The sequence below is a fragment of the Kitasatospora sp. NPDC059803 genome (genome assembly GCF_042732255.1).
In the GTDB taxonomy this organism is placed as follows: Bacteria; Actinomycetota; Actinomycetes; order Streptomycetales; family Streptomycetaceae; genus Kitasatospora.
On the sequence record NZ_JBHWIJ010000012.1, the window covers coordinates 9,071 to 61,240 of the forward strand.

At 73.6% G+C, this 52,170-nt stretch carries 38 protein-coding genes; 16 read left to right on the forward strand and 22 right to left on the reverse strand.

The features are described 5' to 3' along the window. Nucleotides 1–170 precede the first annotated feature (170 nt). A complete protein-coding gene (locus tag ACFV6I_RS03515; protein WP_380423438.1) occupies nucleotides 171–1,172 on the forward strand; it encodes a LacI family DNA-binding transcriptional regulator in 1,002 nt (333 codons plus the stop codon). A 60-nt stretch (nucleotides 1,173–1,232) separates the two neighbouring features. Here the strand turns inward: ACFV6I_RS03515 and ACFV6I_RS03520 are convergent, their stop codons facing one another. Next, nucleotides 1,233–1,790, reverse strand: coding sequence for an adenylate kinase (locus ACFV6I_RS03520; RefSeq protein ID WP_380423439.1), 558 nt, complete (start codon nucleotides 1,788–1,790; stop codon nucleotides 1,233–1,235). Nucleotides 1,791–1,958: 168 nt separating this feature from the next. On the opposite strand from ACFV6I_RS03520, the gene ACFV6I_RS03525 reads away from it, so the two are divergent. Then, a complete protein-coding gene (locus ACFV6I_RS03525; protein WP_380423440.1) occupies nucleotides 1,959–3,251 on the forward strand; it encodes a cytochrome P450 in 1,293 nt (430 codons plus the stop codon). Between the two features lie 52 nt (nucleotides 3,252–3,303). Here the strand turns inward: ACFV6I_RS03525 and ACFV6I_RS03530 are convergent, their stop codons facing one another. Both ACFV6I_RS03530 and ACFV6I_RS03535 read right to left on the reverse strand, forming a co-directional pair. Further along, entirely contained in the window at nucleotides 3,304–3,975 is a 672-nt protein-coding gene (locus tag ACFV6I_RS03530; RefSeq protein WP_380423441.1) for a hypothetical protein, read from the reverse strand. 46 nt (nucleotides 3,976–4,021) lie between these two features. Then, complete coding sequence (locus ACFV6I_RS03535; RefSeq protein WP_380423442.1) at nucleotides 4,022–4,846, reverse strand: SAM-dependent methyltransferase; 825 nt, start codon at nucleotides 4,844–4,846, stop codon at nucleotides 4,022–4,024. 154 nt (nucleotides 4,847–5,000) lie between these two features. Here ACFV6I_RS03535 and ACFV6I_RS03540 point away from each other — a divergent pair, with 154 nt between their 5' ends. Then, nucleotides 5,001–5,249 (forward strand): DUF6093 family protein, encoded by a 249-nt coding sequence (locus tag ACFV6I_RS03540; RefSeq protein ID WP_380423466.1) that lies wholly within the window; start codon nucleotides 5,001–5,003, stop codon nucleotides 5,247–5,249. Nucleotides 5,250–5,325: 76 nt separating this feature from the next. Here the strand turns inward: ACFV6I_RS03540 and ACFV6I_RS03545 are convergent, their stop codons facing one another. Beyond that, nucleotides 5,326–6,045 carry a hypothetical protein gene (locus tag ACFV6I_RS03545; protein WP_380423443.1) on the reverse strand — a complete coding sequence of 240 codons (720 nt, stop codon included), beginning with the start codon at nucleotides 6,043–6,045 and terminating at the stop codon, nucleotides 5,326–5,328. A 386-nt stretch (nucleotides 6,046–6,431) separates the two neighbouring features. Here ACFV6I_RS03545 and ACFV6I_RS03550 point away from each other — a divergent pair, with 386 nt between their 5' ends. Then, nucleotides 6,432–7,220 carry a hypothetical protein gene (locus tag ACFV6I_RS03550; RefSeq protein ID WP_380423444.1) on the forward strand — a complete coding sequence of 263 codons (789 nt, stop codon included), beginning with the start codon at nucleotides 6,432–6,434 and terminating at the stop codon, nucleotides 7,218–7,220. Nucleotides 7,221–7,446: 226 nt separating this feature from the next. Here ACFV6I_RS03550 and ACFV6I_RS03555 read toward each other — a convergent pair whose 3' ends face one another. Beyond that, on the reverse strand, nucleotides 7,447–7,671 hold the full coding sequence (locus ACFV6I_RS03555) for a hypothetical protein (protein WP_380340301.1): 225 nt from the start codon (nucleotides 7,669–7,671) through the stop codon (nucleotides 7,447–7,449). Nucleotides 7,672–7,873: 202 nt separating this feature from the next. On the opposite strand from ACFV6I_RS03555, the gene ACFV6I_RS03560 reads away from it, so the two are divergent. Genes ACFV6I_RS03560 through ACFV6I_RS03570 form a run of 3 tightly spaced genes read left to right on the forward strand, consistent with a single transcriptional unit; the run spans nucleotide 7,874 to nucleotide 13,041 of the window. Further along, nucleotides 7,874–9,499, forward strand: coding sequence for a leucyl aminopeptidase family protein (locus ACFV6I_RS03560; RefSeq protein WP_380423445.1), 1,626 nt, complete (start codon nucleotides 7,874–7,876; stop codon nucleotides 9,497–9,499). Beyond that, nucleotides 9,496–11,196, forward strand: coding sequence for an AbgT family transporter (locus ACFV6I_RS03565; RefSeq protein WP_380423446.1), 1,701 nt, complete (start codon nucleotides 9,496–9,498; stop codon nucleotides 11,194–11,196). Before ACFV6I_RS03560 ends, ACFV6I_RS03565 begins: the two co-directional genes overlap by 4 nt. Nucleotides 11,197–11,232: 36 nt before the next feature. Next, on the forward strand, nucleotides 11,233–13,041 hold the full coding sequence (locus ACFV6I_RS03570) for an SLC13 family permease (protein ID WP_380423447.1): 1,809 nt from the start codon (nucleotides 11,233–11,235) through the stop codon (nucleotides 13,039–13,041). Nucleotides 13,042–13,076: 35 nt separating this feature from the next. Here ACFV6I_RS03570 and glsA read toward each other — a convergent pair whose 3' ends face one another. The 3 genes from glsA to ACFV6I_RS03585 form a co-directional block, all read right to left on the reverse strand. Then, nucleotides 13,077–14,303: a glutaminase A gene (gene glsA, locus ACFV6I_RS03575; RefSeq protein ID WP_380423448.1), complete on the reverse strand. Its 1,227-nt coding sequence runs from the start codon at nucleotides 14,301–14,303 to the stop codon at nucleotides 13,077–13,079. 76 nt (nucleotides 14,304–14,379) lie between these two features. Next, nucleotides 14,380–14,679 (reverse strand): SHOCT domain-containing protein, encoded by a 300-nt coding sequence (locus tag ACFV6I_RS03580; protein WP_380423449.1) that lies wholly within the window; start codon nucleotides 14,677–14,679, stop codon nucleotides 14,380–14,382. A gap of 47 nt (nucleotides 14,680–14,726) precedes the next feature. Further along, the gene (locus ACFV6I_RS03585; RefSeq protein WP_063352198.1) at nucleotides 14,727–15,149 is read right to left on the reverse strand and encodes a DUF6325 family protein; all 423 of its coding nucleotides are present in this window, start codon (nucleotides 15,147–15,149) and stop codon (nucleotides 14,727–14,729) included. A gap of 366 nt (nucleotides 15,150–15,515) precedes the next feature. Between ACFV6I_RS03585 and ACFV6I_RS03590 the strand changes: the two genes are divergently transcribed. Then, nucleotides 15,516–16,055: a hypothetical protein gene (locus tag ACFV6I_RS03590; protein ID WP_063352197.1), complete on the forward strand. Its 540-nt coding sequence runs from the start codon at nucleotides 15,516–15,518 to the stop codon at nucleotides 16,053–16,055. Nucleotides 16,056–16,142: 87 nt separating this feature from the next. On the opposite strand, the gene ACFV6I_RS03595 is transcribed toward ACFV6I_RS03590, so the two are convergent. The 12 genes from ACFV6I_RS03595 to ACFV6I_RS03650 all read right to left on the reverse strand — a co-directional run bounded on the left by ACFV6I_RS03595 (nucleotide 16,143) and on the right by ACFV6I_RS03650 (nucleotide 41,550). Further along, the gene (locus ACFV6I_RS03595; RefSeq protein ID WP_380423450.1) at nucleotides 16,143–18,980 is read right to left on the reverse strand and encodes a hypothetical protein; all 2,838 of its coding nucleotides are present in this window, start codon (nucleotides 18,978–18,980) and stop codon (nucleotides 16,143–16,145) included. Further along, the gene (locus ACFV6I_RS03600) at nucleotides 18,977–19,126 is read right to left on the reverse strand and encodes a hypothetical protein (RefSeq protein WP_380372373.1); all 150 of its coding nucleotides are present in this window, start codon (nucleotides 19,124–19,126) and stop codon (nucleotides 18,977–18,979) included. Before ACFV6I_RS03600 ends, ACFV6I_RS03595 begins: the two co-directional genes overlap by 4 nt. A 457-nt stretch (nucleotides 19,127–19,583) precedes the next feature. Further along, nucleotides 19,584–20,894, reverse strand: coding sequence for an MFS transporter (locus ACFV6I_RS03605; RefSeq protein WP_208869239.1), 1,311 nt, complete (start codon nucleotides 20,892–20,894; stop codon nucleotides 19,584–19,586). A gap of 133 nt (nucleotides 20,895–21,027) precedes the next feature. Continuing rightward, the gene (locus ACFV6I_RS03610) at nucleotides 21,028–22,305 is read right to left on the reverse strand and encodes an ATP-grasp domain-containing protein (protein ID WP_380423451.1); all 1,278 of its coding nucleotides are present in this window, start codon (nucleotides 22,303–22,305) and stop codon (nucleotides 21,028–21,030) included. Beyond that, complete coding sequence (locus ACFV6I_RS03615) at nucleotides 22,302–22,538, reverse strand: MbtH family protein (protein WP_380423452.1); 237 nt, start codon at nucleotides 22,536–22,538, stop codon at nucleotides 22,302–22,304. The genes ACFV6I_RS03610 and ACFV6I_RS03615 overlap by 4 nt, the downstream gene beginning before the upstream one ends. Beyond that, nucleotides 22,535–23,269, reverse strand: a complete 735-nt coding sequence (locus tag ACFV6I_RS03620; protein ID WP_380423453.1) for a DUF6875 domain-containing protein — start codon at nucleotides 23,267–23,269, stop codon at nucleotides 22,535–22,537. The genes ACFV6I_RS03615 and ACFV6I_RS03620 overlap by 4 nt, the downstream gene beginning before the upstream one ends. Next, nucleotides 23,266–25,059, reverse strand: coding sequence for a non-ribosomal peptide synthetase (locus ACFV6I_RS03625; protein WP_380423454.1), 1,794 nt, complete (start codon nucleotides 25,057–25,059; stop codon nucleotides 23,266–23,268). Before ACFV6I_RS03625 ends, ACFV6I_RS03620 begins: the two co-directional genes overlap by 4 nt. Continuing rightward, nucleotides 25,056–26,462, reverse strand: coding sequence for a cytochrome P450 (locus ACFV6I_RS03630; RefSeq protein ID WP_380423455.1), 1,407 nt, complete (start codon nucleotides 26,460–26,462; stop codon nucleotides 25,056–25,058). The genes ACFV6I_RS03625 and ACFV6I_RS03630 overlap by 4 nt, the downstream gene beginning before the upstream one ends. Before the next feature lie 2 nt (nucleotides 26,463–26,464). After that, the gene (locus tag ACFV6I_RS03635) at nucleotides 26,465–27,364 is read right to left on the reverse strand and encodes a phytanoyl-CoA dioxygenase family protein (RefSeq protein ID WP_380423456.1); all 900 of its coding nucleotides are present in this window, start codon (nucleotides 27,362–27,364) and stop codon (nucleotides 26,465–26,467) included. A gap of 94 nt (nucleotides 27,365–27,458) precedes the next feature. Next, nucleotides 27,459–32,069 (reverse strand): amino acid adenylation domain-containing protein, encoded by a 4,611-nt coding sequence (locus ACFV6I_RS03640; protein WP_380423457.1) that lies wholly within the window; start codon nucleotides 32,067–32,069, stop codon nucleotides 27,459–27,461. Then, on the reverse strand, nucleotides 32,066–35,071 hold the full coding sequence (locus ACFV6I_RS03645) for a type I polyketide synthase (protein WP_380423458.1): 3,006 nt from the start codon (nucleotides 35,069–35,071) through the stop codon (nucleotides 32,066–32,068). The genes ACFV6I_RS03640 and ACFV6I_RS03645 overlap by 4 nt, the downstream gene beginning before the upstream one ends. After that, nucleotides 35,068–41,550: an amino acid adenylation domain-containing protein gene (locus tag ACFV6I_RS03650; protein ID WP_380423459.1), complete on the reverse strand. Its 6,483-nt coding sequence runs from the start codon at nucleotides 41,548–41,550 to the stop codon at nucleotides 35,068–35,070. The genes ACFV6I_RS03645 and ACFV6I_RS03650 overlap by 4 nt, the downstream gene beginning before the upstream one ends. 781 nt (nucleotides 41,551–42,331) lie before the next feature. Between ACFV6I_RS03650 and ACFV6I_RS03655 the strand changes: the two genes are divergently transcribed. The 4 genes from ACFV6I_RS03655 (at nucleotide 42,332) to ACFV6I_RS03670 (ending at nucleotide 45,924) form a co-directional block, all read left to right on the forward strand. Continuing rightward, the gene (locus ACFV6I_RS03655) at nucleotides 42,332–43,198 is read left to right on the forward strand and encodes an LLM class flavin-dependent oxidoreductase (RefSeq protein WP_380423460.1); all 867 of its coding nucleotides are present in this window, start codon (nucleotides 42,332–42,334) and stop codon (nucleotides 43,196–43,198) included. Nucleotides 43,199–43,447: 249 nt separating this feature from the next. Further along, nucleotides 43,448–44,317 (forward strand): HEAT repeat domain-containing protein, encoded by an 870-nt coding sequence (locus ACFV6I_RS03660; protein ID WP_380423461.1) that lies wholly within the window; start codon nucleotides 43,448–43,450, stop codon nucleotides 44,315–44,317. A gap of 76 nt (nucleotides 44,318–44,393) precedes the next feature. Next, the gene (locus tag ACFV6I_RS03665) at nucleotides 44,394–44,819 is read left to right on the forward strand and encodes a VOC family protein (protein ID WP_380423462.1); all 426 of its coding nucleotides are present in this window, start codon (nucleotides 44,394–44,396) and stop codon (nucleotides 44,817–44,819) included. Between the two features lie 172 nt (nucleotides 44,820–44,991). Then, nucleotides 44,992–45,924 carry a chitinase gene (locus ACFV6I_RS03670; RefSeq protein ID WP_380372340.1) on the forward strand — a complete coding sequence of 311 codons (933 nt, stop codon included), beginning with the start codon at nucleotides 44,992–44,994 and terminating at the stop codon, nucleotides 45,922–45,924. Nucleotides 45,925–46,052: 128 nt separating this feature from the next. Here ACFV6I_RS03670 and ACFV6I_RS03675 read toward each other — a convergent pair whose 3' ends face one another. Then, entirely contained in the window at nucleotides 46,053–46,724 is a 672-nt protein-coding gene (locus ACFV6I_RS03675) for a TetR/AcrR family transcriptional regulator (RefSeq protein WP_380372338.1), read from the reverse strand. A 63-nt stretch (nucleotides 46,725–46,787) separates the two neighbouring features. Between ACFV6I_RS03675 and ACFV6I_RS03680 the strand changes: the two genes are divergently transcribed. Continuing rightward, entirely contained in the window at nucleotides 46,788–47,276 is a 489-nt protein-coding gene (locus ACFV6I_RS03680; RefSeq protein ID WP_380423463.1) for an SRPBCC family protein, read from the forward strand. 111 nt (nucleotides 47,277–47,387) lie between these two features. Here the strand turns inward: ACFV6I_RS03680 and ACFV6I_RS03685 are convergent, their stop codons facing one another. Next, a complete protein-coding gene (locus tag ACFV6I_RS03685) occupies nucleotides 47,388–48,887 on the reverse strand; it encodes an alpha/beta hydrolase family protein (RefSeq protein ID WP_380423467.1) in 1,500 nt (499 codons plus the stop codon). A gap of 271 nt (nucleotides 48,888–49,158) precedes the next feature. Between ACFV6I_RS03685 and ACFV6I_RS03690 the strand changes: the two genes are divergently transcribed. From ACFV6I_RS03690 to ACFV6I_RS03700, 3 genes are all read left to right on the forward strand, one after another. Continuing rightward, on the forward strand, nucleotides 49,159–50,454 hold the full coding sequence (locus tag ACFV6I_RS03690) for a sensor histidine kinase (RefSeq protein WP_380423464.1): 1,296 nt from the start codon (nucleotides 49,159–49,161) through the stop codon (nucleotides 50,452–50,454). Then, complete coding sequence (locus tag ACFV6I_RS03695) at nucleotides 50,451–51,113, forward strand: response regulator (RefSeq protein ID WP_380372325.1); 663 nt, start codon at nucleotides 50,451–50,453, stop codon at nucleotides 51,111–51,113. Before ACFV6I_RS03690 ends, ACFV6I_RS03695 begins: the two co-directional genes overlap by 4 nt. Nucleotides 51,114–51,255: 142 nt before the next feature. Next, on the forward strand, nucleotides 51,256–52,170 hold a 915-nt coding region (locus ACFV6I_RS03700), incomplete at its 3' end, for a phosphatase PAP2 family protein (RefSeq protein ID WP_380423465.1).

Here is a 52,170-nt window from a genome sequence, read left to right on the forward strand (position 1 = left end):
GGGGTGGGTGGGGGGGGGGTGGGGGGCGCCCCGGCCCCCCCCGCCCGCCGGACGTTCGCCCCCGGCGGCCCCCAACCGTGCGGCCCACTAGCCCGCCAAGGGGGTGTGAGCAGTACCGCAGGCGCCCGGACGACGGGTGGCCTCCGGTTCTGCGTCTAGACTTCCGGGCTGTGACCAGCCGATCCGTGACCCTGTTCGACGTGGCCCGGGCGGCCGGGGTGTCCAAGAGCACCGCCTCCGACGCCCTCCTCGGATCCGGCCGGGTGGCCGAGGCGACGCGCGAACGCGTCCAGGCCGCGGCCCGAGAGCTCGGCTACCGGCCGAACTCGGCGGCGCGCAGCCTGCGCCGCTCCAGCACCGGGGCGGTGGGCCTGTACCTGCCGCGCACGGCGACCCGCCTCGACTACTACATGAAGCTGGCGTTCGGCGCCGTCGAGCGGGCCCGCGAGGACGGCCTCGACGTGGTGCTGCTGGCCCCCGGGAAGGCGGCGGAGGGCGGGCTGGCCGCCCGGGTCGACGGACTGATGGTCATCGATCCCGAAGTCGACGACCCGGCCGTGCCCGGCCTGCTGGCCGCCGGCGTACCCGTGGTCACCGGGGAGCGCTACCTCGGCGGCGGGGCCGCGCCCAGCGGGTCGGTGGTGTGCGACAACGCCACCTCGCTCGCCGCCCTGCTGGACCACCTCGCGCAGCGCGGGGCACGCCGCCCGGCGCTGCTGGCCCCCGGCCCGGGATCCGACTGGGCGGCCGCCCTGCGGGCCGCCGCCGCCGACTGGACCAGGCGCCACGGCGTCGAGGTCGCCGTGCGGACGGTCCCGTTCGCGGCCACGCCGACCGAGGCCGAGGCCGCCACCACGGACCTGCTCGCCGGCACCCCGGGCCTGGACGCCGTGGTCTGCGCCCCCGACGGCGCGGTGCCCGGCGTGCTCGCCGCCGTGGCCCGGGCAGGCCTGCGGGCCGGATCCGAGGTACTGGTGGCCGCCTGCGTCGACGGCGCCGCGGCACGCGGGTCGAGCCCGCAGGTGACGGCGGTGGACCTGCGCGCGGCGGAGTACGGCCGCGAATGCGCCGCCCTGCTCAGCGACCTGCTGTCGGGCGCGGCGGACCCGGGCGTGGTGCGCACCCACGCGTGGGAACTCCACGTCCGTTCATCCACCGCCGGGCGCGGCTGACACCGACCCCGAACGGACACCGGCCGCAGCCCCGGACGACGACCGGCCACCCGCACGGTTTCACTCCCGGGCCCACTCCCGGACCCGGACAGGGGCCGGTGCCGGGCCGCCTACCGCCCGCAGCCAACTGCGCGCCGCGCGCGCCGAAGTCAGGTGGACCAGCGTCAGCTCGGGGTGGGCCGCGAGCCGGTCCAGCGTGCGCCGGCGGTGGGCGGAGTGCCTGGCCCAGGCCCAGCGGATCGGGTGTTCCGGGTCGAGCCAGTCGCGGAAGCGCTCGCGGTTGCCGTTCCAGAGTTCGCGGCGGCTGAGCGCGCGGGCGAACGAGCGGCGCAGGACGCGGTACATGACGGTGGCCCGGGGCAGGTCGAGCCAGACGTAGGTGTCGGCCCGAGCAGTCAGCAGGTCACCGAGCAGCCGGGTGTACTGGTCCTCGACGACCCAGCGCGAGGTGCTCGCGAACGCCTCGACGTCGGAGCGGAACTCCGGGCGCGGAGTCCAGTTCGGGCCGTGGTGCAGGGCGTCCAGCTCGTACCGCGGCAGACCGAGCCGCTCGGCCAGCCGTCCGGCCATCGTCGTCTTGCCGGCCCCTGAGATCCCCGCGATCAGCACCCGTTCCACGACCGCCACCTTAGCGAGACGGTGGCCCTGGAGGACGGCCGCCCTCGTCTCCGGGCCGAGGGCGAAATACGTTCGTTCGGGTGGATTGGTGCCGATGACGACAGGTGGGGCGCGGCCCGGCCGCCATGATGCCGTCACGGAACAACCACCCGTAGGGAGTGCCTCACCATGACGACGCAAGGCCAGGCCACCACCGAGACCGGCGACGAACCACTGGACCTGGCCGACCAGGAGCTGGTCCGCGATCCGTTCACCTCCTACGCGCACATCCGCGAACGCGAGCACCTGGTGCGGGGCCGCGTACCAGGCGTCGACCCCATGTGGGTGGCCACCCGCCACGACGACATCCGCACGATCATGAGCGATCCCGACTTCACCATCGACGCCGCGACCGTCCCCGGCGCGAAGGTGGCCCACCGCACCGAACAGACCTGGCAGGCCCGCGGCATGTACGCGGGCCACGAGAAGTACCTGCGCGCCGGGATCTTCGACTCGGACGGCTCCGACCACCGCCGTCTGCGCGGCCTGGTCGCCGCCGCGTTCTCCCCGCGCCGCGTGGCCGCGCTGCGCCCCCGGATCGAAGCCATCGCCGCCGACCTGCTCGACCGCCTGCCGGACCACGCCGAGGACGGCGTCGTCGACCTGATCGAACACTTCGCCCGACCGCTGCCCATCACCGTCATCTGCGAACTCATCGCCGTCCCCGAAGCCGACCGCGACCGCTGGCGGAGCCGCAGCGCCACCCTGGCCGCCGGCACCTGCGGCGAGGAACTGGGCGACGCGCTCGCCGGCATGGTCGCCGACGCCCACCTCCTCATCGGCCTCCACACCGCCGACCCCGGCGACGACCTCATCTCCGAACTGCTCGCGCCCCACCACGACGACCGCCTGAGCACCGACGAGCTCGTCTCACTCATCACCAACCTGGTCGTCGCCGGGCACATCACCACCGTCAACCTCATCGCCAACAGCACCGAAGCGCTCCTCGCCCACCCCGACCAGCTCGCCCTGCTGCGCGCGGACCCCGCCCTCATGCCGCACGCCGTCGACGAACTCATGCGCTACTGCGGGCCCGTCGTGCGCGCGCTGCCCCGTTACGCCACCCGCGACACCACCGTCGGCGCCACCCCGGTGTGCGCCGGAGAAGCCGTCCTCCCGATCGTGTCCGCGGCCAACCGCGACCCTGCAGCCTTCGCCGACCCCGACCGCCTCGACCTCGGCCGCACCCGCCACAGCAAGGAGCCCCACCTCGGCTTCGGGCACGGCGCACACCGCTGCCTGGGCGCGCACCTCGCCCAGGAGGAGACCGCCGTCGCCCTGGCCGCCCTGTTCAGCCGGGTACCCGACCTGCAACTCGCCGTCGACCCGGAGCACCTGCAACGAGGCACCAACCCGCTCAACTGGCACCTGAAGACCCTCCCCGTACGCCTCCAACCCCCGAGCCACACGCCGCTGGTCTAGGGGATCTCTTTCGGATCGCGCCGGTCGTGCGACCTCGCTGACCGGCGACTTCTCAGCTGTCCTCCCGAACGGTGCGGTAACCCAGCGCGCGGGCCAACGCGGCGACGGTGTCGAAGTTCGCGGTGGGCGAGAGCGCGGAAACCGTCCGGCGATCGAGCGGGGCGGCTGCCAGCACGGCCGCCACCGCCTCCCGGTCGACGGACCGCTCGTGGTAGTCCTCGGCGTAGCCCACGAACGCCTCCGTACCGTCGGCGGCGGTGAGCAGGTCGAACAGCCAGTCGGCGCCGTCCGTCTCGCCGTCGGCGAACTCGACCGGCCCGCACCGCCAGTCGGCGCCGCCCGTCTCGCGCCAGGCGCACACGGTCGCGTCGAAGAAGCCTTCGAGCTGGAACTCCGGCGCCTGCGTGTAGTGCGCGAGCGAGCCGGGCAGGCCGTCGAGCAGGCCGGGCCAGTGCGCGCGGTCCTCCTCCCGCCACGGGGTGGCGTCGCTCTCGTGGTCGAACCCGTAGAGGAACACCCCGGCCGGGTCGAAGACGATCGCGTACTGGTCACCGGAACCGTTGTCCATGCACGCCAGATCGACGCCCGGACGCCACCCGGCCACGTACGAGTGGTCGGGTGCGTAGGGGACGGAGACGATCGAGTCCAGCAGCGCCAGCGCCCGGCAGCGGGCGCGCAGCTCGTCGGGCCTGGGCAGGGCGGCCAGCAGGTGGTGAACAGTCATGGCGCACACTCAACAGCACGCCACTGACACTCCCGGTCCGAGTCGGCTACGGCTTGCGGGCCAGTGCGCAGGAGATCAGCTGTTCCCACACCGTCAGGGCGGGCCTGTCCACGCCGTTTCCGGCGGCGTCGTCGTCCGGCGCGGGGTCCGGCCGCCACAGGGAGCAGGGGACCAGGCCCGGTTCGAGGAGCTCAAGACCGTCGAACAGGCCGGTGATCTCCTCGTCGGTGCGCCACTGGCCCCGGCCGAAGCTGCTCTGCAGCTTCTGCTCCAGGAGCCGGGTCTCCTCGTTCCCGCCGGAGCGGAAGTGGGAGATGTAGACCTGACTGTCCGACGGCACCCGGTCCACCCACCAGCGCGCGAGCTCGGCGGGGCGTTCGGCATCGGTGAGGTGGTGCAGTACGGCGCTGAAGACGACGCCCACCGGCTCGTCGAAGTCGATCAACTCCTGTAGGCCGGGGTCGTGGTAGAGCTCCTCCGGCTCGCGCAGGTCCGCCCGGATCACGGCGGTGCGGTCGTCGGCGGTCAGCAGGGCCCGGCTGTGGGCGACCACGACCGGGTCGTGGTCGACGTAGACGACGCGCGCGTCCGCACGGTGCCGCTGGGCGACCTGGTGCACGTTGTCGGCGGTGGGCAGGCCGCTGCCCATGTCGACGAACTGGGAGATGCCGCCGCGGGCCATGGCCGCCACGGCGCGAACGAGGGCCCGGCGATTGGCGAAGGCCACCGCCTGCGAACCGGGCAGGTCCTTGATGAAGAAGTCGCCGATCTCGCGGTCGACGGCGTAGTTGTCCTTGCCGCCGAGCAGATAGTCGTAGACCCGGGCGATGCTCGGCTTCGACTGATCGTCCTCTGAGCTGCGATCGGTCACGGCAACAGACTCATAATCCCTTGGTCGTGGGTTCGAGTCCCAACCCGCCCCGCACTCGGTCAGCGCGGCTGTCCTTCACACAGGTCCCTGTGGCCTGTGAAACGTCCTCATTGTGCGATCGGAAATCTAGGGCACTGGGTGCGCCTGGACCGGGCTGCCCCGCCAAAGTTCACCCGGATGGGAACGCGGAAGCCGGTGGCTGGAGGACAACGCTTCTTGGTGCGGGCTCGCCACCCCGCTGTCCGCGTCGCTCCCGCAGCGCGGTGACCTGGTGACCCTCATCGCCGCGAAGAACCCGACGGCTGGCACGGTCGGCCGGACCTGGCAGGCCCTCGACCCGGGTGAGGCCGGCACCGTGGAAGTCGCGCGGATCGCCCGCCTCGACGAGGTCGCTCTGCCCTGACCGGAGCAGGTGCGGTCTCCGGTTCTGGTGGGGCCGGTTCACAGAACGGCCCCACCGGACTTTGTCGTGGTGTCGGCTACCCGAGGCTCTCTGCGACGCGGATGAGTTCCTCGTCCGAGAGTCGTGGGGGGCCGCCGGTGGTGACGGCGAAGGTGTAGGTCCCGTCAGACCATGTCAGCGACCGGGGTCCGCTATGAGAATCCGGTTGTGTGATGGTCGCGAGGTGGCCCTTGACGCTGGTGGACCGGCCGGCTGGTGGCGTGCTGTTCCGGAGAGTCTGGCTGATGATCAGGGACCCCGCTTCGGGCCCCGTTCCCAGCCGGTACCCGCTTGCCCAGGCGGGGGTGTCGGTCGGGAGCGGGGCCAGGCCGGGCAACTGGACCATCCTGCCTGCGGGGTAGGGGTAGTAGTTCTCCGGCAGGAACGCGGGCCGGAGAAGGTTGCGCTCGTCGAAGTGGATGACGGGCTTGCCTGCGGGGTCGTTCAGCGCCCTGGTCCCGAGCGGTTTGTTCAGGTGGGTTGTGATCTGTCCGATGCCACCTGGGTCGCAGGACCCCGGGGCGACAGTGTGCCGCAGGGAGACCTTTACTGTCTCGGCGGTCTCGCGGGCCACGAGCTCGGGTTGCTTCTCACAACTCCAGCCGATGCTGAGTGTCAGGGTCTGGCTGTCGGAACTGAGCAGCAGCAGCTGGCCGGTCACGGGGCCTTCGTGGACCTTGGTTTCCGGGCCCCGGTTCACCCATGCGTTGATCGCGAAGCCGCCACCGAGAATGGCTATGGCAGTCACGGCGGTCAAGCGATTCCGTCGTCCGCGCTTCGATATCTGACGGACGGTACCTTGCGTCACGAGCCCTCCCCGGCGGTCGCGGCCATGCTTGCGGCATGGCGTGCGCGAAGTCAAGCGAGATGGGAAGCGGAACTTACTGGGCAAATCGTTCAAAGATGCGCCGTTCGATTGCCAAGAAATGGCAAAGCCCTGACGGTTGTGCCCGGAAAGGTCTCGCAAGGATGCTTCTGGGGCTTTTATTTGCGGTGTGCGGGGCGTTGGCTTGGCGCTATCGTGCTGGGTGCAACATGGCCCACGAAGGCTCTGATTGAATCCAATTCGGGGGGAACCGAATGGCTCAAAAAAGGAGCTCCGGTCGGAAGTGGATAATTCTAGCCACTGCCCTACTGGCGTCGGTGTCCGCAATTGCTCCGGCTATCGCCATATCGGAGGATGGCGCCCTCACCGCACCGTCGGCTCAACCAGGCAACGCACCCAAGAAGAAGTTGCCGGCCGGTGCCACCGGTGCAGCTGCGCTGCTGGGGGCCGCCAAGCCGGAGGTCATCGAGCTCATGAAGAAACAGGAGGTCCTAGACAAGGTCGTCGACCGTATCACCGGAGGGCAAGAGGAACAGAACCGGGATCGGATCCCGGGATTTTCCGAAGTCGAGGTCGACCCAGGGGTCAACGAGGGTGACGGAAACGCCGCCGATGACACGATCGGTATCGTCCCGCGCGACAGCCAGCACTCGGGCGGATACGTCTATGGCGGCCCGTGGAACGAGAGCAGCGGTTATGCCCTTCAGGTCTCCGGTTCCGGCGGCAACAACGTAGGGGACTACGTCTGCCACTCCGCCGCCAACTCGGGGGCGCACTGCGGTCTTCGCGTTCTGCAGGTCGATCGGCAGATTCAAGGGCCTAACAAAGTCTGGCGCAAGTTCGCTGACCAGGTCGTTCAGACGGACCCGAACGACATTGCCGCCGCCAACGGAGACAGCGGCGGACCTGTCGTCACGGAACTTGGCGGAGGCAAGCTCCAGGCCCGCGGAACCATCACGTCGCTTGAGAAGGAGACCAACTGCGGCGGCCGAGCGACCTCTGACGGTGGAACTCGAACGCCGTGGTGCTTCAACGGAATGTGGTACGTCCCCATTTCCCAGACGCTCGCCGACATGGGGTGGGTCCTGAGGACAGACAACCCGTGAGAACAAACCGCTCCTGAAGCGGTACCCCGGTGCCGCGAGCTCTCCGGTGACGGGTTGCAACAGCAAGGTGCGGGGGCGAGACCAAGGTCTCGCCCCCGCACCTTGCTGCGGTGGCGGACCTGTGGCGCGGATCCCAGGTCATTCGCGGCTCCTACGCTCGTGACCATGACCTCCGCCAACCCCTTGAGCAGCGGCATGTCCGCATCCTGGCGGCTCGACCGCTCACCTAGAGATCGACGACCACGACATTGCTGGCCAGGTTCGTTCGTACGAGCTGCGGCACACCGTCGGAAGGCTCCCCGAATTCCAGCTGCTGCTGCGCCCGACCGCCAACCCGGAGTGGGAGGGCACCGCCCGCGTCTCGGTCGGCGAGGACCCGGGCCCGGTCGCCGCCGCGTTCCTGGCCGTCCTCGACCCCGCCGAGAGCGAGCGCGCGGTCCTGACCCGGCACGACCTCCTCTGACGCCGAGCCGGCTCATCGGGGTCTGGGTGCGCCGGCAGGCCGGCGCCCGGGCGGGGGCGCCGGGCGTTCGTGCGTTTGGGGGGCACAGTGCGTGGCGTGTGCTGGAAGCGCCTTGACCGTGCGTCTTACTGGGGAGCGGCTGCTGGGACCGGCGGCCTCTGGACCGCCGCCCCTTGCAGAGGAGAGCACAGTGGCGCAGAGCAAGGCAGCCCTCGATCTCATTCCTTCGTGGAGCCGCGTTCCGAGGGTTGACGTCGTCCCGGACCGGGATCCGGAGGCGGTGCGGGATCCGGAGGCGGTGGGGCTGCCGGTGGTCCAAGGGGCGGTGGCGGTGCCGGCGTGGATCGGGCTGGGCCCGGGGGCCGTGGAGGCCGCCGGCATGACGGGGGCGGCGGGCCGGGTGCTGCTGGTGCCCCGGGAGGACGGGCCGGACGTCGTGCTCTACGGGACGGGGCCGGAGGGTGCGGCAGGTCCGGATGTGCTGAGGGACGCCGGGGCGGCCGTGGCGCTCGCGGTGCCGGGTCGTTCGCGGCTGGGCGTCGTGGTGCCGTCCGGGGCGGGTGCGACGCCGGCGGAGGCGGCGCAGGCGTTGGTGGAGGGGGTGCTGCTGGCCCGTTACGGCTTCGATCCGCTCAAGCGCGAGCCGTCCGGCACGGCGCTGGAGGCCGTCACGGTCGTGGCGGGTTCGGGTTCGGGTTCGGGTTCGGGTTCGGGTTCGGACTCGGACTCGGACTCGGGCTCGGATTCGCGCGAGGCCGTCGAGCGGGGCGTCGAGCGCGGGGTGTGGCTGGCCCGCGCGACGATGCTGGCCCGGGACCTGGCCAGCGCGCCGCCCAGCCTGCTGACCGCGCCGGACCTGGCCGAGGTCGCGGTGCGGCTCGGCGCGCAGTGCGGCCTGAAGGTGGAGGTGTTCGGGCAGCGGGAGCTGGAGGAGTTGGGCTGCGGCGGCCTGCTGGGCGTGAACCGGGGCGGCGTGGACGAAGCCCGCATGATCAAGCTCACCTACCTGCCCTCCGACGCCGGTGACGGGACGCCCCGGCTGGCCCTGGTGGGCAAGGGCATCACGTACGACTCCGGCGGCATCAGCCTCAAGCCCGCCGACGCCGTGCACGCGACGATGAAGAACGACATGTCCGGTGCCGGCGCGATCCTGGCGGCCCTGTGCGTCCTGGCCGGGCTCGGCTGCCGGACGGCCGTGACGGGCTACCTGATGTGCACGGACAACATGCCCTCGGGTTCGGCGCTCAAGCTGGGCGACGTGCTGTGGATGCGCGGCGGCACGAGCGTGGAGGTGGTCAACGCCGACGCGGAGGGCCGCCTGGTCATGGCGGACGCCCTGGTCCTGGCCGGCGAGGAGCCGGGGGACGCGATCGTGGACATCGCCACCTTGACCGGCGCGTGTCTGCGGGCGCTCGGCGCCGAGACAGCGGGCGTGTTCGGCAACGCCCAGCCGCTGGTCGATCAGGTCCTGGACGCCGCCGCCCGCACCGGCGAGCCGGCCTGGCAGCTGCCGCTGTCGCGGCGCTACCGGCCGGAGCTGGACTCGGAGGTGGCGGACCTGAAGAACATGGGCGGCCCCAACGGCGGGGCGATCCATGCCGCGCTGTTCCTGGAGGAGTTCGTCGCCGGCCGCCCCTGGGCGCACATCGACATCGCCGGGCCGGCCCAGAACGACAAGCCGAGCGGCTGGCGCACCAAGGGCTGCACCGGCTTCGGCGCGCGTCTGCTCGCAGAGCTCGCGCTGGCCTTCACCCCTCCGTCGACGGCCGCGCGCACCGACTCCACCCGCTCGATCAGTGAGGAGGCCGGCCGGTGAGCGCCCTCGCCCACGCCCAGGCCGACGGCCCGCAGGACAAGAGCGCCACCGCCTCCGGGAACGGGAAGGCCGGCGGCGGATCGGGGCGCGTCCTGGACGCCATCGAGAAGATCGGGAACAAGGTCCCGCACCCGGCCATCATCTTCCTGCTGCTGTGCGTCGTGGTGATCGTGCTGTCGGCGGTCCTGTCCGCGTTCGACGTCCACGTCACCAGCGAGACGGTCAAGTCCGTTCCCTACCCGGCCACGCAGGTCCACGAGGGCGGCACCGAGTACCCGGGCACCCACCTGCCGCCGGAGTCGACGTACACCCACCGCTACGAGACCGTCGTCGAGACGACGAAGGTCGAGAGCCTGCTGTCCGGCGACGGGGTGCGGTTCCTGTTCACCTCCGCGGCGCACAACTTCAACGACTTCGGCGTCGTCGCGGTCATCCTCGTCATCATGGTCGGCGTCGGGCTTGCGGAGGAGGCCGGACTGATCGCGGCCCTGATCCGACGCCTGGTCAGGATCTCGCCACCGGAGACCCTCACCGCGATCATCGTCTTCGCCGGCATCCTGTCCAGCATCGCCTCCGACGCCGGCTACCTCGTCCTCATCCCGCTGGGGGCGGTCGCCTTCATCAGCGCCGGACGCCACCCGCTCGCCGGGATCGCCGCGGCCTTCGGCGGGGTCAGCGCGGCCTTCAGCGTCAACCTGCTCATCGCCCCGATCGACGGCATCATGACGGAGATCACCAACCAGGCGATCCGGCTCGTCAACCCCGGCCAGTCCCTCAACCTGACCGCGAACTACTACTTCGCGATCGGCTCCACCCTGTTCCTCACCATCGTCATCACCTTCGTCACCGAACGCATCATCGAACCCCGCCTGGGCCCCTGGCAGCCGCAGGACACCGCCGCCGTCGCGGACAGTGAGGAGCCCTCCGTCGACACGGCGGCGGAGGCCCGGGGGCTGCGCTACGCCGGCCTCTCGCTGATCGCGCTCGTGGTGGCCGTCACGCTGCTCGCGTTCATCCCCGGCGCGCCGCTGCGCAACCCGGAGACGGGGAGCCTGTTCGAGGACTCGCCGTTCATGGACGGCCTGATCGTCATCATCATGATCGCGTTCCTGGTGATGGGCCTGGCCTTCGGCGCGGGCGCGAAGACCCTGCGCGGCAGCGCCGCCGCGATGGACGCGATCACCAAGACCTTCGCCGGGCTCGGCGGCCTGATCTTCCTGCTGCTGATCATCGCCCAGTTCATCTCGTACTTCAATTACAGCAACATCGCCACGGTGGTCGCCGTGCAGCTCGCCGACCAGCTGGAGAGCGCGAACATCGGCGCGATCTGGCTCCTGATCGCCTTCATCCTGCTGACCTACGTCATCAACCTGATCATCCCCGGAATCATCCCCAAGTGGGCGATCTTCGCGCCGATCTTCGTGCCCCTGTTCATCCGCCTCGGCGTCGCGCCGCAGACCGTGCTGGCCGCCTACCGGGTCGGCGACTCCCCGACGAACGTCGTCACCCCGCTGATGGTCTACCTGCCGTTCATCGTCCTGCAGTGCCAGAAGTTCAGGAAGCAGGCCGGCGTCGGCACCGTCATCTCCCTGATGATCCCCTACACGGTCGTCGTGGCGGTGGCCTGGCTGCTGTTCTTCGTCGCCTGGTACGCCATCGGCATCCCGATGGGGCCGGGCGCACCCGTCAAGCTGTGAACCGGCGCCCGCCCTTCCCACCAGCAGGGTGAGACGGTGAGCGACGCCGTCCTGTGCCTGCTCGTGCTGGCCGTGGTCATCGCCCTGTTCGTGTGGAACCGGTTGCCCGTCGAGCTCGTCGCGCTCGGCTCCGCCCTTCTGCTGCCGGCCGTCGGGCTGCTGCCCGCCGACCGGGTCTTCGCCGGGTTCGGCGATCCGGTGGTCGCCCTCATCGCCGCCCTCTTCGTGGTCAGCACCGCCCTACAGGCCACGGGCGTCACGACCTGGGCAGGCCGGGCACTGGCGGCGCTCGCCGGCACCGGTGAGCGCCGCCTGCTCGTCCTCACCATGCTCGCGGCCGCCCTGCTCACGGCCCTGATCACGGTCAACGGAGCCGTCGCGGCCCTGCTGCCGATGACCGTGCTGCTCGCCGTCCGCCACCGTCTGCCCGTCTCCAGGCTCGCGATGCCGCTGGCCTTCGCCGCACACGCCGGCTCGCTGCTGCTCCTCATCGGGTCACCCATCAACGTGATCGTCTCCGAGAGCGCGGCAGCGGCCGGCGCCCGGCCCTTCGGGTTCTTCGAGTTCGCGGTGGTGGGACTCCCGGTGCTGGCCGGCACCGTCGCCATCTGCGCCTTCCTCGGGCGGGCCCTGCTGCCCGCCCGCACACCCGACGCCCTCCCGGCCGACCTGAGCCGGCACGCCCGCACCCTGATCGACCACTACGCGCTGACCCGCGACTCGGCCGCCCGGCAGGTCCCGCAGGGCTCGGACGCGATCGGCGCGTCGGTCGAGCAGCTCGCCGCCACGGCCCAGGACGGGGTGCTGGTGCTCGGAGCCATGACCGCCGACGGCCATGACCCACGGGGCACCGGGCCCCTCTCCGCCGGGGACATCGTCATCCTCCGGGGCACCCCGGCCGCCATCGACGGTTTCAGCGACCGCCACTGTCTGGAGCCCCTGCCCCCGCCGTTGGACGACCACCTCGCGAGCGTCCTCCTGGACCAGCACACGGGCCTGCTCGAACTCGTCGTCAGCCCGCGTTCCTCCTTCGCGGGCATGACCGCCTTCGCCGGTATGACCGACAGCACCGGCGACCTGGCCGTCCTCGCCGTGCACCGCCAGGACCGACCCGTAGCCCCCCAGCCCCTGACGCTCGCTCCGGGCGACCACCTGCTGCTCCGCGGCCGGTGGGACGAACTCGAGCGGGCCAGCGCCCGCCCCGGTGTGCTGGCCGTCGACCAGCCCTCCGGCATCCGCGGCCAGGCCGCCCCGCCAGGGGGCGCCGCCGTGCGGGCCCTCGCCGTGCTCGGCGGCATGATCGCTCTGCTCGCCTCCGGCGCCACACCGCCGGCCGTCGCCGCGACCCTCGCGGCGCTGCTCCTGGTCGCCCTGGGCGTGGTGCGCGTCGACCAGGCCTACGGCGGCATCTCCTGGACCACCCTGGTCATCGTCGGCGGCATGTTCCCGCTCTCCGAGGCCATGAAATCCTCCGGAGCGGCGGAGGAGGTCGCCCACCTCGTCGTCACCGCGGCCTCCGGCAACGGCCGGCTGCTGCTGCTCGCGGTGTTCGTCCTCACCGCCGTACTGGGCCAGTTCATCAGCAACATGGCGACCGCGCTGATCGTCGCCCCGATCGCCGTCAACGCCGCCCGCGACGCCGGGGTCTCCGTCCTGCCCGTCCTGATGTGCGTCGCGGTCCCCGCCGCGGCGGCCCTGCTCACGCCGGTGGCCACCGCCGCGAACCTCATGGTCATGAGCCCCGGCGGCTACCGGTTCGGTGACTACTGGCGGCTCGGCCTGCCGGTCCTGGTCTGGTACCTCGTCGTCGCCACGACCGTCGTTCCCCTGGTCTGGCCGCTGTGAACGGAGCCGGCCGCCGTGATCGGGCTTGTGGACGGTTACTCGGCCGGGGTGTCGCTCCGGTCTGCGGGCGGCCTGCGGACCAGGCCCGCGGGGTCGACGAAGCGCACCGTCGTCCGGGCCCGGAGGCCGGCGGCGCAGTCGGCCAGCAGCCTGCGGGCGATCGGGCGCACGGCGGTGACGTGGGAGAGGTCGACCGTGACCAGCGGCCGGGGCTGGTCGCGGGCCAGGCGGCGGACGCAGTGGACGATCTCCTCGGCGGCCGCGAAACCGAGGTCGCCCAGCAGCTCCAGGTGGTGCGCGCCGTGGTCGGTGCGCACCGCCTGGAGCGGTGAGCGGGCACGCTCGGTGTGCCGCAGGACGTGCAGGCCCAGTTCGGTGGACAGCTCGCGCAGGACGGCGCTCGCGCGGACGCTGTTGCCCTGAGGGTCCAGCGGGGGGCTGAACACGCCGACGCCGAACTGGCCGGGGCTCACGGCGCAGACCCCTCCGCCGACACCGCTCTTGGCCGGCAGGCCGACCCTCAGCATCCATTCGCCGCTGTGGTCGTACATGCCGCAGGTGGCCATGACCGACAGCGTGGCGCCCGCCGCGTCGGCGTCCACGACGCGGCGCCCGGTCACCGGGTTGCGCCCGCCGTTGGCCAGCGTGGCGCCCATGACGGCCAGGTCGACGGCGGTGACCTCGATCGCGCACTGGCGGAAGTACACGTCGCAGGCCTGCTGGGCCGGGCGCTCCAGCACGCCCTGGGAGAGCGTGAGGTAGGCCAGCGCCCGGTTGCGGTCCCCGGTGGCGGCCTCGGACCGGTAGACGTCCTCGTCGACCGTCAGCCGGCGGCCGGCGAAGCCCGACAGGGTGTCGCGGATCCGTTCGAACGCGGCCTCGCCGTCGCCGCCGATCAGCGCGGTCGTCACGATCGCCCCGGCGTTGATCAGCGGGTTCGCCGGGCGCCCGGTGCCCGCCTCCAGGCTGATCGCGTTGAACGGCTCCCCGCTCGGCTCGAACCCGACCCTCCTGGCCACCTCCGCCAGGCCCAGCTCCGACAGCGCCAGCGAGTACACGAACGGCTTCGAGACCGACTGGATCGTGAAGGCAGCCGACGCGTCACCGGCCTGGTAGGCGTGGCCCTGGACGCTGACCATGGCGAGGCCGAAGGCGTGCGGGTCGGCGCGGGCGAGTTCGGGGATGTAGCGGGCGACGTCACCGGCGGTGTCGGCGCGGTGCCGTTCGACGAGTTCGGCGAGCACCGCCGTCACGGGTTCCATCACCGCACCACGGCGGCGCGGCGCGCGGGCCCGGTCGGGCCCTGCCCCCGTGCGGGGGCCGCCCGGCGGAGGGGATTCACGAGGTGAGGAAGCGTTGCTTGGCCGCCGTGAACTCGTCGTCGGTCAGCATGCCGCTCTGCCGCAGTTCGACGAGGCGTTCGAGCTGGGCGAGCGTCTGGTCGTTCGGCGCGGCGGCCGGTGCGGCCGGTGCGGGCTGAGGCGCGGGCGCTGGCGGAGGCTCCGGCGCGGTGGCCTGCTGGTGCCGGGCGGCGACCCTGCTCGACACGGACGTGGCGGTCCCGGCGATGACGGCGGTGCGGGCGGCGGTGCCGATGAGCCCCGGGCGCCCGCCGCGCGACAGACGGCGGCCGATCATGACAGCCTCCTTCTCGGAGTCCGGCTCCCCTTCGAGAGTCCGATCCTTCAGAGTCCGATCGCGGCGAGATCGGCCGCCACCACGGTGTGCGGCACGTGCTCGCGCGTGACGAGGATCCCGTCCGCGTCGTCGAGTGCCCGTAGCAGCGGCGCGGCCCAGCGGTGCTCCCAGACGATGATCGCCGCCGAGCACCCCGCCGGGATCTCGTCACAGATGCTGGCCAGGTCCTCGTCGCTCAGCAGGCCCATGATCTCGCCGTCCAGCTCGGCGAACACGGCCGCTTCGTCGCTGTCCAGGGCATCGAGTTCGAGGACGCGGACCGCGCCCTGCTCGTCCCTCTTGATGAAGGTGAGGTCGAGGATGCGGATGATCCCCTCGGAGGTCAGGCGCTTGAGCTCCGGCAGGATCGCCCCCCGGAACCGGTTGCCCGGGAAGGCCATGACGGCGTACTCGACCGGCCCGACGTCCATGGCGTCACGCCCCTTCCGCATCGCGTCCCCGCCCCTGCCTTCATCCTCCGTCGAGCCCGGCGCCGCCGCGACCGCGCGGACGGCTCACCCGTACTGATGACGTACTGAGGGCGCGCTGTTGACGAGTGGAACCGGATCGCCGGGGGTTGCACCACCGCCCCCGGCGATCCGCCGCACCGCCGGGACCTGCGGAAAGCCGCCGCGGACGGGTGAGCGCGGGCGGCCCGCCGAGGCGTGTGCGAGGAGCGGAAACACGCGCCCGGCCGCGACGGGGAGCGGTACCGTCGGGCGGGTGACCCGACCGGCCGAAGAACCCTGCGACCGGACCTGCCGCGCACCCGCCGCGGCCGTGTGAGGAGGAGTCCTGTGTCATCGCCTTGTGACCCCCGATACGCCGCCGTCGGCGATGTGAGCACCGCGCTCATGATGATCGACTCCCGGCTCAAGGCCGTCTACGACGGTAAGACCGGGACGGACCCCGAACAGCAGCGGCTGGTCGACGAGTTCGCCGCATCCGTGGGCCCCGACGAGTTCAACGCGCTGCTGGACGGCGCGTGCACGCTCATCTACCTCTTCATGAACTGGCTGCGGTCGGCCTGCGAGGAGCACGACAAGGACGTCATCGAGCACGTGGTGCCCACCCTCGTGGCCACGATGCGCATGATGCCCAGGACCTTCCGCCCCGAGGTCATCCCCACCATGGCCGGCCTGGTGATCGCCGCGGGCAGCGGTCTGAGCCCCAACCTGTGGCGCGCGCAGTACGGACCATGGACCGGCGCCGAGATGAACCCCCTGGAAGCCACGGCCACCCTGCTCGCGGAGCACGTCAACCGGGTCTCCGGCGACGACCACGACTTCGCGACCCGCCTGATCACCGACGCCCTGTCCAAGCTGGACCAGGGCTGAGGCGCGGCGCACTGCGCCACGGTGGGCCCTCCCCCCGGGGGTCGCGGGCCGGTCAGCCGGTGATCGCGGAGAGCCGCCGTCGCGGTGTCACGACTGCTCGCCCGCCCGCAGTTCGGTGGCGATCTGGCGCCGGCCGGTGACCAGCGTCTCCAGCACCACCCCGAGGCCGACCAGCAGGGCCAGGCCCGCGGTGGGCAGCAGCACCGGCATCAGCGCGGGGGTGACGAGCTCCCCGACCCTGGCGCCGACCAGGGTCGAGATGTCGAACGCGCCGCCCAGCAGGGCGACCGCCGCCACCGCGACCAGCCCGCCGCCGACGGCGGCCGCCAGGGTCTGCGGCAGCGCCTCGGCGACGATCAGGGCCAGCCCCTGGCGGGGCCGCAGGCCCATGGTGCGCAGCCGGGCGAGCACGGCCGTGCGGTCGGGCGCGGCCCGGAACAGCGTCAGCAGCACGGCGAGCAGGGCGAACCCGGCGCCGGCGGCACCCGAGTACCAGAACAGCCGCCCGGCGGCGTGCTGCAGCGGGTCGCCGCCGAGCTCGGCGACGGTCTCCCGGCTGCTGTGCACCGTGTATCCCGCGGGCAGGCCGTGGACGGCCTTGCCGACGGCCGCGGCGTCGTCCGCGATCATCTTGGCCAGGCCGGTCGGCTGGACCCCGCCGTTGTCCCGTAGTGCCGTCCTGACCGCTTCGGGGTCGACCTCGCCGACGGCGAACCACTTGTTCACCCGCTTGGCGTCCGGCAGTCGCTCCCAGGCGGGGCCGGCGGGAACGACGACGAACGGCCTGCCCGGGTCGGGCAGGGCGGGGGTGGCGCCGACGGTCCCGGCGACGGAGAGGCGCAGGTCGTTGCCGTTGGGCGTGCGCACCTGGGACGACCCTGCGGCCAGGCGCTCGGCCAGGTCGCGGCTGACCAGCGCGGGCACCGGGGTGTCCCGGCCGCCGGCCGCCCCGGCCAGCTTCGCCGGGTCGAACCCGCCGGCTCCGAGGGTCCGGGCGATTTCGGCGTACGCCGCCGGATCGGTCACCATCACCAGGTAGGCCTCGGTGTAGTGCTGGTCGGCGCCGGCGATGCGGGCTTTGGGCTCGACCCAGGCCGCGGTCGAGGCCCGTACGCCGGGCAGGGCGTCGGCGGCCTTGGTGAACGACTCGGACAGGGTGGCGTAGCCGGGGAGGGAGACGCCGATGTCCCCGCCCGTGGAGATGCGCGCGGCGCGGGTCCGGGCGTGATCGACGGTGTCGAGCACGGTGGCGCCGAAGCCGGTCGTGGTGACGGCGATCACCAGGGCGAGCAGCGGCAGTGCGGAGGGCCGGCGGCGGCCCGAGCTGTCGCGGGCGGCGCGGGCCAGGCCGAGGAAGCCGATCAGGCCGCGGCCCCGGCCGACGAGGGCGGCCAGCCAGCCGACCACCATCGGCTCGATGCGGGCCAGCAGCAGGCCGCCGGTGACGGCGAGCAGGAGCGGGGCGGCCACCAGCAGCGGATCCAGCCCGGAGCCGGTACCGACGCCCCGGCGCCGGACCTCCGCCACGGCCGCGGCGGTGACCGCGAGGACGGCGAGTTCGCCGACCAGTCGGCGTCGGCCGCCGGCCGGCCGCCTGCGTGCCCACAGCAGGGCCGCGCGGGCCGGGAAGGCCAGCAGCGCGATCAGGGCCGCGGCCAGGGCCGCCAGCACCGAGCGGTCCCACCGGGGGGTGGGCAGCAGCACCAGGGCGAGGGCCGTTCCGAGCACGGCGGCCGGCAGAACGGTGACGGCACCCTCGCCGATCAGCCGTCGCAGCACCCCGGCACGGGAGCCGCCGCGGGCCTGGAGCAGCCTGATCTCGGCGGCGCGCCGGTCGGTGGTGAGGGCGGCGGCCAGGAACAGCACCACGGTGGCGACGCCCGCCACGGCGACCGGGCCGATCGTGCTGAGCGGTAGCGAGGCCTGGTAGCGGTCGTTCGCCCGGGTGAGGATCTCGGGAAGGCCCGAGGAGGTGTGCAGGTCGGTACGCCGGGTCGCGTCGGCCAGGGCGGTGGAGTCGCGCCCGGTCAGGAAGGAGCTGAGGATGCCGCGGGTGCGGTCGAGCTGGTCGGCGTGCAGCGAGGCGGCGTCGACGGGCAGCCGCCAGAAGTTCTCGGCGTTCGAACCCCAGCGGGCCAGCGCGGGCAGGCTGTCGCCGTCGACGAATCCGCTGGTCATCCAGTGTTCCTGCTGGGGGTCGGTCCTCAGGCAGGCGCGGGCCGGGCAGCCGAGCTCGTCCCAGAACGGGTCCTGGGGGTCGTTGATCTGGTACAGGCCGACCACCGCGGTGGTCCGCTTGGCGCCCGAACCCTCGGTGCCGTTGTCGATGACGTCACCGAGCTTGATGTGGATGCTCTCGGCGGCCTTCTTGCTGATCACGATCGGCAGCGGACCGCCGGCGGCGGCGGCGGGGGTCGGCCAGGTGCCGTCGGTGAGGGTGGCCCGGGCGGCCAGGTCGTGCAGGTAGAGCAGGCCGAGGACCGGGTCGGTCCTCCTTTCCGCGAACCGGTCGTACTCCGGATTGCCCATGCCGCGGTCGCCCAGGGCGCGGGCGCCGTAGGCCTGGCCCGACTGGGTCAGCGTCAGCTGCCGACCGACCATCTCGGTGAGCTGCTGCTGCACCCGGTCGAGTGCGGCGGCCTTGTCGTCGTCCCGCGTCTTGGACGTGGTCTGCAGGCTGGTCTGGTTGAGGCCCTTCTGACTGACGAAGTCCTGGAGCGCGGTGTCCGCGCCCCGGTCCGCGATGCGGGGGAAGGCCGCCGCCAGGAAGACGGCGACGAATGCCAGGGCCGCCATGAGCAGCGCGGCCAGCGGGTTCGCCCGCAGCCTGGTGCGGACCCAGCGCGCGGGGCGGTGGGGTGTCCCGGGAGCGGTTCCGGGCGCGGGCGAAGGGGTGGGCACGGTGGTGCCGGCCCGGGGGGTCACATCTCCTCCACGTGGCGCAGCCGGGTGGCCACGTCTCGACGGCGGCGTCCGGTGGGGAAGGCCGACAGCAGCGGGGCGGCAGCCGCCAGCGGCCGTCGCCCGCGCGGTCGGCGCCCGTACGGTCGGCGCACGACGAAGCCGAGCATCAGGTTCTCCCCCCGGTCGCGTCCCGGCCCCACCCATTGCTCCGATCCAGGCACATATCGGCCATGGACGGACACCTCGCGGGCATGCCGGTGCAGTGATCACCGACATTCGGTCGCCGGATAGCGGACGATGCTGTCAGATTCGCTCCGGGAACGGAAGGGATTTGCGCGAATCAAGTAAGCAAGGAACAAATGCCATGCACACTTCACAATTCCGGTATCGCCGCACCCCTTTGACCAGGGGAAATTCCTTTCCCGAATTTTCCGCTCGGAATTGTGAACCGGCAAGCCGCTGCATCCGTTGGCCCGGGCCGCCACCGGCCCGGTGGTGGCCGTGGCCGAACCCGTTCCGGAGGAGATTCGATAACGATGTTCTGCCGCATTGTCCGAGAAATCCGGAATTTCAGCCGGAAAGCGCGGTCATTCGAGATCACCGGCCACCACCGGCGGGCGGGGCCTATAAGACGAGGGGGTCCGGATCCTTGGCCGCCGGATGCTCCTCCGGGGCCGTGGTGCTCAGCGCGCGGGCCTCGCGGTCGAGGGCCAGGTGGAGGCCGACGGCCAGCATGGGGATCGCGGCCAGCACGAACGCCCACTGTATGTCCCAGCCGACCAGCAGGCCCATGGCCGCGATGGAGAGCGGTTCCAGCGTGGCCCGGGGCAGTTCCATCACGCTGCTGACCCGGCCCAGCACGTCCGTCGGGGTCCTGGTCTGGATGAACGTCGGCAGCGCGACGTCGCTGGAGTACGCGACGCCGATCCCCAGCAGGGTGAGCACCACCGCCGCGCTCCACACGCTGGGAAGGAAGCCCAGCAGCACGAAGGCGGTCCCCTCGCAGAGCGTCATCCCGATGATGAGCAGTCCCCAGCGGCGCGGCAGCCCGGTGAAGACCGCGCCGATGGTGCCGATCAGCTGCCCCAGCCCCCAGGCGGACAGCAGGACGCCCAGCGCGAGTGAGCCCTGGGGGAAGGTCTTGGCCAGCGCGGGCAGCCCCACGCTGAAGAGGCCGCTGTAGCTGAGGGCCGCCGCGCCGATGAGCAGGAGGACGGTGCGGATCTCCCGGCTGCGTCCGGCGTAGCGGAGCCCTTCGACGATCTCCCGGCGGATCGCCGTGAACGACTTGGCGCCCTCGTCGGCCTCGCCCGCCTGGTCGGAGGACTGGTCGGAAGTCTGGTCGCCCGCCTGGTCGGCCGGTTGTCTGCGGGGTGCGCCGAAGACCGTCAGGGCGGCGAAGAAGAAGGTGAAGGCGTTGAGCAGGATGGTGGTCGACGTCCCCACCGCGGCCACGAGGGCGCCGCCCAGGATCGGCCCCAGCAGTCGGGCCCCCTGCTCTCCGAAGCCGACGAGCGCGTTGCCCCGGGCGAGGTGCTCGGGCGGCAGGAGGGAGGGGATGATGCTGCCGGCGGCCGGCCAGAAGAACGCTTCGGCGACGCCGGTGAGCGCGCCGAGGGCGTAGAGGTGCCACGTGCTCACGTGGTCGGTCAGGGCGATCAGCCCCAGCGTGGCGACGGCGAGCCCCCTGAGCGTGTGGGAGCAGAACATGACGGCGCGCGGGGAGAGCCGGTCGGTCACCGCGCCGCCCACCAGCATCAGCACGCCCCGGGGGACGGCCTGGACGAGCAGGATCGTGGCCAGCGTGGTCGTCGATCCGGTCTCGTTCAGGATCAGCCAGATGAAGGCGACCTCGAAGCTGTAGTCCCCCACCAGGGAGACGGTCTCGCCCAGCCACACCCGCCGGAAGGGCCGGTGTTTCAGTGGCTGTCGCACCTTGTCGAGCATCGACTACCTCTCTGCTGTTCCACTTTTCCACGATGAAGGACTGCGGGACACTGCGGGGCACGCGCTCTTCGACGCTCTCGGCGGGGCGTGCGCGGCCGGCCTGTGGTGGGGAACGTTCTCTTCACTGGGGTGCGAACTCCAGGTGGAATCTGTCATGGACGGATGTGATGAGCCGGAGCAGCTCGTCATGGGTGGCGACGGTGCCCCGGACGAACGCCAGGCGCTGTGCGGGGTGGCGCCAGTCGACGGGCTGCCCCGGGGCCGTCGCCACGTCGACCTCGCCGACGCCGGGGAGGGCCCGTACGGCGTCGGCGCCGTCGATCGCCCGGACGGTGCCGACCGTGCGCGGTGGCACGATGAAGTACTCGAAGGTCACCGCCGCCGGCCGGGGGGCCGTGACGGGCTCGACGGTGCGTTCCAGGGCCAACTCGAAGGCGAGGGCGAGCAGATCGATGCCCAGCGCCCGGTCCAGCAGGCCCACGGCGCGCCCGCCGACGCGGCCGTTGACCTCGATGACGCGGGGGCCGTCCGGGGTGAGCTTCACCTCCGTGTGGGTCACCCCGGTCGTCACGCCGAGGGCCCGGACCGCGGCCGCGGCGAGTTCGGCGGCGTCCTTCTCCACGGCGGGCGTGAGGGTGGCGGGCAGGAACAGCCCGGTCTCCCGCAGCGGGTCCGCCAGGGCGAACTTGCCGGTGACGCAGAGGGTCGTGACCTCCGCGTGCTGCACGACGGCCTCGACGGAGACGTAGTCCCCCCAGTCCGGTCCGGCCACCGTCGGGTCGCCGGGCAGGTACTTCTCCACGACGAAGTCACGCGGGGCGCCGTGCGGGCCCGCCGGCTCGTCACGCCCGGGGGCGAGGCCGACGTCGGCCAGGGCGCGCCGCTGCTGCTCGCGGTCCGCCAGCCGTACGGTGTCCTGGCTGCCCGCCCCGGTACGGGGTTTGAGCACCACGGGGTAGCCCAGGCGGGCCACGGCGGCGTCGACCTCGGCGGCGGACCGCACCACGACGCTCGGGGTGTGGTCGACCCCCGCCGCCGCGAACGCCGCGCGCTGGTCGGCCTTGTCGGTGAGCAGCCGGACGGTGCCGGGCCGGTGGTAGGGCAGGCCGAGGGCCTCGGCGAGCCGCGCGGTGCCGGCGAGGCAGTACTCGCTGAAGGTGACGATGCCCACCGGACCGTGCCCGCGCAGCAGTTCGGCGGCGGCGGGGGTGTCGTGCCCGCTGATCTCGCAGACCCGGGCCCGCCGGCGCATCCCCGCGAGCAGCGGCGCCACGCCCGGTACCGCCGGGTCGCAGACGAAGACCACGTCGCACAGGCCGCGGGCGGCGCCGAGGATCTCGGCCGGCCCCGCCGACCCCCTGCCGTAGACGACGGCGACCGTGGGAAGCGTGTCGGTCACGGGGACCCCGGGGAGCCGGCCGGGCCCGCGGGGACCGGTGCGGCGGGGGCCGCCTGGCGCCGGGCGGACTTCGGGGTCATGTCGTCCCACTCCTCCTCGATCCTGCGCAGGCAGTCCTCGCGGGACGCCGGCTCCCCCACCGTCCGCCACCCCTGGGGGACGTCGTGGTAGGTGGGCCAGATCGAGTACTGCTCCTCGTGGTTGACGACGACGTGGTACTGGTCCTCGGTCACGGCGCGTCGTTCTCCTTTGCCTTCGGGGCGAGCTCGGGCAGGCCGTGACGTTCCACAGCGGTCACGTACAACTCGCGCAGGAGCGGGTCGCGTACGCGGCCCCGTTCGTAGTGGGCGCGGAAGTTCTGATCGTAAATCTTGAACCAGGCGCGGTGCTTGTACAAGAAGAGCACATCGTGGGGCGCCATCCGGCGGATCGCGAACAGGCCGACGGGGGCCACGGAGACGGGGAAGAGCGGGTTGCGCACGGCCCGTTCGTCGCAGTGCGGATGGAACTGACCCACCATCAGCCCGTGGGCGACCGCGCTGTTCTTCAGGCCCTCGTACGCCTCGTCGAGGACCTGCCAGCCCTCCGGCCCGGTGGCCGGCAGCACCACGATGCGGCAGTCGAGGGAGGCTCCGGTGTGGGTGCGGCTGCGCTCGGTGCCGAGGGCGAACGTGGACATCTCCGCCTCCAGGGCCTCGCGCAGCTGCCGCTCGTCCTCCCCGGTGATGTCGTAGCGGAAGCTGAACTGGGCGTCCTTGCCGCTGAGGGCGGGCGGGATGAAGGGGCAGACCGGCCCGGTGCGGCCGATCTCGTCGTGGGGCCGACTGATGTACTGGCGCAGCCAGGTGTGGACCTGGGCGAAGTCCCGGGCGTGCCGGGCGGGTGACTGGGGTTCGATCACCCGGATCCACAGGCCGTCCATTCTGGCCAGATCATTGTCCTGATCCTGCATCACCTGCGTCATGCGACGGCCTCCTGGGCTCGGTCGCCGTGGGGTGCCGGGGTGGCGCTCGGGGCGGTCAGCCGGCACAGATCGGCGTACGTGGGAGCGGCGTAGAGCTGGGCGAAGTCGAGGGTCGGTCCGAGCTGGGTGCGCACCTGCTCGACCAGGCGCATCAGCCCCAGGGAGGTGCCGCCGTCGGCGAAGAAGTCGGAGTCGGGCAGCGGGCGGTGCCCCGTCTGGGACTCCCAGGCCGCGGCGAGTGCGGGGTGGCCCGGGGCGGCGGTGCCGGGCGCGTCGTGCGTCCGGGCGTCCGCGTCGTCCGCGAGACGGGCGAGGGCGGCGCGGTCCACCTTTCCGGTGGGCCCCAGCGGAAGGGCGTCGACCGCGATGATCCGCTCGGCCACCAGATGGCGCGGGGCCCGCTGCCACGCGCCCCGGCGCACCGCGTCGGTGTCGACGGACGCCGGGGTGAGGAAGGCGGTCAGGACGGCGCCGTCGGGCCCGGTGCCGGCGATGACCACGGCGTCGTCGACGGCGGGGTCGGCGGCGAGGACCGCCGCCGCCTCCGCCGGATCGGTGCGGAAGCCCCTGACCTTCACCTCGTCGTCGGCGCGCCCGAGGAAGTCCAGGGCGCCGTCGGGGAGGTGGCGTACGCGGTCACCGGTGCGGTACATGCGGGCACCGGGCCGGGCGGAGAAGGGGTCGGGCACGAACCGCGCGGCGGTCGCGGCGGGGTCGTGCAGGTAGCCGCGGGCGAGCCGGGGGCCGCCGAGGTAGAGCTCGCCCTCCGCGCCCGGGGCGACGGGCCGCAGCCGTTCGTCGAGGACGTGGCACGTCGTTCCCGCGATGGCGGCGCCGATGGGGAACGCGGCGGACTGCTCGCGGTCCCACGCGGCGGCGTCCCCCAGGGTGCTGAAGGTGGTGTTCTCGGTCGGGCCGTAGCCGTTGACCAGCCGGGTGGCGGGGTGGGCGGCGGTGAAGGAGCACGCGGTGCCGGCCGGGACGGTGTCACCGCCGGTGACGAGGGTGCGCAGGGTGCCCAGCGCCGGGCCGTGGTGGGTGGCCATGAGGCGAAAGAGCGGGGCCGTCAGCCAGGCCGTGGTGATCTGCGGCCGGGCCAGCAGGGCGGCCAGTTCGTGGAGCGCGAGGGGGTGGCGGTCCGCGGCCGTGATCCGGGCCCCGGCCAGCAGCGGGGACCAGATCTCGAACGTGGACGCGTCGAAGGCGAGGGTGGAGTGCAGGAGCACGCCGTCGCCGGGGCCCAGCCGCAGGGACTCCGCCCCGAGCGCCAGCCCGGTGATCCCCCGGTGGGTGACGCCCACGGCCTTGGGGGCTCCCGTGGTGCCGGAGGTGAACATGATGCAGGCCAGGTCGTCGGGGCCGGCCGGTGCGGACGGCACCGCCGTGGTGGTCCGCTCCGTGAGGAGGGAGGGGATGTCGTGCACGGGGATGCCCAGGTCCGCCACCGGTGGGCGGTCGGCGTGCAGGGCCAGGGCCGCCCGGGCCGTGCCGGCCATGAGCCGGACGCGGTCCGCCGGGTACCGGGGGTCCACCGGGACGTAGCAGCCGCCCGCCATCAGGACGGCCAGCATGGCGAGGACGGTCCGGCGGTCGCCGTGCCCGACGATCAGCACGGCGGTACCGGAGTCGACGCCCTTCGCCCGGAGCGACGCCGCCGCGGCGCGCGCCCGCGTCAGGAGCTCCCCGTAGCGGACCTCGCCGTACCGGTCGGCCAACGCCACGCGCTCGGGGAACGCCTCGGCCACGGCGGTGAAGCACTGCTCGATCCGGGCGTGCGGCGCGGTCGTCATCGTGCCCCCGAGGGGTGCTTGCGGGCGCTGCCGAGGCCGGTGGTTGCGGTGCCGGCTCCGATGCCGGGGTACGGGCCGGTGCCGGTGCCGGGGTGCGGGGTGAACACGGCGCGCGGGCTGGGGTCCGGGGTCAGGGCGATGGCCGGTCGCAGCCCGGTCGCGGCCCGGTCGCCCAGCAGGGTGAACCGGCCGTGCGCGAGGATCGTCGCCGTGGCGAGCTGCGCCTCCAGCAGCGAGAACTGCCGCCCCAGGCACTGGTGGGGGCCCGCCCCGAAGGGGAAGTACTGCTGGACGGGCGGGCGCCGGCCCAGGAAGCGATCCGGACGGAACTCCTCGGGGGCCTCCCACAGGGCCGGGGCGCGGTGGATGGCGTAGGTGCTGGCCAGGACGAGGTCGCCGGGCTCCAGCCGAACGCCGGCCGCCTCGACGGGGGTGTCGATGCGGCGGAACAGCGCCCACGCGGGCGGGTGCAGCCGCAGCGATTCCTCGACCACCGCCAGCGTGTACGGCAAGGTTCCCTGGGGGATCGACGGCGCGGCGCGCAGGGAGCGGAGGTCGGTGGAGCGGACCTCGTCGAGGGTGCGGGCCAGGGCCGGGGGAGAGCCGGCCAGGTTGTGGAAGGTCCAGGTGAGCAGGGTGCCCATGGTCTCCACGCCGGCCACGAAGATCGACATCAGTTCCTCGCGCAGCACGTCCTCGGGGCGGTCGCCGAGCGCGTCCCCCCGCTGGTGCAGGGCGGCGACGAGCGACGGCAGGACCCCGTCGGCCGTGGCCGGCGCGGGCGCCTGGGCCGCCCGGTGCGCGATGAACTCCTCCAGCACCGCCCTGTCCCGGGCGAACGCCTCGCCGTCCGCGTCGGTGACGGTCTCCGGGGCGAACAGCCGCCGGTCCAGGTAGTGGACGGCCGTGTCCACCGTCGAGGCCAGGGAGGCCAGTTCGGCGCCGGTCAGCTCCGGGTCCACGAGCCGGAGGATGATCTCGATGCTCAGCTGCTGGAGGGTGTGTCCGAGGTCGAACTCGCGGCCCGCCCCGGGCAGCAGCCGACGGCGGACGAAGTCCTCCGTGCTCTCCAGCACCAGGGTGTGCAACTCGGCCACGGCCCGGGCCGAGAACATCGGGCGCAGCAGGGCGCGGCGGTGGCGCCACTGCTCCCCGGAGGCGACCACGAACAGTCCGCTGCCCACCAGTTCGCGCAGCAGCCCGCGGTGGTTGCGGGTGCCGTGGGCGAGGGCCGCGGCGGCGACGGCGGGTTCCGCCGCGACGATCAGCCGCGTGCCGTCGTCCAGCGGGACGGCGCTGACCGTCCCCTCGTCGCGCAGCCGTGTCATCAGCCCCAGGGGGTCGCTGCCGAGCTCCTGGTCGAACTCCTCGTAGCCGACCGAACTCACGGTGATGCTCGCCATGGCTAACCCCGCCCCTCGGCGGACTCTTCCGCGTCTTCCGCGAGCGTGATGATCTGCTGGGAGTGGTCGTTCATCGTCCAGCCCTCGGCGGTGCGCACGGAGGTGCGCTGCTGCTCCGTGTAGCCCCTGCCCCGGTCGTGGAAGTGCCAGGCGAACGGCGGGCGGAGCAGCCGGCGTTCGACCGGGGTCCACTCCTCGCCCGGGAGGTCCTCGGGCACGGGCGCGGGAGCGGTGTGCTGCACCATGCCCGCGGTGTAGCGGCAGAAGACGACCCGGCGTTCGAAGTCGGCGGCCCAGGGCCAGCTGCCGTGGGTGGCGGTGTCCGCGAAGAGGACCACCGAGCCGGCCCTGACCGGGACGCGGGAGACCCAGTCGCCGACCTTCTGCCAGGTCTGGAAGTCCTCCGGGATCTCGAAGGCCGACTTGTGGCTGCCGGGGACCACCGCGAAGCCGCCCTGGTCGGCGAGGGCGTCGGTGAGGCAGAACGCGACGATCAGGTGTCCGCCGTAGATCCGGCCGTCGCGGACCTGGTAGGTCAGCGGCGGGTACTCCCACGGGGTGTTGCCGTTGTGCAGGATCAGCGCTCCGGCGCCCTTGCGGGCGTAGAGTACCTGGCCCTCGTCGTAGCGCAGGTCGGCGCCGAGCACCTCCTCCAGGTGCGGCAGGACCTTCTCGTGGCTGATCAGGTCGCGCACCGGGCGCGGGGTGGTGTGGAGCGGGCCGGCGTTGGCGATGAACGGGTTGTACCGCTTGAGCAGCGGGTATCCGAGCTTGTTCTCGCCGTCCCACAGGCCGTGGCCGTCGAGGGCGGCGTTGACGGCGGCGAGTTCCCGCGCGGAGAGGACGTCCTCCAGGACCAGGTAGCCGCGCAGGTCGAACAGGTACTTCTGCTCTTCGTCCATGACTTTTCCCCTTGTGTCGGATGTGTCGGAGAGCGGGCGGTCGGGGCACGGGCGCGACGGGCGCACCGCGTGGGAGGTACGGGTGGGGCGTAGCTCAGCTCTGGTCGGGTTCGAGTTCCGCCAGGGCCCGGGCGAGGTGTCCGCGCAGTTCGGCCTGCGGGAAGAGGCCGACGGCTCCGGTCAGGAGCACCGAACACCCTCCCGAGCGGGCCGGTTGCACGTGGAGGACGAGGTCGAGGTCCGCCCAGTGCTCGGGCACGGTGTCGTGGGGCAGGTCGTCCGGCACCACGGCCGGGTTCTCCTCCGGCCCGTGGACGACCAGCCCGGCCGCGCAGACCGGCGGCCGGACCGCGGGGTCGACCGGATCGGCGAGCTCGGCGATGTGCAGCAGCGGCAGGTCGGCGTGGTCCAGGGCCGACAGCAGCGCCCGGTGGGCGTGGCCGGCCCCGGTGGCGCCGAGCACCACCGGCAGCAGGTCGACGGCGCGGCCGACGAGCGATTCCTCGGTGGCCGCCGAGCGGTGGGAGACCGGCATGCCGATCACCGTGGACGTGCCGCCCGACAGCCGGGAGACGATCCGGCCGAGCAGGTCGAGGAAGGCGGCCGTGGTGGTCGTCCCCGCCGTCCGGCCCGCCTGCTGGAGGCGTGCGTACGCGTCGGCGGGGAGGACCTTCCGCACCCCGTGGTTGCGGAAGGTCCTCGGGCCGGTGCGGCGCTCGGCGAACGGGTCCGGGGGAACCGGGCCCAGGCTGGTGCGCCAGTACCGTTCCAGCTCGGCGCGCCGGGCCGTGCGTCGGACGGCCCTGGCGCGGGCGTAGTCGCTGTAGCGCGGGGCCGGTCGGGGCAGGTCGCGTCCGGCGAGCAGGGCGAGGAGCTCGTCGGCGAGGATGCCCACGGAGGCGCCGTCGCCCCGGTGGCGGGCCAGCCTCAGCAGCAGGTGCCGGACGGTGCCGTCCTCCCCGGCCAGCAGGACGACCTCCAGCCCCGGTGATCCTGCGGGCAGCGGCCGCTCGACCAGTGCGGTGTCCCAGTGGACCTGGGCGGGCCGGTCCGGCAGCGGGGCCACGGGGCAGGGCCGCCACGCGTCGTGCTGTCCCGTTCCGGCGGCCCCCGGTGTCGCCTCCGGGGCTGTCGGCCGCAGGGCCTCGTGCCGGGCGACCAGTGCGCGGACCGCCCGCTCCACGTCCTGCGGATCCACGGGGGCATCGAGCCTGAGCAGCAGTGGAATCGGGGGAGCGGGGTGTCCGAGGGCCCGTTCCTGCTGGGCCACCAGGAGCTGTTCGGGCGTCTGGGAACCGTCGGCTCCGGCGCCGTCGGCGGGAAGCGGCCGCGCGGTGGCGAGCAACGTCCTGACCTCGGTGGCGAGTTCGGCGGCCAGCGGATGCGTCAGGACGGCGCGCACGGGGACCTCCACCCCGAGGCGCCGGCTCAGCACGGAGGCGATCCGGGCCGCCCCCAGCGACGCCCCGCCGAGGTCGTAGAGATGGTCGTCCAGGGTGGCCGACGGCCGGTCGAGCGCCGCCGCGAACGCCTCCACCACGGCGGCGGCCACCTGGTCGTGGGCGGCGGGGCCGGCCGCCGTGCGCGCGGAGCGCACCATGGCCAGCAGCGCGCGGCGGTCCGCCTTGCCGTTGGCGGTCACCGGCAGCCGCGGGAGCACCCGGATCTCGCCGGGCACCATGTACGGCGGGAGGGTACGGGCCAGATGGGCGCGCACCGCCGCCGGGTCCGGGGCGGGCTCGCCGGTGACGAAGCCCACCAGGCGGCTGACGCGTTCCCCGACGACGACGGTCGCCGCCTCCCGCACCCCCGGCGCGTCCACGACGTGCCGGTCCACCTCCTCCAGCTCCACCCGGTGGCCGCGCACCTTGACCTGGTTGTCGCTGCGGCCGACGAACTGCACGCTCCCGTCGGCGTTCCACCGCACCCGGTCCCCGGTGCGGTACATCCGCGAGCCCGGGGGACCGGTCGGGTCGGGCAGGAATCGGGCCGCCGTTTCGGCCGGACGGTCCCGGTAGCCTCGTGCCACCCCGGTGCCGCCGATGTACAGCTCGCCGGTGACCCCGATCGGCACCGGACGCAGCGCGCCGTCGAGGATGTGCAGGCGCACGCCGGAGACGGGGTGGCCCACGGGGGCGGTGCCGCCCTCGGCCCCCGCCGTGCACCGGTACGAGGTGGCGTCGATGCAGGTCTCGGACGGCCCGTACTGGTTGCGCAGTTCACCGCGGCCGACGCGCAGGTAGCGGTCGGCCTGCGCCGAGGGCAGCGCCTCCCCGCCGCAGAAGACGACCCGGGCCGGCAGCCGGCGCAGATCCTCGTCGTCCAGGGCCGCGAGCAGGGACGGGACGACGTCGACCACGGTCGCGCAGTGCTCAAGGGCTGCCTCCACGAGGGCGGCCGGATGCGCCCCGAGGTCGACGCCGGGGAAGACCACGCCGGCCCCGGCGACCAGCGGTCCGAAGCACTGCCACAGCGACGGGTCGAAGACCAGGGGAATGGTCTGGAGCACCCGGTCGGGGGCGGCGAGGCCGATCGCCTCGCGGCGCCAGGCGAGTTCGTTGGCCAGCGCCCCCAGCGGCACCGGGACGCACTTGGGCGTACCGGTCGTGCCGGAGGTGAACACCGCGTAGGCCAGGTCCTGCGGGCCCGTGCGGGCCACGGGCGGCACCGCCGTGCCGGTGGCCGGGAGCTCCCGCGCGCCCCCTCGGGGGAGCCGGATCGTCCGCAGGGCCCTCCCCGGCGGGCCGCCGTCGGCGTCGTGCCCGGTGGCACGGTCCTCGGTGGCGTGGTCCCCGTCGGTACGGCCCTCGTTGGCATCGGGGCCGTCGGCGTCGTGCCCGGGGGCGTCGGCCGTGCGGACGAGGAAGTCCGCCCGGGCGCTGCGCAGCAGGGCGCGGCGGCGTTCCGCGGGGTCGTCGGGGCGCAGCGCGATGATCCAGCCGCCGAGCCGCCAGACCGCCAGGGCCAGCGTCGGATAGTCGGCGCCCGCCGGCACGTCCAGGGCCACCGCGGAGCCGGGGCCGACCCCGGCCAGGGCGAGGTGGGCCGCCGCGCGCTCGGTGCGCTCGTGCAGTGCCCGGTAGGTGAGGTGGCCGTCGGCGGCGTCCCGGACGGCGAACGCCTCGGGGGTGCGCCGCGCCCAGTCCGCGAAGGCGTCGTAGGGCAGGCGGGCCCCGGCCGCGGGCGGCGCCGTCGAGGCGGCCGCGATGGTCGCGCGCTCGGCCGGGTCGCGTGCGTCCAGGGCGGCCAGCGGTGCGTCGGGGGCGGCGAGCACGGAGGCGAGGCAGCGTCGGTAGGCCCGCCCGAGCCGGGCGAGGGCCGCGTCGGTGTAGTGCTGCGGGGAGCCGGTCAGCCGGACGACGGCGGTGTCGGCGTGTTCCGTGAGCTGCACGGTCAGCGCGCCCTGGTCGCCCTGGACGCGCACCGGCAGGGGGGTGACCGTGAGGGGGCCGGCCGGGCGCGGCCGGTTGTCCTCGTGGGTCAGGACGAAGGCGGCGGCGGGTACGGGCACGGCGGTGTCGTCGGAGGTCAGGGGGAGGGTCGGGTGCTGCGAGCCGGTCAGGAGCTGCTCGCCGGTCCGCCGGGCCAGCGCGGCGAAGCCCAGCGCGGGGGGCAGGGACAGGGCGAGGGGCATCGCGGAGACGAAGGCGCCCACGGTGAGGTCGTAGCGCTCCGCCGCCCGGTTGGCGGTGGGAACGCTCACGGAGGCCGTCCGGGTGCCGGTGACCGCGCTCCAGGTGGCCGCGAACGCGGCGAGCCACACCGCGTGCGCCGTGCAGGAGTGCCGCCGGGCGAACGCGTGGACCTGCCGGGTGAGGTCCGGGGGCAGCGCCAGCTCGGCGTGCGGCATCCGGGCGGCCTGCTGCGCGGTGGCCTGCTGCGTGGCGGCCTGCTCCGTGCTGGCCGGGTCGATGGCGAAGGGGAGTTCGGCCCCGTCGTCGGCTCCGTCGTCGGCGCGGCCGCTGGAGCGGGCCCAGTGGGCGGCGTGGGCGGCCAGCGCGGCCCGCCCGTCCGGCGACTGCTCCCAGCGGACGTAGTCGAGGTGCTGGGCGCCCGGCGCGGGGCGGGTGGAACCGGGGCCGTCCCCGGCGGTGTACGCGTCCAGCAGGTCGTCGATCAGCACCCCCAACGACCATCCGTCGCAGACGGCGTGGTGGAAGGTCAGGAGGAGGGTGTGCTGCTGCGGCCCCTGGGCCAGCAGGACGGCGCGGACGTACGGGGGCCGGTCCAGGCGGAACGGGCGTGCCGCCTCGGCGTCGAGGGCCCGGTCCCGCTCCGGCGCTCCCGCGGGCAGTTCCCGCACCTCCAGCGGGATGCGGGCGGGCAGGTCGAAGCGCTGCCGGGGCACCCCGTTCTCCTGGCCGAAACGGGTTCGCAGGGCCAGATGGCGGGCGGCGAGGGCGTCCAGGCATACGCGGAGCCGGTCGATGTCCAGCGGGCCCGCGAGCTGGAGGGCCAGGGGCACGGTGTAGGCCGCCGACGCGGCGGGGGACGCCTGCTCGGCGAGCCACATCCGGTACTGGGTGACGGAGAGGGGATGGCTGCCGGCCGCGGCCTCCGGGCGGGACGGGAGCGCCGGTTCCGAAGGGGCCGGTGCCGGTACGGAAGCCGCCGGTGGCGCGGCCGCGGGGCTGCGCCCCTGGAGCCGGGCGGCCAGTTCGGCGCGCTGCCCGGGGGCGAGCCGGTCGAGGGGCGAGGCGGTCATCCGAGCTCCTCCCCGGCCTCGTCGAGGATCTGCTGGGCGATCAACCGCTCGACCAGCGCGTACTGGAGCCCGATGGACCGGGCCCGCAACAGCTCGCCGACGGGGACGTCGACGCCGAACCGGCGGCTCATCCCGCGCGCCAGCCGGGCCACGGTGAGCGAGTCACCGCCCAGCTGGAAGAAGTCGGCCGTGTCGGGCACGTCGGTCACCCCCAGCTGTTCGGCCCACAGGGCGCGGAGGATCGCGACGGGGGTGTCCGCGACGGGGGTGTCCGCGACGGGCTCGGCCGCGTCGGCGACGGCCGCCCGGGCGGGTGGTCCTGGCGGTGCTCCGGGTGCCGGGGCGGCCGGCACCGGATGGCGCGGGCCGTGGAACGGATAGGTCGGCAGCGGGACGGAGCGCCCCGGCGCCTGGAGCGGGGAGAGGTCCAGGGGGAGGCCGGAGCACCACAGCCGGCCGATCGCCGCCAGCACCGGGCGGGCGGTGGAAGCGGCCGGGGCGTGTGCCGGTGCGGCGGGGGCCGGCGGCGAGGAGCCCAGCAGCGGGATCGCGGGCAGCCCGGCGGCTTCCGCGAAGCCGCTCAGCACCCGGCCGGGCCCCACCTCGACCGCGACGGCGTCGGGGAACTTCGCCCGGGCCGTCGCCAGCGCGTCCGCGAAGCGCACCGGCCGGCGGGCGGCCCGGGCGAAGTGGCCGGGGTCGGTGAGCGAGCCCTCGGGCAGCAGCTGCCCCTCCGTGTTCTCGATCCACGGCAGGACGGCGGGGCGCACCTCGGCGGCCGCCGGTGTGCCCCGCAGCGCCTCGGCCGCCGGTTCGATCAGCGGGGAGTGGAAGGCGCGGGACGACCGCAGCACCTTGGCCGCGTACCGGCCGCCGACCCGCTCCCGGAAGGCCGCCACCGCCTCGGGGGGCCCGGCGAGCACGGTGCTCGTGGCGGCGTTGACCGCCGCGACGCCCAGCTCGGCGCCGGTCTCGGCCAGCAGGGCCCGGGCCTCGGCCTCGCCGCAGGCCAGGGAGACCATCGCGCCCGGGGCGCAGTCCTGCATCAGCTGGGCCCGGCGTGCCACCAGACGGGCCGCGGTGTCGAGGGCGAGGGCGCCGGCCAGGGTCGCCGCCGTGATCTCCCCCAGGCTGTGCCCGAGCAGCGCGCAGGGCACCAGGCCCAGGGCGAGCAGCGCCGTCCCGGCGGCGTACTCGACGGCGAAGAGCGCGGGCTGGGCGAGCGCCGTCCGGGCGAGCCGTTCGGCGGGGAAGGAGGCGTCGTGCAGCGCCTCGTCGACCTCGCGGGCGAGCCCGGGGGAGAAGGCGGCCAGGCAGGAGTCCAGCGCGTCGGCGAACGGGGGCAGGGCGGCGGCGAAGGGCGCCGCCATGCCGGGGAACTGCGTTCCCTGCCCCGGGAAGAGCAGCAGCGCCGGGGCGGGGTGCGTGGCGGGTTCCGGTGCCGGCTCGGCCGGGGCCCGCAGCGCCGCCACGACCTCGGCCACGCTCGTGCCCACCGTCGAGGAGCGGTACGGGAGCACCGCCCGCCGGGTGAGGGTCCGGCCGACGTCCGCCAGCGAAGGGGCGGCTTCGGCGTCCTCCAGGTGCGCGGCGAGCCGCTCCCGCATGCGGGCGAGGGCCCGCGGGTCCTTCGCGGAGAGCACCACCAGCCGTTCCCGCCCGGACGGCGGGGCGGACGGCGGGGCGGGCGGCGCGGCGGGCGGCTCCGGCGGCTGCTCCACCAGCATGTGCACGTTGGTCCCGCCCACGCCGAACGAGCTCACCGCGGCCCGGCGCGGCTGAGGGCCCCGCCACGGCCCGGCCTCGGTGGGCAGGGACAGCGGCGAGTCCTCCCGTTCCAGCAGCGGATTGGCCCGGTTCAGCCCGGGAAGCGCGGGCACGTACCCGTGCCGGAGCACCAGCAGTGCCTTCACCAGCCCGGCGAGTCCGGCGGCGGCGTCGAGGTGGCCGATGGTCGCCTTGAGCGCGCCGACCGGGATGCTGCCGGGAGCGGCACCCAGTGACCGGTACACCGCCGAGGCGGCGGACCACTCGATGGGGTCGCCGACGCGGGTGCCGGTGCCGTGGCTCTCCAGGTAGCCGACGGACGCGGCGTCGACGTCGGCGGCGGCGAGCGCGGCGCGGATCGCCTGCTCCTGGCCCGCCGCCGACGGCGCGAGGAAGCCCGCCTTGGCGGTGCCGTCGTTGTTGACGGCGGAGCCCAGCAGCACTCCGTGCAGGGGGAGCGGGCCGCCCGCCACGTCCTCGTGGCGGCGCAGGACGACGCCCAGCGCCCCCGAGCCGCCGAGGGTGCCGTCCGCCGAGGCGTCGAAGGGGCGGCAGTGCCCGCTGAGCGACATCACTCCGCCGGCCATCGGCAGGTGCCCCGCCTGGGGGGCGTTGGCCGACGCGGCGAGCACCAGGGCCTGGTCGCACTCCCCGTTGTTCAGCGCCTGGACGGCCAGGTGGGCCGCGACGAGCGAGGAGGAGCAGGCCGTGAGGACGGTGAGCGCGGGCCCGGTCAGCCCCAGTTTGTAGGCGATGCGCGTCGCGAGGAAGTCGCGTTCGTTGACGAGGAGCGCCTCCTCGAACTCCGGGGGCGCCAGCGAGCCGGAGGCCAGGAGGGCCCGCAGATGGCCGCTGCCGCTGGCGGCCGCGTACACCGCCGTCCGCAGCCCGTCGCCGGCCGTGACGCTGTGGCCGGCGTCCTCCAGGGCGGCCCAGGCGCATTCCAGCAGCAGCCGGTGCTGCGGGTCCGTCAGCCCGGCCTCGCGGGGGCTGACGCCGAAGAACTCGTGGTCGAAGCGGTCGGCATCGTCGAGCGGCCCGTGGACGGGGACGTAGGCCGGATCGTCGGCGAGGGACGCGGGGACGCCACGGGCCGCCAGCTCCTCCCGGCTCAGGCGCCGGGTCAGCACCCGCCCGTCGCGCAGGGCCTGCCACAGCTGTGCCAGATCGGCCGCTCCGGGGAAGCGCCCCGTCATGCCGGTGACGGCGATGTCGAGGGAACGGTCGCGGTTCATCGGTCGGCCTCCTGGGCGCGGCGGTCGCGGAGCGTACGGGCCGCGTCGCCGCGTCGGCGACGGGACGACCCGGCTGAGGGCGGTGGGTCCGCCCCGGGGGCGGGCGGCGTGTCCGTCGTCGCGCCGGCCGGTCGGGCCAGCCGGGCCGCGAGGTCGGCGACGGTGCTGTGGCGGAAGAGGTCGAGGATCGGTAGCCGGACGCCGGTGTGCCGGTGCAAGGCCTCCTGGAGCGCCGGCACCAGCAGCGAATGCCCCCCGAGGTCGAAGAAGTTGACGTCGCCGGGAACGTCGACGACGCCCAGGACCTCCCGCCACGCCGCGGTGACCGCCGCGTGCCCGGGCGACACGTCCCCGGCGGGCTGGGCGAGCGCCGAGGCCCGGCGCCGGTCCGCCTCCTGCTCCAGGGCCCGTCGGTCGACCTTGCCGTTGGGGGTGAGGGGCAGCCGCTCCAGCCCGTGGACGGCGGCGGGGACCATGAACTCCGGCAGCAGCTCCGCGACTTCGCGCCGTACGGCTTCCGGCCGTCCGCCGCCGGTGACGAAGCCGACGAGGCGGGCGCCGCCGTCGGCGACCACGGCCGCCTCCCGGACGCCCTCGGCGCCGCGCAGCGCCGCCTCCACCTCGGCGGGCTGCACCCGGTGGCCCCGGACCTTGATCTGGTGGTCCAGCCGGCCGACGAAGGCGAGCGCCTCCGGCGCCCGCCACCGCACCCGGTCGCCGGTGCGGTACATCCGGGCCCCCGGCTCGCCGCTGAACGGGTCGGGCAGGAAGGCGCCGGCCGTCTCGGCGGGCCGGCCGACGTACCCCCGGCCCACGCCCGCGCCGCCGACGTACAGTTCGCCGTCGACCCCCGGGGGGACGGGGCGCAGGGCGTGGTCCAGGACGTAGAGGCGGTACCCCGGCACCGGGCCGCCGATGTCGACGGCCTCCGGCCCGTGGTAGCGGCGGTAGCTCGCCCAGACGGTGGCCTCGGTGGGCCCGTACTCGTTGACCAGCGCCACCCGGGGCAGGACGGCGAAGTGGCGCCGCAGCAGCTCGTCCGGGAGCGGCTCCCCGGCCGTGACGACCTCGCGCAGGCTGCGCACCGCGTCGGGGCCGGCCCGGTCGGCGGCGGTGAGCAGCAGGGCGTGGAGCGAGGGCACGCACAGCAGCCGGGTGACCTGGTGCCGGGCGATCAGCGCGACCAGGGCCTCGGGGTCGCGGACCTCGTCGTCACTCGCGACGACCAGGCGGCCACCGGCCGACAGCGTCCCCCAGATGCCGGCCGCGGCCGAGTCGAACGCCGCGGGCGATAGCAGCAGGAAGACCGGCCGCCCCGGATAGACGGTGCGGCGGGCGGCCGTGGAGGCCGCCAGCGTGCCGTGCTCGATCACCACGCCCTTCGGCCGCCCGGTCGTCCCGGAGGTGTAGATGACATACGCGGGATCGTGCGGTCCGGGCGGGAGGGGGACGGCGGGCTCGGCGCTCCGGTCGGCGCCCGGATCGGCCGTCGAGGGCAGTGGGGCCAGTGGGAGCAGCGGGACCAGCGGCAGCCCGAACGACGCCGCCCGCCCGGCCATGGCCGCGTCGGTGACGACGGCGGAGGCCCCGCAGTCGGCCAGGCACGCCGCCATGCGGGAGTCGGGGTGCCGGGGATCGAGCGGGACGTACGCGGCACCGGCGAAGTGCACGCCGAGCAGCGCGGTCATCAGGCCCGCGGACCGCTCGGTCAGCACCGCCACCCGGGCGCCCCGGCCCGCGCCCCGGGCCGTCAGCCGGGCGGCGAGGTCCAGGGCGTCGGCCCGCAGCCGCCCGTACGTGAGCTGCTCGCCCCCGGCGACCACCGCGGTCCGCTCCGGCGCCTCCCGGGCGATCCGGGCGACGAGCTCGCTCACCGGGACCACCGGCGCGAACGGCTCCGGGCCCCGCCCCCACTCCAGGGGGAGGCGCCCCGGGTCCAGCGCCACGGGGAGCGCGGCCGGCGCGGAGGGCTCGGCGGCCAGCGCGAGCAGCGCCCCGCGGATCCGCTCGGCCAGCTGCCAGGCCTGGTCCGTCGTCCACCGGTCGGTGCGGTGGAGCACGTCCAGCCGGGCGCCGTCAGGGGTCTCCCGGAGCAGGATCTCGACGTCGTACTTCGCGATGGCCGGCGGGATCTCCACCGGGCGGGCGCGGACGCCGGGCGGCGCGGCCGTCGCCGTGGCCGGCTGCTCATGGTCGACCAGCACCTGGAACAGGGGGGCCTGCCCCGGACCGGCCCGCAGACCGAGCTCCCGGACGAGTTCGTCGAAGGGGTGCGCGCGGTGCGCGTGCGCCCGCAGGAGGGCCGCGTGCGCCTGGGCGACCGCCTCGCCGGCGGTGCCGCCGGGGCGGGGGCGCAGCCGTACCGGGACGGGGTTGACGAAGAGGCCGACGGCCTCGCTGAAGCCGGGCGGTCGGACGTCCATGGTGGTACCGACCAGGACGTCGCCCGCCGCGCCGTACCGGTCGGCCGTGACCGCGAACGCCGACAGGACGAGGACGAGTGCCGTGGTGCGATGCGTCCGCGCCGCCTCCGTCACGCGCCGCCACTGCGCCGCGTCCAGCGGGACGCCGACCGTCGCCGCGGTGCGCCGGTGCGGGCCCGGCCGGGGCCCGCCGAGGGCGACCGGCGAGTGGGCGCAGACGCCGGCGAGCTCCTCGGCCCAGAACCGGCGCAGCCGTTCGGCCTCGGCGGGCGACGGCCCGGGAACGGCGCCCGCCGAGGCAGGCGGGAGCGCCGGGCCGCCGGCCAGCCGGCTCAGCAACTGCTCGGTGATCAGCTCCGTGGAGCGGCGGTCGAGCACGAGGTGGTGGCCGACGAAGACCAGTACGTGGTCCTCGGGGCCGGTCCTGAGCACCCGCAGCTCGACCAAGGGCTCCTCGAACAGGTCGAAGGGCCGGTGGGCCACGCGCCGCAGGTGCTCCGCCAGGGCGTGCCCGGGCACGTCCCGTACGCCCACGGTGAACGCCGTGAGGGGCCACTGCCCGCGCCCGGGGGCCACGTCGTCGTCGATGACCCGCAGCCGCGTCTCGGGGTGGGCGGTCAGCACGTCGCGCCAGGCCGACTGCAGGCGCGCGGGATCCAGCGGACCGCTCAGCCGCAGCGCCCAGTACACGGTGAACTCGTGGCTGTCCGGCTCCGCCCGGTGCAGCAGCCACAGCCGCCGCTGGGCGGCCGACAGACCGGCGGGCGCAGCCGTGGACGGGCCCTCGCCGCCGGCGGGCGCGGCCCGCGCGATCAGGTGCCGCAGCCCTTCCGGTGTGGGGTCGCCGAAGAACGAGGCGAGGTCGACGCGCACCCCGCACTCCTGGTTGACCTCGGCGACGAGCCGGGCCGCGTCCAGTGAACTCCCGCCGCAGGAGAAGAAGTTGTCCCCGTTCGAGGCGGGCGGGCGGCCGAGCGTCAGCGCCCAGAGCCGGACGACGGGGTCCGCGCCGCCGTCCGGCGGCCGCACGGGCGCGGGCACGGGCAGGGCGCGTTCGTCGACCTTGCCGCTGAGCGTGAGCGGGAACGCGTCGACGACCTCGATGTGCGCGGGCACCGCGGCGGGCGCCAGCCGCCGGGCCGCGAGGCCGCGCAGCTCCCCCGGCACCGGAACCGGCCCCGGGCGGCGGGGGGTGACCCAGGCGAGGAGCCCCGCCGTCCCGGTCGGGCCCCGGCGGGCCACGTAGGCGTCCTGGACGCCCGGCGCGGCGCGCAGCACCTCCTCCACCTCGTACGGGTCGACCCGCTGGCCGCGCACCTTCAGCTGGTGGTCGGTCCGGCCGTGGTAGATCAGGTGCCCGTCGGCACCGAGGGTGACGCGGTCCCCCGTGCGGTACATCCGGGCGCCGGGTGCCGGGGCGAAGGGGTCCGGGAGGTAGCGCTCGGCCGTGAGCGCGGGCGCGTCGAGGTAGCCGCGGGTGACCAGCGGCCCCGCGAGATACAGCTCGCCGCGGGAACCGACCGGCACGGGGCGGAGGTCGGCGCCCAGGACGTAGGCAGAGGTGCCGTCGAGGGGCCGGCCGATGCTGGGGATCCCGTACTCGTCGAAACCGCACCACGTGGTCTGGATCGTGACCTCGGTCGGACCGTAGCCGTTGGATCCCCTGACACCCAGCTCGCGCAGCCTGCGCCAGGTCGTGGCGTCGACCGCCTCGCCCCCGAAGTCCAGCTCCAGGCCGGTGCGTTGGAACATCTCCTCCACGCCGAAGGGGCGCATCGCGGCGAACATCGACGGCGAGGTGCTGAGCAGGCGCACGTCGTTGCGCTCGACCCACTCCACCAGCGCCTGCGGATCGCGGTACGTGGCCTGGTCGGCCACCACCAGGCAGCTGCCCCGGAAGAGGTAGAGGAGCTGCTGGAAGAAGACGTCGAAGGAGACGGCGGCGGTGACGCCGACCCGGGCGGCCCCGGCTCCGGCCGGCTGCGCGTCGACGAGGACGGCGAGGCCCCGGTGCTCGACCATGACGCCCTTGGGGCGGCCGGTGGTGCCCGAGGTGTGCAGGACGTACGCCAGATCGTGGGGGCGGGCGTCGCGGGCGTCTTCGGTGTGCGCGTTCTCGGCGTTCGGGGCCTCGGCGTGCGCGTCCTTGGTGTCCGGGGCCTCGTCGACGATCGTGAGCGAGGCGTCGAGCCGGTGGCGCGACGCGGGGTCGCACAGCACGACACGGGTGCCGGTGTCCGCCACGACGTAGGCGAGACGGGAGTCGGGCTGCGAGGGGTCGAGGGCGACGACATGGGCCCGCACCCGCCACGCCGCCAGCACGGACGCGACCAGGGAGACGCCCCGCTCGCGCAGGACGCCCACCGCGGTGCCCGGGCCCGCGCCGTGGCGGCGCAGGGCGGCGGCGAGCCGGGCGACCTCGCGGTCCAGGCCGGCGAAGGTGAGGAGGTCGTCGCCGCACCGCACCGCGGGTCGCTGAGGTTGTGTGCGCACCCAGGCGTCGAACCGCTCCATGAGGGGCTGTGCGTGCTCCGACGGATCGGTCGGCGCGACGATCAGGGACGGCGTCGCCGCGCTCGTCGAGCGGGGCAGCGGTGCCCCGGGGTCGCGGGCGAGGGCGAGCAGGACCCGGCGGTAGACGGCGAGCAGTTCGGCGGCGGCCGCGTTGGTCGTGCCGCCGCGCATCCGGCGCGTCACCGTCACCGAGGCGTCGTCCGCCCGTAAGCAGAGGTCGAATTCGAGGTCGAAGCGAGTGAGGCCGATCGTCGCGCCGGGGTGCTCGGCGGGGGGAGCGGCTCCGGGAGCTTCGAGGGCATCGGGGACTTCAGGGCTCCCTGGGGGTTCAGTCGCTTCAGTCGCTCCGGGCGCCTCCGGTGTGTCTGCGACGGGTGCCGCCGCCGGCTCACGCACCGCTTCCATCGCGCGGACGGCGAGCCCGCCGAGTGCCGGCCCCGGGAGGGGGTCGCGCAGCTGGAAACTGACGGTGAGTCCGGGCGCTGCGGCGTCGAAGAGGTCCGCGCTCTCGTGGATCGGCTCGTGCGCGTGGGACAGCGCCTCGGCGACGGTCCGCCGCACACCGTCGCAGAGCTCGGCGCCGGAGGCTCCCGAGGGCCACCGCTGGCGCAGCGGGACCATCCGCGCGAAGCAGCCGACCAGCGGCACGGTGGCCGGTGTCCGGGAGGCGAAGGGTGTGGCGACCATGACGTCGGGGGCGTTGCCCTGCGTGGCGAACGCCGCGTAGAGGGCGGCGAGTCCCATGAGGTACGGGGTGACGCGCAGGCGGCGGGCCGCCGCGCGCACCGCGTCGGCCTCGTCCGGGGGCAGCGGGAGCACCAGGACGTCGGCTTCGGCCGTCCGGGGGCCCGGGGTGCGTGGCAGGGCCTCCGGCCACTGGGCGTCCGCCAGTTCGAGGGGCCAGAAGCGGGAGGGCTCCGCCGGCGCGGGCGGGTCAGGTGTCGTGGGCGGGGCCGCTGCCGTGGGCGGTTCCGGGACCGGTTCCGGTTCCGGTGTGAAGGGGGGCCCGCCGGCGGTGCGGGCGTTGTACGCGGCACCGATGTCCGCCAGCAGGTTCTCCAGCGACGCCCCGTCGCACGCGATGTGGTGCACCAGGAGGGAGAGCACGTGGTGGTCCGGTCGGTGCCGGAACAGGTCGACGCGGACGGGGCAGTCGCGTCTCAGGTCGAACCGGTGGCGCCCGACGGGCGCCCAGGGCGCGGCGTCGGCCGTCGCGGCCGTGTCCACCGAGGCCGTGTCCACGGCGGCCGTGTCCACCGCGGTCCATCGCGGCTGCGGCGCGCCGGGAACCCAGGAGGGCACGCCGTCCTCGTCGACGAGCCGGCGGGCGAACACGGGGTGCCGGGCGACGGTCTCCTCGACGGCGCCCTTCAGGGCCTGCTCGTCGAGCTGCCCGCGCAGTTCCCAGACGCGGTGGATGTTGAAGGACTCCGGCTGGTCCCGACAGGTGAGCCAGATGCCGAACTCCGGGGCCGAGAGCGGGAATGCGAATTCGGCATCCGATGCCGGACCCGAATCCGAAACCAGGTCGCTCCTGTTCACTTCGGTTGCCCCTTCCGTACGTGCTGGCGACACTCGGCCGGTGGTCCGAGTGCGGGGTGTCGAGAGGAGGAATGTCGCTGTGCGGCCATCCGGGCATGGGGCTCTGAAAACTCGAAGAGTTCGCCCGTGAGCGGGCGGATGCCGGTGACGGCGAATTGAGCGGGGAACCGGGGGCGCGTACGTGAAGGTGCGGTCGGCGCCATCGGGGATCGGTGCCCCGGGTCGGACCTCCGGCCTGCCGGGGTCCGTTCACGAAACGAGTCTGTATGTGCCCTGGGAATTTTTCAAGAACGACCAAACGGAATGTCTTATTCTCGCAGGTGCGGGGAGGGCGACTTTCTGGACATAGGGCTGCGTCCGCCTCTCCCGACACCGGATCCGGCGCTTCCGCCGGCGCTCCTGCCGCCTCGGGGCCGGTGCCAGGGTGCACTTTGGGGCGAATCGCACCGTTGATTTGGGTGAAACCTGTGGACCTTGCGAAGGTTGGTTAAAGGATGTTATATGGCTCGGTAAACCAGCCCCGGGTCAGGATTGGCGTACTTCTCGAAGGCTTGACCCCTGTGGTACGTTCCAGGCGAAGGTGCACCGGATCCGCGTCATCGAGTGCGTGCGACGAGCGGACACCCCTTATTTCGACACGGTTCGAAAGGGTCCGGCAGGAGCGGGAAATCCTGTGGATCACGGACCTGAAGTCGGTATTCAGCTGGCTCTCGCCAATTCATCGACCGCCTGCCCGGCAGGCGGCCGTGCCCCGCAGGCAATATCTCGACAGGGAGGTCTCATGGGTCTGCAATTCGGCTTCTGTTTCGGTACCTCGTTGCGCCATGACGTGAAGCGGGACCACTTGTGGAAATTGCTCGAAGCGGTGGAGCAGTACGGATTCGATTCGTTCTGGTTCTACAACAACAACGGGGACGACATGCCCCCGCCGCTCGAGCTGGCACGGGAAGTGGCCCACCGGACGTCCGCCCTGGTGTTCGGTCCGCACGTCCTGGTCGCCGCCGGCCTGGAACCCTCCGCCGTGGTCCGCGAACTGACCGACCTGTACCGGCGGTCCAACGGCCGGTTCGTCGCCCAGCTCGGCATCGGCGGCCCCCGCGAGGCCCTCATCCGGGACCCCGCCGAGGCGGCCGCCGCCCTGGAGGACATCCTCCGCCGTCTCCGCCGCCTCGTCGGGGAGTCCGCCGGGGAAGCCAGCGGCAGCGGCCCGGCCGGGGTGCCGCCCGTCTGGCTGGGCGGAGGCCGGGAGAGGACCGTACGGCGCGTCGCCGCCCTCGCGGACGGCTGGGTCCCCGCGTTCATCACCCCCGCCGAGTACCGCCGGCGCCTGAAGGTCCTGGACGAGGAGCAGCAGCGCCTCGGCCGCACCGAGCACATCACCCGCGCGGTGCAGCTCGTCTACGTGCCGCCCGCCATCGACACCCCCGAGCTCCGGCGCGAGCTGGACGCCGAGGTCTCGGCCCACAAGCAGGGCTGCACCAGCCGCGACGTCTATGCCGTCGGCGGCGACCGGGCGTTGCGCGAGCGCCTGGCCGAGTTCGCGGATGTCGGCGTCGAACACGTCATCCTGGTCCCCGCCCGCGCGGTCCCCGACTGGGAAGCCGAGATCGCCCGCCTCCACCACACCGTCACCACGTCGTTCGGCTAGCACGTCCGCGGCTGCGCGGCTCCGTGGCTCCCGGTTCTCCCTCGCCGAAGCGGCGCTTCACCGGTGGCGGGCCCTGTCGCGGGTCCGCCATCACGTCCGCAGTCGGAGTCGTCGGCCGGTTCGACGTCCTTCTTGGTTTGTCGGGAAGTGCCCCCGCAATGAACGATAGTTGAGCAACCGGGCGGCGCCGTCCGGCGGAGAAGGTGCCCACCCTGACCCGCTGCTCCACTGAAAGCTGGCCGACTCCCCATGGACCTGGCACACGAGGCGATCGACGGCCTCCTCACGGACTACCTGTATGGGGACGACCGCGCCCTCGACGGCCTGCTGGCAGCGGGGCCGGCGAGTCTTCGTCGGCTCCTCGCCATTCGGGCGGGCCGGGCCGAGCCGGGCTGGGACATGGCGGAGATCGTGCGCCGCGACCGGGACGACTACCGGCGCCCCTTGGAAGCGCAGATACACCTTGCCCGTGCCTTCCCGGACACCTTCTTCGACGAGGTTGCGGAGGACCCTGCGCAGGAATCGGCACTCATGGAGACGCTGGAGTACATCAAGGATCCGCGAGCCCTGCCGTTCCTGGAACGCCAACTGCGCACCCGTAGCCCGGAGTACCGCCGTCGAGCGTTGCGGGGTCTGGCCGAGAACGGTTCGGCCGATCACACCGAGGCCGTCGCCGCGTGCCTGGCGGATCCCGAGACGCGGTCCGAAGCGGTGGACACGCTGGCGCGGCTGGGTGACGTCCGTGCGGTCGGGCCGTTGCTGCGCGAGCACCTGGCGGACGACTCCTCGTTCGCCAGGTGCGCCGGAGCAGCCCTCGACCAGGTCGAGCAGCGCATCGGCGGGCCGCTGGTACCGCCGGCCTGGCGCGAGCTGGGGCCGGCGGTGTTCACCGCGCAGGCCGTGATGGGCGTGCCGTGGTGCGTGGCCGAGGTTCTGGTGGAGCCCGGTCAGACGGTCCGGGGCGGCGAACTCATGGCGGTCCTGGAGAACGACGCGATCTGCCAGGAGCTGATCGCGGACTGGCCCGGCACGGTCACGGAGGTCCGGATCGCGGTGGACGACGAAGTTCCTGAGGGGGCCGTCCTGCTCGTTGTCCAGTCCCGTCGCCGGATCGGCTAGCCGAGGTTCCGGCTTCGCGTCAGCATGCTTATTCCTGACGGGAGATGAGCAAGAGACCCCCTGTTATGGTGCGCTTATGTCATTGATCAAGAAGTTCCAAGTCACCTTCGACTGCGCGGAACCCCGGCGGGTCGCCCGCTTCTGGTGCGAGGTGCTGGGGTACGAATCGCCGTCGCCGAAGGGGTTCGCCACCTGGGACGAGTACGACCGCTCCCAGCCTGCCGAGGACCGGGGTTCGTGGTCCGCCTGCATCGACCCCTCAGGTGTGGGCCCGCGGCTGTTCTTCCAGCGCGTTCCCGAGGGCAAGGTCGTCAAGAACCGGCTGCACCTCGACGTGCGGGTCGGCACCGGGCTCGTGGGCGAGGAGCGCCTCGCCACGCTCGAAGCCGAGTGCACCCGGCTGGTCGCGCTCGGCGCGGTACGCGTGCGACTGCTCTATGACGGCCACGATTCGTGCATCGTGATGCAGGACGTCGAGGGCAACGAGTTCTGCGTCGACTGAGCCTCCTCCGAGTCGGCGGGACGGGCCGATGGGCGGCGGCGGTGGTACGGGGCTGGCGGAGTGGAATTCCGGGACGCGTGGTGGGAATGCGTACGACCTTCCCGGGCGGGGCGGCACGCTTCCTGCTGACCCACAGCAGGGCTGTGGCCGAGCACTCAGGAGGAACCCGCCCATGAGCAGTCACGGACACCCGGACGGGGTGCGAGGCACCTCTCCCGCGGCGAAGGCGTCGGCGAGCCGTCACGTCGTCGCGTTCTACCAGACCGGCACGACCACGGGTGACCCCGGCAGCCAGTACGTCTCCCCGGTGCCCCTGATCGGCCACGCGGACGTGGTGGAGGTGGCCGCGTTCCACCTCAACGATCCCGCCCAGTACCCGATCCTCACCCTGAACGACGACCCGCCCTCCGCGGCCAAGTACGTCCCGATGTGGCGTGACATCGCCTCGGTGCAGGCGAAGGGCGTCAAGGTCACCGCTCTCCTCGGCGGCGCCGCGCAGGGGACGTACGGGCTGCTCGACAAGGACTTCGGCACGTACTACCCGCCCGTCCGCGACGCCCTCAGGACGTACCGGCTGGACGGCATCGACCTCGACGTCGAGGAAGCGTTCCACGAGGCGACCGCCGAGAGGCTCATCCGTCAGCTGCGCTCCGACTTCGGGCCGGACTTCCTGATCACCCTTGCCCCGGGGCCCGGCGAGCTCACCATGCCCGAGGGCAGCAACCTCCCCTTCCTCGACTACCGCACGCTCGAAAAGCAGGTCGGCCCCCTGATCCGCTGGTACAACACCCAGTTCTACTGCGGCAACGGCAGCCTCGCCGACACCGCCGACTACGACGCGGTCATCCGGAACCAGTTCCCCGCGTCCAAGGTCGTCGCCGCCGGCATCACCAACGACAACCTGGACTGCGAGGGCTACGTCGACATGCCGGTCCTCCAACGGACCCTGCGCGCTCTCGCCGACAAGTACCCGGACTTCGCCGGTGCCGCCGGTTGGGAATACGCGCTCTCCCGCAACGTCGACGGCCCCAACTGCCCTACTGGTCCTGCTAGTTGGTACTGTGCCGTCCGTCAGGCGCTCGTCGCCTCGGTGGCCAAGGCCTGACGGTGTAGCTCCGCGCAGTTCTCAGGCCTCGTGACATCCGGCCCCCTTCGCTTCCGCGCGAAGGGGGCCGGTGCCGTCCCGGCCGGTGCCCTGAAGCCGGGGATGCCGGACACCTCATCGGAGGCGGGTCATGCCTCGTTGTCGGTGTCCGATCGGGTGGTGGCCGTGTTGACGGGGCGTGACGAGGCCTTCCCGGCCCCCGCGGCGACGGGCTGGGCGACAGCCAGCAGAGCCGTCGTGCATTCCTCGGTGAGGTCTTCCGCGTGCGGTGGCAGCGGCTGTCCGGCGCGCAGATGGCGGCGGACCACGGACAGCGGCAGGTCGATCAGGGCCAGGGTGATGCGCTCGTGGTCCTGGGGGCCCGCCGCGCCGAGGGTTTCGGCGAGGGAGCCGATGGAGTCGAGCACGCGTCGGTTGCCGAGGTCCGCGCGCTCCTTGTGTTCCTCGGACCAGCCGGCGCGGCCGAACTCCTCGGCGCCGTAGAGGAGGAGCGAGGCTTCCTGCGGGTGGGCGCGGCTCCAGGAGATGACGTGCCGGGCGGCCGCGCGGGCGGCCGGGTGGGGGTCGGGGGCGCTGCCGAGTGCGGCGAAGTGCCCCTCCTGGAAGCGCTCCACGGTCCGCAGCCACACCTCGGCGAGCAGGGCCGTACGGCCGGGGAAGCGGTGGTACATGGACCCGCTCGGCGCGCCGATCGCCTGGGCGACGGCGGACATGGTCACGCCGGCCGGCCCGGCGGAGGCGGCCAGCCGGACGGCGGCGTCGAGGATCTGGTCGGTGTCGAATCGGGGTGGTCTCGCCATGAATCAGAGGGTACCCTCCAGATTATTAGAGGCTGGTCTCTAATAATCTGGAGGGGAGGACGCATGGGCGTCTACAACGTGCACGAGCGCCTGCTGGCCGCCAAGGCGAGCGAGGTGGGCGCGCTCGTCGACAGCCTGTCAGGCGGCCCGGCGGACCGGCTCTGGGCGCACCCGAACTGGCCCGCGATGGAGTTCGACCGCCCACTGGCGGTCGGCGCGACCGGCGGCCACGGCCCGGTCCGCTACACGGTCACCGCGTACGTGCCCGGGGTCTGGGTCCGCTTCACCTTCAGCGGGCCGCGCGGATTCCACGGCTTCCACGAGTTCACGGTGCTGCCCGTCGACGAAGAACGCACCGTGCTGCGACACACCCTCGCGATGAAGGCCGGCGGCCTGGAGCGCCTGACCTGGCCGGCGGCCTGGCGCCCGATGCACGACGCCTGCCTGGAGGACGGCCTGGACCGCGCCGAGCTCGCCTGCACGGGCACGGTGGCCCGCCCGGCCCGCTGGACCCCGTACGTACGCCTGCTCCGCGCGTTCGCACACAGGTGAACAACGACACGGGGCCGCCTGCCGGCGGTTTCGAGCGCGGCCCTCCGGCCGATGATCTCGTCTGATCTCATCGTCCTCGTCCGGCAGGCGTACGTGCCCCGGAACAGCTGGTCAGCGGCTGCTGTCCGGGCGGTGGACGCTGAGGTTGCCGTAGGCCGGCAGAACGCCGGCCAGGTCGCCGGGCTTGTCTCGCAGCGTGGCGTCCAGGAAGGCGAGGGTGGCCGCGGCGACGACGCGCGGGCTCTCGGCACGGCCCAGGGAACCGACGATCGAGGGCACGGGCGGCAGATACAGGGGGCCGTCCATGAACGTGAGATGTGCGGCGCCGGGGATGGTGAGCCGGTAGCTCGTCGCGGTGCTGGACTTGAGCGCCTCGGTGAGGCGGGGCAGGTAGCGCGGGTCGGTTGCCGGGGTGACGGCCTGGGTGAGCGCGAGCGTCGGCTGGTCGAGGGCGGGGGAGGTGGGGCCGTGGGGGTAGCCGTCCAGATCGATGACGGCGTGGAAGCGGCGGTCCTGCCGGGCTGCCTGGAGGGCGGCGGCGCCACCCATGGAGTGTCCGGCCACCGCGGCCCGACCGGTGTCCAGGTGTCCGCTCAGCGGGTCGGCGGTCTCCCCCCGGTCCAGACCGTCCAGCTGGGTGAGGACGAATCCGAGGTCGGCGGCCCGAATCGCTGTCCAGTCGGCCGCCAGTTTCTCGTCCTGGTCCGGGTCGCCGGTGGAGGTGGTCTCGGTGGTGATCGTCCGGCCGTCGGAGAGGACGACGGCGGCGGAGTCGTACGGGTGGTCGAGGGCGGCGACCACGTAGCCGTGGCTGGCCAGTTCCTCCGCCCAGGCGGTGTTCTGGGTGCGTACTCCGCCCGACCCGGGAGAGAACAGGACGACGGGGAACCGCCCCCGCCCGCCGTCCACCGGGGCGTCGAATACAGAATGGGTGTGGGCACGCGGAACACCGTCGACCAGGAAACCCGGCAGGCCGACCTGGCGGGCGAGGGCGTCGGAGACGGTGCGGGCCTCGTGCTCCGTGCGTCCGAGGTACTGGGCCCGCTGCGCGCCGGCGGGGCTCTTCTGCGCGGGGTACCAGAGCTGGACCACGACCGTGCGCCGGTCGTCCGGATCGGCCGTGAAGGTCTCGGGGCGGTGCGGGTCGGTCCACTGGACCACGCGGGTGCCGACCGCGAAGTCGCCTGACGGGGTGGGGAACTCGGGTACGGGAAGGGCCCAGGCGGCCGCCGGGCCCGTGGCGATCAGGCCGACGCAGGCCACCGACCCCGGCAGCGCCAGCCACCAGCGGGCCCGCCACGCGGGCCGGCCGGGACGGCGTCGCAGCGGCCGCAGCAGGGGGGAGAGGGCGAACGGCAACGCGAAGGCGGCGCCTGCCAGGACCGGCAGCATCTGCCAGCGGATCCCCGCCACGCTCAGCAGGATCGCGGACAGGACGAGAACCGCCCCCGCCGCGATCGTGACGTGTGGGCGGGCGGAGGGGGGAAGCCAGCGCGCCACCACCAGTGCGACGGCGCCCAGCAGGACAAGGATTTCCAGGGGGGACATGTACAGCCCCGTGATGATCTCGGTCACCAGGCCATATTCGGCGCCGGGTATGCGCTGCCACATCGATCCCGGGTCGCCGTCGTGTGCCACCGGGGTCGCAATCCGTGGCAGCTCCCGGTGCGACCGGAGTGGCAATCGGGCACGCCGGATCGGCGGCCGCCCTACGACCACGGGAGGTAGCGGGACTCCTCCTGCGGTCGTACCTCGGCACGGTGCCATCAGACGGTGGACGCATGTGCTCCCTGGGGCCCGCGCCCTACCGTGACAGGGCCGCCTGCACGCGGTGGCGGCCCCGGTCGGGGCCACCATGACGCCGAATCGACAGGGACGTGTGATGAGCGAGGCGGCCGCGGAACCCGGCGATGCCTACCGGGACCGGGTGCGGGCGTTGACGCCGGTGCGGTGGGCGAGGACGACCCTTCGGCTGACGAGGTACGCCGACCTGGCCTCCGCACGAGCGGCGCGACTGGTGACAGCCGCCGGGCGCCGGTGCTCCCGGCTGCCGCCCATGGTGTGGGACGCGCTGCTGCCGACGCTTCTCCTGCTCAACATCGTGACCACCCACGCGCCGCACGAGCTGCCGGTGGCCGTCGCCCTCACCGTCGCTCTCGCGCTGCCCCTGCTGTGGCGGCGCCGGGCCCCGCTCACGGTGTTCGGCACCGTGGCAGCCGCGGCCTTCGTCCAGTGGCTGACAGACGTCCAACTCCCGGCGGACGTCTGCCTGTTGGTGGCCCTCTACACGGCAGCCGCGAACTCGGGCCGGCGCGGCACACTCGTCGCCGGTGCCGTCGTGGAGGCAGGGGCCCTGCTGGCCTGCCTGCGCTGGGCGACGGAAGGCGCATTCCTGACCCCCTTCGTCGCGGTCACCGCGATGGTCGTCGCCGCCGCCGTCCTGGGTGTGAACGTGCGGACCACGCGCGCCTACCTCGCGGCCCTGGAGGAACGGGCCGCACGCCTGGAGCAGCAACAGGAACAGCAGGCGCGACTGGCCGTCGCCGAGGAGAGGACACGTATCACCCGGGAGATGCACGACATCGTCACCCACAACCTGTCCGTCATGGTCGCGCTCACCGACGCCGCCGTCTACGCGCAGCACCGGTCGCCCGACAAGGCCACCACCGCGATGCTCCAGATCTCCGAGACGGGCCGGCAGGCCCTGACCGACATGCGGCGCTCGCTGGGCATCCTGCGGACCGACGAACCGGACGCGGAACGCCACCCGCTACCCGGCATCGCCCAACTGGAGGCCCTCGCCGACCAGATGTGCGCCGCCGGGCTGCCGACCCGCATCGAGGTCCAGGGCGGCCACACCCACATACCCGCCACCGCACAACTGACCGTCTACCGCCTGGTACAGGAAGCCTTGACCAACACCCTCAAGCACACACCCGCCGGCACACGTGCGACGGTCCGGATACGGTGCTCGACCGGGACCGTCACCGTGGACGTCACCGACAGCGGCCCCCGCCCGCCCCATCCCGGCGCCACACCGTCCGGCCACGGCATCCCCGGCATGCGCGAGCGCTCGGCCGCCTACGGGGGGACGTTGCGGGCCGGACCGCTTCCGGGTGGCGGCTGGGGAGTCCACACCCGCCTCCTCCTCGACAGCAGCGGAGCGGCGTCCGCATGACGATCCGCATCCTGATCGCCGACGACGAAGCGCTGCTCCGGATGGCCTTCAGCACGGTCCTGGAGGCCCAGCCCGACATGGCACCGGTCGGCGAAGCCGCGGACGGCGCCCAGGCCATCCGCCTCGCCCGGGAGCTGCGCCCCGATGTCGTCCTCATGGACGTCCGGATGCCCGGGATCGACGGGATCGAGGCGACCCGGCAGGTCATCCGGATCTCCCCGCAGAGCAGAGTGCTGATCCTCACCACCTTCGACCTGGACGAATACGCCTTCGCCGGGCTCGGCGCCGGAGCCTCGGGCTTCCTGCTGAAGAACACCAGGCCCGAGGAACTGCTCACCGCGATACGCAGCGTCGCCGCGGGCGACGCGGTGGTGTCCCCGCGGATCACCCGCCGCCTGCTGGAGCACCTGCGCCCGCACATTCCCGACGGCAGCAGCGCCGACCCCGACGATCGGCTGGGCCGACTCAGCGCCCGTGAACGCGAGGTGCTCGTCCAGGTGGGCTGCGGCCTGTCCAACTCCGAGATCGCGGCCGCCCTGTACCTCGCGGAGGCGACCGTGAAGTCCCATCTGGGGCGAATCCTGCACAAGCTCGAACTCCGCGACCGGATACAGGCGGTGGTCTTCGCCTACGAGAGCCGCCTCATCCACCCCGCATGACGCCGCCGAGCGCCTCGCCGCCGCCCGCCCCGGGTCCGGTGTCGGGACGGGAACCGTGACGTCGTCATCGGCGTCCCCGTTCAAACCAAGTCGTCTACGACCAGGGCCCGCGGCTCCCTGAGTTCCGAGCAGAAAGACAGTGATGACTCAGCAAGATCACCAGGCCCTGCCCGCACCCGGGCCGGACGCCTCCGGTCGGGCCCCGGGAACCCCGGCCGGAGGGGGACCTTCGCGGTCGATACGGCCGTGGCTGCCGGCCTTGCTGTGCGCCCTGGGGTTCGCGGCGGTCTACCTGCTCGCCGTCTGGACCCCGTTCGGGCAGCGGGGGGAGAACTCCCTGATGAACGGGAACGGCGGCGAACCGGCGTGGATCTACGACTGGTCGGGGTCGACCTTCGACTCGGCGGCCATGCCCCCACTGGAGTTCACCGCCCTGCCCACCCTGGTCGTGGGGATGGCCGTGATCGTGGTCGTCGCCCTGGTGCGGCGGTGCTGGTGGCAGGGCTGCGCGGCGATCGGGGTCGTCCTGGGCACGTTCGGGGGCACCGAGGTGTGCAGCAAGATGGTCCTGCCCCGCCCCGATCTGGTGAACGCGCCCGCCATGCTCACCGAGGTGAGCTTCCCCAGTGGGCACGCGGCCGTCCCCATCGGGCTGGTCCTCGGCGCCGCCCTCGTCGCCTCCCCGCGCCTGCGCCCCTACGTCACCGCGGTCGGCATGCTGTGGCTCACCGTCACCGCCGGTGCCGTGCAGGCGCTCTACCACCACCGGCCCAGCGACGTGCTGGGGGCCGCGCTGCTGGGCTGCGCCTGTTACGGCCTCGCGCTCTGGCTGCTGCCGGCCTCCGCCGCACCGGGCGTCGCGCGCAGCCCCCGGGCTCTGCCGGCCGTCGCCCTCGTCCTGTCGGCGGCCGCCGCGCTCGCCGCCGGCGCGCGGGACGACTCCGTCACGGGACCGCTGATCTTCGCGGCGGCGGCCTTCCTGTGCGCGGCCCTGGTCTGGTGCACCGTGGTGGCGGGACCTGCCCGCGTCGGGCGTCGAACGCGGCCGGCCGTGGGC

Coding starts and splice junctions, on each gene's coding strand:
- ACFV6I_RS03525 (WP_380423440.1), top strand. CDS start 1,959: ATGACGACGCAAGGCCAGGCCACCACCGAGACCGGCGACGAACCACTG.
- ACFV6I_RS03530 (WP_380423441.1), bottom strand. CDS start 3,975: ATGACTGTTCACCACCTGCTGGCCGCCCTGCCCAGGCCCGACGAGCTG.
- glsA (WP_380423448.1), bottom strand. CDS start 14,303: ATGGAACCCGTGACGGCGGTGCTCGCCGAACTCGTCGAACGGCACCGC.
- ACFV6I_RS03580 (WP_380423449.1), bottom strand. CDS start 14,679: ATGATCGGCCGCCGTCTGTCGCGCGGCGGGCGCCCGGGGCTCATCGGC.
- ACFV6I_RS03585 (WP_063352198.1), bottom strand. CDS start 15,149: ATGGACGTCGGGCCGGTCGAGTACGCCGTCATGGCCTTCCCGGGCAAC.
- ACFV6I_RS03600 (WP_380372373.1), bottom strand. CDS start 19,126: ATGCTCGGCTTCGTCGTGCGCCGACCGTACGGGCGCCGACCGCGCGGG.
- ACFV6I_RS03620 (WP_380423453.1), bottom strand. CDS start 23,269: ATGACGCAGGTGATGCAGGATCAGGACAATGATCTGGCCAGAATGGAC.
- ACFV6I_RS03625 (WP_380423454.1), bottom strand. CDS start 25,059: ATGACGACCGCGCCGCACGCCCGGATCGAGCAGTGCTTCACCGCCGTG.
- ACFV6I_RS03630 (WP_380423455.1), bottom strand. CDS start 26,462: ATGGCGAGCATCACCGTGAGTTCGGTCGGCTACGAGGAGTTCGACCAG.
- ACFV6I_RS03635 (WP_380423456.1), bottom strand. CDS start 27,364: ATGGACGAAGAGCAGAAGTACCTGTTCGACCTGCGCGGCTACCTGGTC.
- ACFV6I_RS03640 (WP_380423457.1), bottom strand. CDS start 32,069: ATGACCGCCTCGCCCCTCGACCGGCTCGCCCCCGGGCAGCGCGCCGAA.
- ACFV6I_RS03645 (WP_380423458.1), bottom strand. CDS start 35,071: ATGAACCGCGACCGTTCCCTCGACATCGCCGTCACCGGCATGACGGGG.
- ACFV6I_RS03655 (WP_380423460.1), top strand. CDS start 42,332: ATGGGTCTGCAATTCGGCTTCTGTTTCGGTACCTCGTTGCGCCATGAC.
- ACFV6I_RS03660 (WP_380423461.1), top strand. CDS start 43,448: ATGGACCTGGCACACGAGGCGATCGACGGCCTCCTCACGGACTACCTG.
- ACFV6I_RS03665 (WP_380423462.1), top strand. CDS start 44,394: ATGTCATTGATCAAGAAGTTCCAAGTCACCTTCGACTGCGCGGAACCC.
- ACFV6I_RS03670 (WP_380372340.1), top strand. CDS start 44,992: ATGAGCAGTCACGGACACCCGGACGGGGTGCGAGGCACCTCTCCCGCG.
- ACFV6I_RS03675 (WP_380372338.1), bottom strand. CDS start 46,724: ATGGCGAGACCACCCCGATTCGACACCGACCAGATCCTCGACGCCGCC.
- ACFV6I_RS03680 (WP_380423463.1), top strand. CDS start 46,788: ATGGGCGTCTACAACGTGCACGAGCGCCTGCTGGCCGCCAAGGCGAGC.
- ACFV6I_RS03685 (WP_380423467.1), bottom strand. CDS start 48,887: ATGTGGCAGCGCATACCCGGCGCCGAATATGGCCTGGTGACCGAGATC.
- ACFV6I_RS03690 (WP_380423464.1), top strand. CDS start 49,159: ATGAGCGAGGCGGCCGCGGAACCCGGCGATGCCTACCGGGACCGGGTG.
- ACFV6I_RS03695 (WP_380372325.1), top strand. CDS start 50,451: ATGACGATCCGCATCCTGATCGCCGACGACGAAGCGCTGCTCCGGATG.